This is a genomic window from Nocardiopsis endophytica, assembly GCF_027706725.1.
Classification (GTDB): Bacteria; Actinomycetota; Actinomycetes; order Streptosporangiales; family Streptosporangiaceae; genus Nocardiopsis_A; species Nocardiopsis_A endophytica.
In genome coordinates this window covers 1-43320 of sequence record NZ_JAQFWQ010000059.1, presented here as the reverse complement: position 1 = coordinate 43320, position 43320 = coordinate 1, and the positions used below count along the sequence as shown (strand labels likewise).

30 protein-coding genes, 1 pseudogene and 1 other annotated feature are annotated in these 43320 nt (G+C 71.2%); of the genes and pseudogenes, 15 read left to right on the top strand and 16 right to left on the bottom strand.

The genetic code is table 11. The features are described 5' to 3' along the window. Positions 1 to 215: 215 nt before the first annotated feature. Positions 216 to 827 (top strand): nucleoside/nucleotide kinase family protein, encoded by a 612-nt coding sequence (locus O4J56_RS19395; protein WP_270687507.1) that lies wholly within the window; start codon positions 216 to 218, stop codon positions 825 to 827. Between the two features lie 383 nt (positions 828 to 1210). Here O4J56_RS19395 and O4J56_RS19390 read toward each other — a convergent pair whose 3' ends face one another. Next, positions 1211 to 1549, bottom strand: a complete 339-nt coding sequence (locus tag O4J56_RS19390; protein WP_270687506.1) for a hypothetical protein — start codon at positions 1547 to 1549, stop codon at positions 1211 to 1213. Between the two features lie 109 nt (positions 1550 to 1658). Then, positions 1659 to 3308: a molybdopterin-dependent oxidoreductase gene (locus O4J56_RS19385; protein WP_270687510.1), complete on the bottom strand. Its 1650-nt coding sequence runs from the start codon at positions 3306 to 3308 to the stop codon at positions 1659 to 1661. Positions 3309 to 3493: 185 nt separating this feature from the next. Here O4J56_RS19385 and sigK point away from each other — a divergent pair, with 185 nt between their 5' ends. Beyond that, complete coding sequence (sigK, locus tag O4J56_RS19380; RefSeq protein WP_270687505.1) at positions 3494 to 4084, top strand: ECF RNA polymerase sigma factor SigK; 591 nt, start codon at positions 3494 to 3496, stop codon at positions 4082 to 4084. Next, a complete protein-coding gene (locus O4J56_RS19375; RefSeq protein ID WP_270687504.1) occupies positions 4081 to 4911 on the top strand; it encodes an anti-sigma factor in 831 nt (276 codons plus the stop codon). Before sigK ends, O4J56_RS19375 begins: the two co-directional genes overlap by 4 nt. A 52-nt stretch (positions 4912 to 4963) precedes the next feature. Here the strand turns inward: O4J56_RS19375 and O4J56_RS19370 are convergent, their stop codons facing one another. From O4J56_RS19370 to O4J56_RS19340, 7 genes are all read right to left on the bottom strand, one after another. Continuing rightward, positions 4964 to 5125: a hypothetical protein gene (locus O4J56_RS19370; protein WP_270687502.1), complete on the bottom strand. Its 162-nt coding sequence runs from the start codon at positions 5123 to 5125 to the stop codon at positions 4964 to 4966. A gap of 852 nt (positions 5126 to 5977) precedes the next feature. Beyond that, positions 5978 to 7882, bottom strand: coding sequence for a S9 family peptidase (locus O4J56_RS19365; RefSeq protein WP_270687501.1), 1905 nt, complete (start codon positions 7880 to 7882; stop codon positions 5978 to 5980). 92 nt (positions 7883 to 7974) lie between these two features. Beyond that, the gene (locus O4J56_RS19360; protein ID WP_270687500.1) at positions 7975 to 8367 is read right to left on the bottom strand and encodes a VOC family protein; all 393 of its coding nucleotides are present in this window, start codon (positions 8365 to 8367) and stop codon (positions 7975 to 7977) included. Positions 8368 to 8839: 472 nt separating this feature from the next. After that, positions 8840 to 10183 carry a hypothetical protein gene (locus O4J56_RS19355; protein WP_270687499.1) on the bottom strand — a complete coding sequence of 448 codons (1344 nt, stop codon included), beginning with the start codon at positions 10181 to 10183 and terminating at the stop codon, positions 8840 to 8842. Beyond that, positions 10173 to 12359, bottom strand: coding sequence for a hypothetical protein (locus O4J56_RS19350; RefSeq protein WP_270687498.1), 2187 nt, complete (start codon positions 12357 to 12359; stop codon positions 10173 to 10175). Before O4J56_RS19350 ends, O4J56_RS19355 begins: the two co-directional genes overlap by 11 nt. A gap of 297 nt (positions 12360 to 12656) precedes the next feature. Beyond that, positions 12657 to 15389, bottom strand: coding sequence for an aconitate hydratase AcnA (acnA, locus tag O4J56_RS19345; protein ID WP_270687497.1), 2733 nt, complete (start codon positions 15387 to 15389; stop codon positions 12657 to 12659). A gap of 378 nt (positions 15390 to 15767) precedes the next feature. Further along, entirely contained in the window at positions 15768 to 16700 is a 933-nt protein-coding gene (locus O4J56_RS19340; protein WP_270687496.1) for an LLM class F420-dependent oxidoreductase, read from the bottom strand. A 177-nt stretch (positions 16701 to 16877) separates the two neighbouring features. On the opposite strand from O4J56_RS19340, the gene O4J56_RS19335 reads away from it, so the two are divergent. The 5 genes from O4J56_RS19335 to O4J56_RS19315 all read left to right on the top strand — a co-directional run bounded on the left by O4J56_RS19335 (position 16878) and on the right by O4J56_RS19315 (position 21579). Then, a complete protein-coding gene (locus tag O4J56_RS19335) occupies positions 16878 to 17615 on the top strand; it encodes a hypothetical protein (protein WP_270687494.1) in 738 nt (245 codons plus the stop codon). Between the two features lie 91 nt (positions 17616 to 17706). Beyond that, on the top strand, positions 17707 to 18291 hold the full coding sequence (locus tag O4J56_RS19330; RefSeq protein ID WP_270687493.1) for an RNA polymerase sigma factor: 585 nt from the start codon (positions 17707 to 17709) through the stop codon (positions 18289 to 18291). Beyond that, on the top strand, positions 18288 to 19091 hold the full coding sequence (locus O4J56_RS19325) for a zf-HC2 domain-containing protein (protein WP_270687491.1): 804 nt from the start codon (positions 18288 to 18290) through the stop codon (positions 19089 to 19091). The genes O4J56_RS19330 and O4J56_RS19325 overlap by 4 nt, the downstream gene beginning before the upstream one ends. Further along, on the top strand, positions 19088 to 20002 hold the full coding sequence (locus O4J56_RS19320) for an ATP-binding cassette domain-containing protein (RefSeq protein ID WP_270687490.1): 915 nt from the start codon (positions 19088 to 19090) through the stop codon (positions 20000 to 20002). The genes O4J56_RS19325 and O4J56_RS19320 overlap by 4 nt, the downstream gene beginning before the upstream one ends. Next, the gene (locus O4J56_RS19315) at positions 19999 to 21579 is read left to right on the top strand and encodes a hypothetical protein (RefSeq protein ID WP_270687489.1); all 1581 of its coding nucleotides are present in this window, start codon (positions 19999 to 20001) and stop codon (positions 21577 to 21579) included. Before O4J56_RS19320 ends, O4J56_RS19315 begins: the two co-directional genes overlap by 4 nt. A 154-nt stretch (positions 21580 to 21733) precedes the next feature. Here the strand turns inward: O4J56_RS19315 and O4J56_RS19310 are convergent, their stop codons facing one another. Further along, positions 21734 to 22426 carry a potassium channel family protein gene (locus O4J56_RS19310; RefSeq protein ID WP_270687488.1) on the bottom strand — a complete coding sequence of 231 codons (693 nt, stop codon included), beginning with the start codon at positions 22424 to 22426 and terminating at the stop codon, positions 21734 to 21736. A gap of 2 nt (positions 22427 to 22428) precedes the next feature. Then, on the bottom strand, positions 22429 to 23097 hold the full coding sequence (locus O4J56_RS19305; RefSeq protein ID WP_270687487.1) for a potassium channel family protein: 669 nt from the start codon (positions 23095 to 23097) through the stop codon (positions 22429 to 22431). Between the two features lie 147 nt (positions 23098 to 23244). Between O4J56_RS19305 and O4J56_RS19300 the strand changes: the two genes are divergently transcribed. Continuing rightward, the gene (locus O4J56_RS19300) at positions 23245 to 24570 is read left to right on the top strand and encodes a class I SAM-dependent RNA methyltransferase (protein ID WP_270687509.1); all 1326 of its coding nucleotides are present in this window, start codon (positions 23245 to 23247) and stop codon (positions 24568 to 24570) included. 206 nt (positions 24571 to 24776) lie between these two features. Here the strand turns inward: O4J56_RS19300 and O4J56_RS19295 are convergent, their stop codons facing one another. Both O4J56_RS19295 and O4J56_RS19290 read right to left on the bottom strand, forming a co-directional pair. Next, positions 24777 to 25028 carry a helix-turn-helix transcriptional regulator gene (locus O4J56_RS19295; RefSeq protein ID WP_270687485.1) on the bottom strand — a complete coding sequence of 84 codons (252 nt, stop codon included), beginning with the start codon at positions 25026 to 25028 and terminating at the stop codon, positions 24777 to 24779. Positions 25029 to 25048: 20 nt separating this feature from the next. Next, on the bottom strand, positions 25049 to 25834 hold the full coding sequence (locus O4J56_RS19290; RefSeq protein ID WP_270687483.1) for a hypothetical protein: 786 nt from the start codon (positions 25832 to 25834) through the stop codon (positions 25049 to 25051). A gap of 698 nt (positions 25835 to 26532) precedes the next feature. Here O4J56_RS19290 and O4J56_RS19285 point away from each other — a divergent pair. After that, positions 26533 to 29283: an AfsR/SARP family transcriptional regulator gene (locus tag O4J56_RS19285; protein ID WP_270687482.1), complete on the top strand. Its 2751-nt coding sequence runs from the start codon at positions 26533 to 26535 to the stop codon at positions 29281 to 29283. Positions 29284 to 29313: 30 nt separating this feature from the next. On the opposite strand, the gene O4J56_RS19280 is transcribed toward O4J56_RS19285, so the two are convergent. Beyond that, positions 29314 to 30216 (bottom strand): serine/threonine protein kinase, encoded by a 903-nt coding sequence (locus O4J56_RS19280; protein WP_270687481.1) that lies wholly within the window; start codon positions 30214 to 30216, stop codon positions 29314 to 29316. Positions 30217 to 30255: 39 nt separating this feature from the next. On the opposite strand from O4J56_RS19280, the gene O4J56_RS19275 reads away from it, so the two are divergent. The 4 genes from O4J56_RS19275 to O4J56_RS19260 are packed head-to-tail and all read left to right on the top strand — an operon-like array spanning position 30256 to position 39241. Beyond that, positions 30256 to 31818 (top strand): PD-(D/E)XK nuclease family protein, encoded by a 1563-nt coding sequence (locus tag O4J56_RS19275; RefSeq protein WP_270687480.1) that lies wholly within the window; start codon positions 30256 to 30258, stop codon positions 31816 to 31818. Continuing rightward, on the top strand, positions 31782 to 32960 hold the full coding sequence (locus O4J56_RS19270) for a pPIWI_RE_Y domain-containing protein (protein WP_270687478.1): 1179 nt from the start codon (positions 31782 to 31784) through the stop codon (positions 32958 to 32960). Before O4J56_RS19275 ends, O4J56_RS19270 begins: the two co-directional genes overlap by 37 nt. Next, complete coding sequence (locus O4J56_RS19265) at positions 32953 to 36462, top strand: pPIWI_RE_Z domain-containing protein (RefSeq protein ID WP_270687476.1); 3510 nt, start codon at positions 32953 to 32955, stop codon at positions 36460 to 36462. Before O4J56_RS19270 ends, O4J56_RS19265 begins: the two co-directional genes overlap by 8 nt. Positions 36463 to 36493: 31 nt before the next feature. After that, positions 36494 to 39241 (top strand): pPIWI_RE module domain-containing protein, encoded by a 2748-nt coding sequence (locus tag O4J56_RS19260; protein ID WP_270687475.1) that lies wholly within the window; start codon positions 36494 to 36496, stop codon positions 39239 to 39241. 608 nt (positions 39242 to 39849) lie between these two features. On the opposite strand, the pseudogene O4J56_RS19255 reads toward O4J56_RS19260, so the two are convergent. Both O4J56_RS19255 and O4J56_RS19250 read right to left on the bottom strand, forming a co-directional pair. Next, positions 39850 to 41084 (bottom strand): annotated as a pseudogene (locus tag O4J56_RS19255) (IS3 family transposase). Next, positions 40693 to 40806: a sequence feature (AL1L pseudoknot), on the bottom strand. (Overlaps the previous pseudogene by 114 nt.) Before the next feature lie 234 nt (positions 41085 to 41318). Then, positions 41319 to 41846 carry a hypothetical protein gene (locus O4J56_RS19250; RefSeq protein WP_270687473.1) on the bottom strand — a complete coding sequence of 176 codons (528 nt, stop codon included), beginning with the start codon at positions 41844 to 41846 and terminating at the stop codon, positions 41319 to 41321. Between the two features lie 143 nt (positions 41847 to 41989). Here O4J56_RS19250 and O4J56_RS19245 point away from each other — a divergent pair, with 143 nt between their 5' ends. Continuing rightward, on the top strand, positions 41990 to 42898 hold the full coding sequence (locus tag O4J56_RS19245) for a GNAT family N-acetyltransferase (RefSeq protein WP_408639141.1): 909 nt from the start codon (positions 41990 to 41992) through the stop codon (positions 42896 to 42898). The last annotated feature ends 422 nt before the right edge of the window (positions 42899 to 43320 follow it).

Sequence of the window (43320 nt, the reverse complement as noted above, 5' to 3'; positions counted from 1 at the left end):
TCCGCCGGCGTTGAAGCCGGTGGTCAGGCAGCTTACAAGCCGTGAACGCAGCATCGGCGCCCGGCACCGGCACAGGAGGGGTCCGAAAGCGGCCACCCGCCCTGCGAGCGTGGTGCCGACGTGGTGTTCAGCGTGGCGGTGGCGAGGTGCTCGCCATAGCGCCCATCGCGCCCCGTTCCCGGCCGATCACCCAGATCAGCGGTAGGCTGCCGCGCGTGCCTGACAACCCCACACGCTCCATCTCCACACGATCCGCCGACTGGCGCGACCGGACGGCCGACCTGTTGCGTCACGCGCCCGCACGGGCGGGGCGGTGCAGGGTCCTGGCACTGGAGGGGCGCTCGGGAGCGGGCAAGACGGCGCTGGCGGAGGCACTGGCGGCGCGGCTGCGGTGCCCGGTCGTGCACATGGACGACCTGTACCCCGGGTGGGAGGGGCTGGAGGCGGTCGCTCCGCTGGTGCGCAAGTGGGTGCTGGAGCCGCTGGCCGAGGGCCGCGACCCGCGATGGCGCCGATGGGATTGGGAGAACGGCGACTGGGCACCCGACGACGCGGGCGGCTGGGACAGCGCCGAGGTGGCCGACACCTTGGTCATAGAGGGCTGCGGCTGCGGCGCCGAGGAACTGCGCGAGTTCCTGTCACTCCTCGTATGGGTCGAAGCACCTGAAGATGTGCGCCACCAGAGGTTGAACGCGCGGTGGGACGCAGACCTGTACGCGCCGTTCAGGGAGATGTGGGCGGCCCAGGAGGAGTCGTTCGCCGCCAGACACGACCCGAGGAAGCACGCGGACCTGGTCCTGGACAACTCGGATGAGACGACCGCTTAGGCGGCGGACGCGACGCCAAAGCATCTCCGCATGTGCGGAGCTCACGTATCCAGCGCCGCCGCACCAAGGGCTGGCGCGGTCCATCTCCGCTCGCGCGGAGCTCACCCGACCTGCTGATCGAGGAGGTGACCTGATGCCGGTCCATCTCCGCTCGCGCGGAGCTCACACTTTCCGACCTGGGCCGATGCTGGACGTTATCGAAAAGCGACCGAATCCGCACTCCCGACTGTCCTGATCCGTCCGCAATCGCCGGCCTCTGGCCGCCCCAAACCCGGGCCGGTCCATGCCTGGACACGGCAGCGCTCCTGAGAGCCGCTTCCGCAGCACTCAGGAGCCGCCGGGAGTCACGCGCCGTCGAAAGGCGGGATGAAGAAGCGAGGCCGTCAGCCCTCGCCCTCCATGTCGTCGCCCTCCTTCATCTCGTCGTCGCCCATCTCCTCGTCCTTCATGTCGCCCTCTTCGCCCTCCATGTCCTCTTCCATGGAGCCGCCGCTCTCCTCGCCGTCCTCCATGCTCTCGTCTTCCATGCCCTCGTCCTGCATGGAGTCGCCTCCCTCGGACTCCTCGGACATCTCGTCGCCTTCCTGCGACTCCTCCTGGCCGGAGGTCTCCGCTCCATCGCCCGAGTTGTCGCAGGCGGCGGCGCCCGCCAGCACAACCACGGACGCGATCCCACCGGCGACGACAAGGCGGCGCAGAAGGCTCAGGGGACGTTCGCTCATCGTTCTCTCCTCAATCGGTATTCCGAAGCCGATCGGTCTGATCGCTCCATCGCACGGCGCCCCGGACCCCGGGGCGCCCGGTCCCGCGCGGGCCGGTCGGGTTCCCCCGCTAGCCCACGGAGACCGTGATCATGTGGTGGCCGGTCGCGCCGTCGGGCGCCGGGGGCGCCTCGTCGGCGGTCTGCACCTCGCCGTCGCGGCCCACCGCGCGCACGCTCACCGTGTGCTCGCCGGGCTCGGCGTCCTCCCAGTCGAAGACCCACTGGCGCCAGGTGTCCTCGGTCGCCTCCTCCGCCAAGCGCGCGTCGCGCCACTCGCCGCCGTCGATGCGCACCTGCACCCCGTCGACGCCCACGTGCTGCGCCCAGGCCACCCCGGCGACGGTCACCCCCGCACCGTCCCCGCCGACGGACGCGCCGTCGCGCGGGGTGTCGATGCGCGACTGGAGCTTGATCGGCCCCTCGGCGGACCACCCGCGCGGCACCCAGTAGGCGTCGAACGCGTCGAACGTGGTCAGCTCGATCTCGGTGATCCACTTGCACGCCGACACGTATCCGTAGAGGCCCGGCACCACCATCCGCACCGGGAAGCCGTGCTCGGGCGATAGCGGGCGGCCGTTCATGCCCAGGGCGAGCATGGCGTCGCGCCCGTCCATCACCGTCTCGACCGGGGTGCCGATGGTCATGCCGTCGTCGGACCGGGACACGAGCTGGTCGGCCGGGCCGCCCTCGGAGGGCGGCCGCACCCCGGCCTCGCGCAGGATCTCGGCCAGCGGGACCCCGATCCAGCGCGCGTTGCCGATGTAGCCGCCGCCGACCTGGTTGGACACACACGCCAGGGTGACGTCCCGCTCGATGATGTCGTCCCGTTCCAGCAGCTGAGCGAAGGTGTACTCGCGCTCCTCCACCCCCGCGCCGTGCACCCGCAGGCGCCACGAGGCGGCGTCGATGCGCGGGACCGACAGGGCGGTGTCGATCCGGTAGAACTCCCCGGGCGGGGTGAAGAAGGACTCCAGGCCCTCGATCTCCAGGTCGGCCCCGTCGGGGACGGGCGGTGCCGGGGAGGCGGGCTTCGGCAGCGCGAAGTTCCTGCTCTCCGCCGCGCTGCCCGCGCTCGTCCTGCTGTAGAGCCCGGCCCCCGTGCCGACCGCCGCCGCCGCGGCCGCGGCGGCGCCCGCGATGAGGACGAAGCGCCGCCGGTCGAAGCCCCGGCCCTCCGCGGGCTCCTCGGTGGTCGCCCCCGCCCCCTCGGAAGTGGACTCCTCGGGATCCCGGTCCTCGGCGGCCGGCCCCTCTGGGACGCCCGGGGCGTCGGCGGCACGGGCACCTGCACCGGCGGCGTTCATCAGCATCACCAGCGCCACGTACGCCACCGTGCCGCCGACGAGCGCGGGCAGGATGTCCAAGGGGCCGGCGTCGGGCCGGGTGAAGGCGGCCACCGCCCCGACCAGCGCCAGCACCCCCGCCCCCGCGCCCGCCACCCACCGGCGGCCGCGCGCCGCGATGCCCAGCGCCGCGGCGAACACGGCCAACACGACGCCGATGCCCACCAGCAGCACGAGCTTGTCGGCGGTGCCGAAGGTCGCCACCGCGAACTCCTTCAACGGCCGCGGGGCCAGGTCGATCGTCGCGGCCCCCACCGCCTGCACGGGCGAGGCCGCCGGGCCGAAGGGGACCGCGGCGGCCTCCGCGGCCGCCAGTCCCGCACCGCCGGCCACCAGGCCGCACACCGCCGCCGCCCACCGGGGCGTCCGTTTCATCTGTTCCGACACACCCCTCCTTCGGAGCGGGTGCGAGGGGGGCGACCGCCCCGCCCGGAATTCCCCGAAGTTTTTTCCCGGCCCCTGCCGACGGGGGTTTTCCCCAGGTGCGGCGTCGCCTCCCCCTCCCCCGCTCCGAATGGCAGGATGACGGAGCCGAAGACACGAGGGACGGGAGAGGTCGGGTGGACGAAGCGCTGCCGTCGCGGCCATCGGGCCGCACGGGCGCCGACGGGCTCGGCGAACTGCTGGCCAGGGCCTCGCTGGGCGACATGGAGGCGTTCGAGGGGGTGTACCGGGAGCTGGCCGGCCCCGTGTTCGGGACCGCGGCGCGGGTGCTGCTCGACCACGCCCAGGCCGAGGAGGTCGCGCAGGAGGTGTTCGTGGAGGTGTGGCGCCAGGCGGCGCGGTACGACCCGGCGGCCGGGGGCGTGCGGTCGTGGGTGCTGACCATCGCCCACCGGCGGGCGGTGGACCGGGTGCGCTCCGAGCAGGCCTCGGCGGACCGGACCGCGCGCGTGGGCCGGACCGAGCCGCAGCAGACGCCGGCCGACGAGGTGCCCGAGGCGGTGGAGCACCGCCTGGAGCGCGAGCGGGTCCGCCGGTGCCTGGGGCGACTGACCGGCCTGCAGCGCGAGGCGGTGCGGCTGACCTACTACGCCGGGTACACCCAGCGCCAGGCGGCCGCCGCGCTGAAGGTCCCGCTGACCACGGTGAAGGGGAGGCTCCGGGACGGGTTGATCCGGCTGCGCGACTGCTTGGGGGTGGAGGCGTGAGCCCGCGGGGGTACGACGTGCACGGCCTGACGGCCGCGTACGCGCTGGACGCGCTGGAGGAGGCCGAGCGGGCCGAGGTCGAGGCGCACCTGGAGGAGTGCGAGGACTGCCGCCGCGACCTCCGGGACTTCCGGGAGACGGCGGCGCGGCTGGGCGCCGCGGAGGCGGTCGGCCCGCCGGACGGCCTGTGGGAGAGGGTGAAGGCGGAGGCCGCGCGCACCCGCCAGCTTCCGCCGACTGCCGCCGGGGAGGCACAGGCCCACGCCGATGCGGTCTCCGGTTCCGGCGACGCTTCTGAGTCCGCGGGCGGCGACGGCCCAACCGACAGGGACGGCGACGGATCCGGCGCGAAGGTGATCCCGCTCCGGTCCCGAGTGGTACGGCGGTTGCCGTGGGCCGTGGCGGCGGCAGCGGTGGCGGTCGCCCTCGTGCTGGGCGCGGTCACGGTCGACCAGGCGCGGCGCATGGACGACCTTCAGGCGCACACGGCCGAGGTGGAGGCGCTGCTGGCCGCGCCGGGCACCGAGAAGATGGACCGGCCCGTCTCCGAGAGCGACGCCAACGCCACCGTCTTCGCCTCGGGGGACCACGACACGATGATGATCATGGTCAAGGGGTTGCCGCCCGCGCCCGACGGCAAGGCCTACCAGCTCTGGTACGTCGACGACGACGGCATGCGCTCGGCCGGGATGCTGGAGGAGGACGGCGACGGGATGCTGACCGGGATGGTGAAGGGGATGTCCGGCGCGACCCAGCTCGGCATCACCATGGAGCCGGACACGGGCATGCCCGAGCCCAGCAAGGAGCCGATGAAGGTCGACGTCTGAGCGTCGGCGGGGGCGTCCGCCGCCCCCGCCGACGGCGCTCGGCGCGGGCCCATCACCTCTGGCCGCTGAACGCCTTCTTCACCGCCATCGCGCCCAGGACCACCAGGCCGACGATGAGCACCCACTTGAACAGGCCGAGCAGCATCCCGAAGAGCCAGCTCGCCGCGAAGAAGGCCAAGAAGATCACGAGCGCGATGACAAAGATCCGTCCCATGCCTTCACCGTATGCGCCGGGACGCCCACCGGTAACCCGTCCCAGGGCCCGTTGGGGGAACGTTCAGGGTCCTCCCTGAGGGCGCCCGCACCCCCCGCCGAAGGGGGCGGGCGGGGGTGCGGGCGCATCTTGGGTGGTGATATCGACACCTGATCCACCTAAAAGCGTCGATTCCACGACACCAGATGCCCGAACCCCTCTCCCACCGCCCGATATACCCGATATGCGCCACCCAGGCGGCCCCCTCCGCGATGATCTCGGGGAACCCGGGGTCAAACCGGACACGATAACCCCGACTTCCCCGAGATCAACACCAGCGCGCCCCCGCACCGCCGCCCCCGCGATGATCTCGACGGAAGTGCTGTCAAAACCGCCGGAATGACAGCACTCTTGTCGAGATCATCGTCAGCCAGGGGGACACCGGGCCGACGCCCGCCACGAACGCGCTCAGCCACGCGCCCACTCCGGTCCCCGGCCGCGCCGCCACCCGGACCGCGAGGAGCCTCGCGCCCGGCCGGCAGGGCCCGGGAACCGTCCTGCTCTCTCCGTCGCCGCCCTTAACGGCGACCACGCACACGCCGGTCGGCCGACGACGCTGCGGCACGGACCGCCGACCTCTCCTCGTCGCCGCCGACCACGCCACACTCCGGCGGCCCGCCGCCCGGCCGAGGGGCTCGAGCGGGGTACCTGCCCAGCCGCCCTCCCCACCCGGACCACAGGGACCCCGCCGCCCAGCAGGCAGGGCCCGGGAACCCGCCCAGCTCACTCCGTCGCCGCCCCGCCGCCCGACCGCCCCGCCGACCCGCTTGAAGTCACACCGGTGTGCCCCGCGCCGCCGGGGGTGGGGCCCAGTCACAGGTACCGCTTCCACCAGTCCAGGATCGCCTCGAACCTCGCCACCCGGTGGCTGGGCAGTCCGCTTCTCGACATCTCGTGGCCCTCGCCCGGGAACAGCAGCATCTCCACCTCCGCCCGGCGCGACCGCAGGGCCACGAACAGGCGCTGGGCCTGCTCGACGGGGCACCTCCAGTCCTCCTCGGAGTGGATGATCAGCATCGGGATGCCGATCTTGTGCGCCCGCTCCAGGGGGCTCTGGTCGGCCCAGGTGGACGGGTCGCCGTACAGCTGCTCGGCGAACACCCACCCGATGTCGCTGCTGCCGTAGTGGCTGTCGATGGCGTTGACCGCCCGCTCGCTGATCGCCGCGCGGAAGCGGTCGCCGTGCTCGGCCGCCATCCAGGTGGTCATGAAGCCGCCGTGGGAGCCGCCCAGCACCCCCACCCGCTCGGGGTCCAGCCCGTCGCGCTTGAGCGCCTCGTCGAGCAGGGCCAGCAGGTCGGCGGCGCTCACCCGGCCCACGTCCCCGCGCACCGCCCTGCCGTGCGCCTCCCCGTCCCCCGACGACCCGCGCGGGTTGCCCATGACGACCGCGTACCCCGCCTCGGCGTACACCTGCGCCTCGTCGAAGACCCGCCACCCGTACTGGGCGAACGGCCCGCCGTGGATCATCAGCAGCACGGGGTGCGGGCCGGGCCCTTCCGGGCGCAGCAGCCAGCCGTGCACCGGGTACCCGTCCGGGGCCGTGCCGTCGACCTCCTCCATCGGGATCCACTCGCGCGTCGTGGCGAACGAGGTGAGCCGCCGCTCCCCCTCCGCGCCGAGCGCCACCAGCTCCCCCGGGCTCGACCCGTCGCCGACCGGCAGGACGGTCACCCCGCCCGCGCACGCCGCGGTCCCCGCCTGGCGTGGGCCGTCCATGAGCACGCGGGACTCGCCCCCGCCGTAGGGCACGAGGAGCAGGTCCACGGCGCCCCGGTTCTCGTTGCAGAACAGGACCCCCTCCTCCACGGGGGTGATCCCGGTGCCGCGCGCCACGGTGAACCGCTCCACGTCCGTGAGGCGCACCGGGTCGGCCGAGCCGTCGGCCGGAACCGCCCACACGCCGGCGTTCTCTGTCGTGCACCAGCGCCCGTCCGGGCCGGCGTCGGAGCCCGCGTAGACCACGGTCGCCCCGTCGGGCGAGAAGCGGGCGGCGTATACGCCCTCGCTCGTACCGGTCAGCTTCCTCAGGTCCGACCCGTCGGGGGCGCACACCCACACGTCGTCGGCGAGCACGCGGTCGCGGTGGGCGTGCCGCGCGGCGATGAAGCACAGCAGGTCGCCGCGCGGGCTCCAGTCCAGGCCATGGTGGTCGAACCGGCCCTCGGTCACCTGCACCGGTTCGGGCAGCGACCCGTCGTCGCCGGGTTCGGCGGCCTCGACGGTGAACACATGGGCGGGCCGGTCCGAGGTGAACCCGTCACCGTCGAAGCGGTACTCGAATGTGGTGATGCGGCGCGGCGCCTCCTTGGCGGGTTCGCCCTCGTAGCGCCCTTCGTCGGGGACGCGGGAGACGAAGGCCAGCCACCGCGAGTCGGGGCTCCAGACCGGTGCCCCCGCCCCCTGCGGGAGGTCGGTGAGCCGCCAGGGCTCTCCGCCGTCGGCGGGCATGAGGTGCAGCTGCGGCCGCCCGCCGTCGGCGGCGCGCAGGAACGCGATGAGGCGTCCGTCCGGGGAGTAGGCGGGGGCGCTGTCGCGCCCGCCGCGCGTGAGGCGCCTTTCGGGAGCCGACCCGTCGGTGGGGACGGCCCAAAGCTCGCTCCGGTAGGAGTCGGTGTCGAGGCGGGGGCGGCTGGTGGCCACCACGGCCGTGCGGCCGTCGGGGGACAGCGCGGGTGCTCCGAGGGTGTGGAAGCGCTCAAGGTCGACAGAACTCATCCGGTGACCCTAGCGCCGCGCATGTGCCCCGCACCACGGAATTCCCGCCCCCGCCCCGGGACCGGAACCGGCCGCCGGGGACGTGCTCGGAGCTAGTTCCAGCACAGGCAGAACGGGTGGCCCGCGGGGTCGGTGAAGACCCGGAAGCCGCCGCGTCCCACCGGGCGCAGGCCCATCGCCTCCTCTTGTGCCGAGTCCCAGTCCAACCGGGTCGCGCCCAGGGACAGGGCCAGCTCTTCGGAGGCGTCGATGTCGTCCACCTCGATGTCCAGGTGCATCTGCATCGGGGAGGCGCCGTCGGGCCACTCGGGCGGCCGGTGCCCGGGGGCGTGCTGGAAGCTCAGGCGGGTCGTCGAGGCGTCGCCGATGTCGACCCAGTCGCCGTCGGTCCTCGTCACCTCCAGTCCCAGCAGTTCGGAGTAGAAGCGCGCCAGCGCGTGCGGGTCGCGGGCCTCCAGCACGACGGTCTGCAGGCGGTTGCCCATGGTCTCCTCCTCACGGGAATCTCCTCATGGGGCATGTGGCGCCGATGATGCCGCACGGGTACGACACGATCGAGTGACACCGCCGTCGCCGTCGGTGGCCGCCCTTCTCGCGGCCGCCCTCCACCATCTCCGCGGAGCCCGCCCGGTCCACGAATGGCCTGCCGGACGGCAGGCAGGGCCGGTGATCCGCCCCGGCTCCCGCCGTCGCAGCCCCTCCGGTGACCACGCACACGCCCGACGGCGGACGACGCTGTGGCAAGGGCCGCCCACCTTCACCGCCGCGTCCCCCTTGGCGTTCCGGTCGCCCACCGCCCGACCGGATCCTGAGCGGGGTCCCCCTGAACCCGTCTCCCGACCGGACCCCGAGGAACACGCCCGGCGGCAGGCGGGGCCGGAGAACGGCTCCGCCTCTGCCCCCGCCGTCCGAGGCGCCGCCGTCCGAGACGCCGCCGTCCGAGGCCTGCGACGCTACTCAGGCGCCCCTCGTGTGCTCGCCCCGCTGGATCCTCGCGACAAGGTCGTCGGTCAGCGTCCCGAACCCCGTCGCCGACCACACGCTCTCCTCGGCGGGCACGTCGTAGTACGGCACCGTCCGGCCCTCGTGCTCCACCAGCAGGGGCTCGGGCCGCATCCGTGTGCGGACCGACTTGGCGCACGCCTTGCACATCGGCACGCGCACCGTCCGGTCGCTCCCCAGCTCCCGCCAGTCGGTGTCGGCGGTCGCCGTGCCGTGCAGCGGGTTGGCGTAGCAGTGGCGGCGCTCGCGCCCCCTGCCGCCCGCCTTGGCCCGCGCCAGCGCGTGCTCGGCCTTGTCCAACAGGACGAGGACCCCCGCCAGGTCGGCGAGCCCCGCATCCCCTTCGGGCGCCGAGTCCAGCACCGAGCGGGCCGCAGCATGGGCGTCCAAGGCCTCCGCCATCGCCGCCGCCGCGGCCTCGCCCGAAACCGCGTCCTGTGCGCTGATCCGCTCCCCGACCTCGACGAGCTCCCGTTCGGCGCGCTCCTGGAGTTCGTCGCGACGGGCCCGGTCGACGTTGTCGAAGGCGGTGTGCCGCGGGGGTTCGGGCAGGCGGCGGGGGCGGTACCACAGCAGATAGGCGCCGCCGCCCGCGGCCAGGAGCAGCACCGCCGCCCCGGCCGTCCACGGCCACACCCCCGCCCCCTCCGCAGGCGCCGACTCCCCCGCCTCTGAGGAGCCCTCGCCGGTGGCGTCCTCGGACGCCCCCTCCGAGCCGTCCGAGCCCTCCGTGTCCTCGGCCTCGAAGGCCTCCTGCTGCTCGGTGTAGGCGGCCTCGGGGTCGTCCGCCAGGGCGAACTCCACCGCCTTCTCCGCCTCCTCGGCCATGGGCGCCGAGTAGTCGGTGGCGTAGGACGCGGCAAGAGCGCCGTAGAACGCCCGCTGCTTCTCGGCCTCCGGGGTTCCGGGCGGCGGGTAGTCGGCGCCGTCCGCCCCGTTGCCGCTGATGACGAGGAAGTGCCCCGGCTCCCCCATGCGGTCGTGGACGGCGGCGGCCAGGGCCTCGGAGTCGCCGCCCCACTGGTCCCCCTCCACGAGCGGCACCACGACGACCCGCAGCGGGACGCCGCTCTCCTCGATGTCCGCGGCCATCCCGCTGCGGACCTCCTGCGGGAGCGCGCTCTCGAAGGAGGGGTCCACGTAGACGGGGGACTCCTCGAGCGCGGCGGCGATGGTCTGGGCCGGGCTGGCCTCCTGCCCGCCGGTGGCGGTGGCGGCGGTCGCGGCGGATGCCGGCCCCAGCGCGACCGCGCAGGCGGCGAACAGGGCGAGCGGGGCGGCCCCGGTCTCAACGCGCACGGGCTTCTCCCTCCAAGGGCTCGTCGGGGATGGGCTGGGCGCCGTACTCGCGGCGGACCCAGACGCGGTCCAGTGTCAGGTGCGAGACGCGTGCTCCGCCCGCGCCGACGCGCACCCGCAGGGGGAACCGCTTCGCGTCGTCCCGGTCCAGGCAGTCGCGGCACATGGCGAGCGTGGCCTTGCCGCCCTTGGACGTCCGGCCGCTCTTCTTCCCGGCCTTCTTTCCGGCCTTTCCGCCGCTCTTCCCGGTGCCGCCCCCGGCGCCGCTCCCGGTCCTCTTCACGAGCGCGGTGTGGCCCCGCCCGGCCGACGGCCCATGGAGGGGGTTGACCATGCACACGGGCCGCTTCGCCTCGTCGGCGCCGTCCGGGTCGAGCCTGCGGACGGCGCGCCGGGCCAGTACGACGGCGCCGACCAGGTCCAGCTCGTCGGCGCGCTCGTCGCGCAGCACCCGCAGCGCGATGTCGGTCTCGCGCGTGGCCTCGGCGACCTGAGGGCCATCCGCGTCCGACGTCTCGAGTGCCCGCACCGCGCGCCGGACGTCGCGGTCGGCCATGGGCCGCAGGCGCCTCCCGGGCGCCGCGGCCAGCAGCCGCCCCCACCACCGCGTCCCGCCGCCGAGGAAGGCGACGGCGAAGTACAGCATGATCCCGGCGATGGGCCCGATCACCAGCAACCCGGGGAAGAAGCCCTCGGCGACGAAGGCGGCCGGGCGGGACTCCGGGGTGTCGTCGCCGTACTCCTCTTCGTACTGCAGGGCATCGACGGCGTAGGGGATGCTCTCCCCGGCCTGCGGGTCGGAGGCCGCATTCTCCGCCGCCTCCAACACAGGCTCCAGCCGGTCGGCGACGACCAGGTCCTCGGGGGTGTCGGGGTAGGCGAGGTCCCTCAGCTCGGACTGCGCCTCGGAGGGCAGGTCGACTCCGCGCGTGGCGAACTCCAGGCTGCCCGACCCCAGGTCGGTGACGACGTAGAGGCCGTCCTCGCCGATCGTTTCGGCCAGGGCGTGCACGAGCACGTCCGGGTCGCCCCCGGACTCGTCGGAGGGGACGGACAGGACGCCCGCCATGTACACGGGGACGGGTGCGTCGTCCGCCCGCTCCCGCAGGGCGTCCAGGTCCCCGCGCGCGCCGGACCAGAGCGGGTCGACGGGGATGCGCCCGTCCTCCATCTCCGCGGCGACCCGGTCCACGCGCCCGGTGGCGGCGACGTACGGGGGCTCGGCCAGGGCCTCCTCAGGGGTGACGTCGGCCCGGGCGGAGCCGCCCCCGCCTCCTCCCGGTGCATCCGACGCGTCCGATTCGGGGGCGTCCGCGGGGTCCTCCGGGTTCCAGGCGGCGTATCCCACCGCCGCCCCGAGCACGAGCACCGCCCCCGCGACGCAGGCGAGGCCGGGCCTCCAGAGCGGCGTCCGCAGCCCGTTGCGCCTCAGGTGGCCGGTGGCGCCCGCCGCCACGAGGGACCCGGCGACGGTGGCGGCCAGGAACCCCAGGTTGCCCAGGCCGGTCTCGTCGTCGGGCCGCATGTCGTCAAGGAACTCCGCGAAGGCGGAGTCGTCGTAGGAGTCGCGCTCGTCGGAGCCGGACGATCCATCCTCCGCACCCGAGTCCCCGAAGTCCTCCAGGGCCTCATCGGCCTTGCGTCCGACCTCCGGGTCGAGCAATGCGTCGACGAAGCGCCCGCTCACCTGGGCGGGCGAGGTGTCGTAGTCCAACTCGTCGTCGCCGAGCAGGACGGTCCGGGCGTCGTCGACGGGCAGGCGCACCCCGGGGGTGGCCGCGGTCGCACGGACGCTTCCCTCGCTCAGGGCGAGGTACAGCCCCTCCTCGCCGACGCGGTCCCGGAGCGCGGCGACGAGGTCGGCACTGTCGGAACTCCCGGCGGTCCCCGGCAGGACCACGACGTAGAAGGGGGTCTCGGTGCGGGAGAACTCCGCGCGCACCTGTTCGGCGAGCGCGTCGGTGTCGTAGGCGCCCGCGAGCAGGTCGCTGACGAAGACCGCCTCCCCGGCGGGCTCCTGGGCCAACTGCTCCGCCAGGTAGGCCGCGGGGCTCGACGGCTCGGCGGGCGCGGCCGAGGCGCCCGCCGCCGGCACCGCGAGGGCGGCGGTCACGGCGAGGAGGGCCGCCGCCAGGAGCCGCAGCGGCCCGGTCCGGCGTCGGGGGAGGTCACGCATGGGGATGAGGGTAGCGGTGTTTCGAATCGTCCGGATAGCGAGGTCCGCCCCCGCATGCCCCTCGTTGATCTCGGGGGGATGGACGCTACCAGCACGGTCTTAGCGTCCAACCCCCCGAGATCAACGACAGGGGGCGGACGCGAAGAGGCCGCCGCCGTCTCCTGGACGGCGGCGGCCCTCACCTCCTGTCCCCGGGCGGGGTCGCCGGTTCCGGGGGACCGGCCCTGGCGAGAGGGCCGGAGGCCTGGGTGCCGTGCGGGCGGGCGCGGCGCCCGCCCGCACGTGCGGTGCGGACTACTACTTCGCGATGAGCTGGCGCAGCACGTACTGCAGGATGCCGCCGTTGCGGTAGTAGTCGGCCTCGCCGGGGGTGTCGATGCGCACCACGGCGTCGAACTCGACGCCGGTGTCGGTGGTCACCTTCACCGTGGCGGGGATGCGGCCCTCGTTGAGCTCGGTGATGCCGGAGATGGAGAAGGTCTCCTCACCGGTCAGGCCCAGCGAGTCGGCCGACTGCCCCTCGGGGAACTGCAGCGGCAGCACGCCCATGCCGATCAGGTTGGAGCGGTGGATGCGCTCGAACGACTCGGCGATGACCGACTGCACGCCCAGCAGGCGGGTGCCCTTGGCGGCCCAGTCGCGCGAGGACCCCGAGCCGTACTCCTTGCCGCCCAGCACGACCAGCGGGGTGCCCTGCGCGGCGTAGTTCTGCGCGGCGTCGTAGATGAACGTCACCGGGGCGTCGGCGGCGTTCCCGGCCTGGGTGAAGTCGCGGGTGTAGCCGCCCTCGGTGCCCGGCGCGATCTGGTTGCGCAGGCGGATGTTGGCGAACGTGCCGCGGATCATCACCTCGTGGTTGCCGCGGCGCGACCCGTAGGAGTTGAAGTCCTTGCGCTGGACCCCGTTGGCCTCCAGGTACTGCGCGGCCGGGGTGCCCGGCTTGATGGCGCCGGCCGGGGAGATGTGGTCGGTGGTGACCGAGTCGCCCAGCTTGGCCAGGACGCGGGCGCCGGAGATGTCGCCGACCGGCTCCGGCGTGGTGCCCATGCCCTCGAAGTAGGGGGGCTTGCGCACGTAGGTGGACTCGTCCTCCCACTCGAAGGTGCTGCCGGTCGGGGTGGGCAGGGAGCGCCACCGCTCGTCGCCGGCGAACACGTCGGAGTAGGCCGAGGTGTACATGTCCGAGGCGATCGCCGAGTCGATGACCTCCTGGATCTCCTCGGGGGAGGGCCAGATCTCGCTCAGGTAGACCGGCTCGCCCTCGTTGTCGGTGCCCAGCGGCTCGGTGGTGATGTCCACGTCCATGGACCCGGCCAGGGCGTAGGCCACCACCAGCGGCGGGGAGGCCAGATAGTTCATCTTGACGTCGGGGTTGATGCGGCCCTCGAAGTTGCGGTTGCCCGAGAGCACCGAGGTGACCGCGAGGTCCCCGTCCTGCACCGCCTTGGAGATCTCCTCCGGCAGCGGTCCGGAGTTGCCGATGCAGGTGGTGCAGCCGTAGCCGACCAGGTTGAACCCGAGCTTGTCGAGGTAGGGCGTCAGGCCCGAGCGCTCGAAGTAGTCGGTGACGACCTTGGAGCCGGGGGCCAGCGACGTCTTGACCCAGGGCTTGCGGTTCAGGCCGCGCTCCACCGCCTTCTTGGCCAGCAGGGCGGCGCCCAGCATGACCGAGGGGTTGGAGGTGTTGGTGCACGAGGTGATCGCGGCGATCACCACGGCGCCGTGGTCGACCTCGGTCTCGGTGCCGTCGGCCATGGTGACCTTGACCGGCTTGTGCGGGCGGCCGTTGGCCGAGTGGGCCGGGGCGTCGGAGGCCGGGAAGGACTCCTCGCCGGCCTCGTCGGCCGCGTCGTCGACGTAGTTCTGCACGTCGCGGCGCCAGGTGTGCTTGGCCTCCGACAGCGAGATGCGGTCCTGCGGGCGCTTGGGGCCGGCGATGGACGGCACGACGTCGCCCAGGTCCAGCTCCAGGTACTCGGAGAACTCCGGCTCGTGCGCCGGGTCCAGCCACAGCCCCTGCTCCTTGGCGTAGGCCTCGACCAGCGCGGTCTGGGCCTCGGGGCGGCCGGTGAGCCGCATGTAGCGGATGGTCTCGGCGTCGATCGGGAAGATCGCCGCGGTGGAGCCGAACTCGGGGCTCATGTTGCCGATGGTGGCGCGGTTGGCCAGCGGCACCGAGGCCACGCCCTCGCCGTAGAACTCGACGAACTTGCCGACCACGCCGTGCTCGCGGAGCATCTCGGTGATGGTGAGCACCAGGTCGGTGGCGGTGGTGCCGGGGTTGAGCCGGCCGGTGAGCTTGAAGCCGACCACGCGCGGGATGAGCATGGAGATCGGCTGGCCGAGCATGGCGGCCTCGGCCTCGATGCCGCCGACGCCCCACCCCAGGATGCCCAGGCCGTTCTGCATCGTGGTGTGGGAGTCGGTGCCCACGCAGGTGTCCGGGTAGGCCTGGCCGTTGCGGTTCATCGTGACGCGGGCCAGGTGCTCGATGTTGGCCTGGTGCACGATGCCGGTGCCGGGCGGGACGACCTTGAACTCGTCGAAGGCGGTCTGGCCCCAGCGCAGGAACTTGTAGCGCTCGCCGTTGCGCTCGTACTCGATCTCGACGTTGCGCTCGAAGGCGTCGGGGCGCCCGAACAGGTCGACGACGACGGAGTGGTCGATCACCAGCTCGGCCGGGGCCAGCGGGTTGATCTTGCCGGTGTCGCCGCCCATCTCCTTGACGGCCTCGCGCATGGTGGCCAGGTCGACGACACAGGGCACGCCGGTGAAGTCCTGCATGATCACCCGGGCGGGGGTGAACTGGATCTCCTGGCTCGGCTTGGCCTTGGGGTCCCACTCGCCGAGCGCGCGGATGTGCTCGGCGGTGACGTTGGCCCCGTCCTCGGTGCGCAGGAGGTTCTCCAGGAGAACCTTCAGGCTGTAGGGGAGCCGCCCGGAGCCCTTGACGGCGTCCAGACGGAAGATCTCGTACGACTCGCCGCCGACACTGAGCGTGTCACGGCTGCCGAAGCTGTTCGCGGACACGGATTCTGCCTCCTGATCTCGCCACTTTCTCCCGCCCATCCTCCCGCACGGGAGGGCCGGGAGATCACTGAGGCCGCCCTCGGTTCCGCGCCTCTGGTGCGGAGGCGTATTCGCCTTGGGCCCCTCCGAAACACACCGTCCCACCGGCGCCGGCGCCCCGGCCCGCGCCCCCGCCGGCGGGCGCAGCCCCCGCGCGCCGCCGCGGCCGCGCCCGCCTGTCGGCGATGCGGCCGCACGCGCCGTGCGACGGTTATCTCGACATCAAGGTATCGAACCGATATCTCGATATCAAGTTACCTGGGCGGGGCGCCGCCCTCCCGCACCGCCCCGCCGACGGCCCCGGGCGCGCCGGGGCGCGCCGCACCCCCGCCCGGCCCCTCAGGCCACCTGCGGGGCGACCTTCTCGGCCACCAGCTCCAGGTGGTCCAGGTCGGACAGGTCCAAGACCTGAAGGTACATCCGCTCGGCGCCGATCCCGGCGAACCGGCCGAGCTTCTCGACGACCTCCTCCGGGGTTCCGGCCAGCCCGTTGGCCTTCAGCTCCTCCACATCCCGCCCGATCGCCTCGGCGCGCCGCGCCACCTCGGCGTCGTCCCGGCCGCAGCACAGCACCTGCGCCGCGGAGTAGACCATCGGCGCGGTCCGCCCGACGGCCGCGACCGCGTCCCGGGTGCGCCCGAACGCCGCCGCCGTGTCCTCCACCGAGTTGAACGGCACGTTGTACTCGTCGGCGTGCGCCGCCGCCAGGCGCGGCGTGCGCTTGGGGCCGGTGCCGCCGATCAGCACCGGCGGGCGCGGCGCCTGCATCGGCTTGGGCAGCGCCGGGCCCTCGGTGAGCCGGTAGTGGCGCCCCTCATAGCGGAACGTCTCCCCCGGCGGGGTGGCCCACAGCCCGGTGATGACGTCCAGCTGCTCCTCGTACCGGTCGAAGCGCTCGCGCGCCGACGCCGGGAAGGGGATGCCGTAGGCGGAGTGCTCGGCCTCGTACCACCCGGCGCCGAAACCGAACTCCACCCGGCCGCCGCTCATCCGGTCCACCTGCGCCACGCTGATCGCCAGCGGGCCGGGGTGGCGGAACGTGGCCGCCGTCATCAGCGTGCCCAGGCGGATCCGGGAGGTCTCCCGGGCCAGACCCGCCAGGGTGATCCAGGCGTCCGTGGGGCCCGGCAGGCCGTCCACGTCGCCCATCTTCAGATAGTGGTCGGAACGGAAGAAGGCGTCGAACCGGAGCTCCTCGGCCGCCTTGGCGACCGTCAGCAGGGTGTCGTAGGAGGCGCCCTGCTGCGGCTCGGTGAAAATCCTCAAGCGCATACGCCCCATTGTTCCCCCCTTGCGGCCTCCCGGGTAACGCGCCGCGCGCCGCACACGGTTCTCACCGGCCGTTCCCCTGGCCGTACCCGGCCAGTCGCCCGTTCCGGGCGAACCCTCCGGTGCACGGAGAGCGATGACCGCCGGGAAACCCGCCTCCACCCCCTCGGAAGGACCCCCATGGCCATCCACCGATCCACCGTGCTCGCCGCCGCGGGCGGGGCCGCCGTCTCCGCCGTCGCGACGGGCGCGGTCCTGCTCCCCCTCGGCGGCGCGTTCGCCGACGGCGGAGACGGCGACCCCGGCGAATGCACGAGCCGCACCCGGACCCTGCCCGTCGCCGAGGCCGGGGACGCCCTCGAGACGCAGGGCCTCACCCCCGCGGAAGGGCCCATCGACGGCTATGAGGTCGGCCACGTGCCCGACCGCGTCGGCGACCACCCCCACGACATGGACCCCGGCTGGTACGACGGATTCGACGCCGAGTACTACGACGAGGGCGACGAGGTGCCCGAGGACGCCGGCGCGCCCGAGGACTACACCTCCTCCATGCGGGTGTGGCTGCACGACGAGGTGGAGGTCGTCACCGACCTGTACGACGGCGGGGAGGAGACATACGCCGACTGGGACTCCGACATGGAGGTCCAGATCGACCGCAGCGCGGAGTTCACCGACGCCGACGCCTACTTCTCGGCCATGGACCTGCCCAAGGACGACTGGTTCATGGAGCCCGCCGAGGAGCTGCCGGACGGCGGGGGCTACTACAGCGGCTCCGAGGCCGTGTTCGTGCCCGAGCCCGGCGTCGCCGTGGTGGTGACCCTGTGGCCGGAGGGCTACTCCGACAGCGGCGACGAGGAGCCCCAGGGGGACCCCGAGGAGGTGCTGAAGGTCGTCGAGGGCATCGAGAAGGCGGCCTGACCGGCCCGCTGACCGGCCCGCGGCGGCGCGGTACCCTCGCTACCCGCGCCGCCGCGGAACCGTTCCGCGACGCGGCCGCGATAGGGACCCCGTGAAGCTGTTCAGACGCGCGAAACACCCGCCCTCCTTCGACCCCGACGGGAGCGACGCCGCCCTCCTCGCGGCCGTCGCCGGCGGGGCGACCGGCGCGCTCGAGGTCCTGCACCGCAGGCACGCCCCCTGGCTGCGGGCGCGGCTGCGCTACCGGACCTCCGACCCGGACCTGGTCGACGCCGCCCTGCAGGAGACCTTCCTCGCCGTCTGGAAGAACGCCGGGTCCTTCACCCCGCGCAGCGCCGACGGGGACGCGGCCGCCTGGTTCTGGACCATCGCCATCCGCCAGCTCATCTCCCAGCTCCGGCGGCGCGCCAACCAGTGGATCGCCGACACCGACCCCGCCCCCTACGAGACCATCGGCGACGCCTCGGCCGAGGACCTGGTGCTCACCCGGGTCGAGCACGGCCCCCTCGGCCAGGCGCTCGACTCCCTGTCCCCCGAGCTGCGCACGGCCATACAGGCCACCGTGCTGGACGGGCTCACCGTCCGAGAGGCCGCCCAGCTCCTCGGCGTGCCCGAGGGCACCGTCAAGACCCGCGTCATGCGGGCCAAGGCCCGACTCCGGGAGCAGCTGGTATGACCTGGCACCTGACCCCGAGGCAACTGCACGACTACGCGCGCGGGCGCGCCGACGAGGTCGCCGCGATGTCGGCGGAGGCGCACATCATGTCCTGTTCCCACTGCCGCTCTGCCCTGCCCGCGGACGAGTCCTGGCTCCAGGCGTCCTGGGCCGACCTGCGCGACATCGTCGACCGGCCGCGCCGGGGCCCACTGGAGCGGCTGCTGTCGGCCGTGGGCGTGGCCGAGGACAAGGCGCGCCTGCTGGCCGCCACCCCGCGGCTGTACCGGGCCTGGCTCATCGCCACCGTCACCGTCCTGGCCTGCGCCCTGTTCGCGGCGCACACCGTGCACGGCGGCGCCCTGCTGTTCCTGTACCTGGCACCGGTGCTGCCGCTGGCCGGGGTCGCCCTGGCCTACGGGCGCCGCGTCGACCCGGCGCACGCCTTCACCTCCACCACGCCCATGGGCGGGCAGCGGCTGCTGTTCCTGCGCTCCCTGGCGGTGCTGGTGCCGGCGGTGGCCCTGTGCGCGGGCGCCGCCCTGCTGCTGCCCTCCTTCGGCCCGGCCTGGGCGCCCGCCGCCTGGCTGCTGCCCTCGCTCACCCTGGTGGCGGCCTCGCTGGCGTTCACCCGGTGGATGCCGTTAGGGGTGTCGAGCGCCCTGCTGGCCGGGACCTGGCTGATCGCGCTCGGCGCCGCCGAGGCGGTCCGGGCCTGGAACACCATCCACCTGTTCGGACCCACCGCGCAGCTGTGCTGGGCCGTGGCCCTGGCCGCCCTGCTCGCCGCCCACCCCCTGGCACGGGCGGGACGCGCATGACCGCCGCGACCGAGGGACGGCCCTCTCCCGGGACCGGACCCGCGGCCGGGCCACTGGCGTCCGCCCGCGGGCTCACCAAGCGCTACGGTGTGCGCCACGCGCTCGCCGGGATCGACCTGGACGTCGGCCCCGGCGTGACCGGGCTGCTGGGCCGCAACGGGGCGGGCAAGACCACCCTTCTGCGCTGCCTGGCCACCGACCTGGACCCCGGCGGCGGCCGGTTGACCGTGCTCGGCGAGTCGCCCGAGACCTCCGCCGGGCGCACCCGCATCCGGCGCGGCATCGGGCACCTGCCGCAGAACCCCGTGCTGTACCCGCACTTCACCGCCTTCTCCCTGGTCGACTACATCGCGGTGCTCAAGGAGCTGGGCGGGCGCCGGGCCCGGCACGACGAGGTGCGCCGGGTGCTGGACGCGGTGGGCCTGTACGACCGGCGGCACAGCCGGGTGCGGCGCCTGTCCGGGGGCATGCGCCAGCGCCTGGCGCTGGCCTGCGCCCTGCTGGGCGAGCCCCGGCTGCTGCTGCTCGACGAGCCCACCATCGGGCTCGACCCCGAGCAGCGCATCCGCTTCCGCGACCTGGTCTCGGAGTTCACCCGGGACCGCGGCGCCGTGCTGTCCACCCACCAGATCGAGGACGTGGGGGCGCTGTGCTCCCGCGTGCTGGTGCTGGACGCCGGGCGGCTGGTCTTCGACGGCTCGCCCGACGAGCTGACCGGGCACGCCCGCGGGCGCGTGTGGTCCGCGGCCAGGCGGCCCCGGGACGCGGCCACCGCCTGGCGCGGGCCGGACGGGCGGTACCGGGTGCTCACCCCCGAGGCGGCCGACCCGCCCGCGGACGCGGGCGAGGCCCACCCGGTCGAGCCCACCCTGGAGGACGGCTACCTGCTGTTCACCGCGGAGCGCGGATGAGCGCCCGGGCCTTCGCCGCGCTGGTGCGCCTGGAGCTGTGGCGGATCCTGCGCAACCCGCTGCTCCTGGCGGCCGTGGCCTACGGGCTCTGGGAGCAGTGGACCTACCTGGCCGAGGGGATGCTCGTCGACTGGGGCTGGATCGTCGACGACATCATCGACACGGCCCCGTTCCCGGCGCTCGGCGTGTTCTTCGCCGCCTTCTTCCCCGGGTCGCGCGAGCGGCGCTACGCGGCCGCCTCCGCCCTGCCGGTGTCCCCCCGCCTCCGGATGGCCGCCCTGCTGACGGCCGCCGCGACCGCCGGCGCCGTGGCCCTGGTGCCGAACGTGGTGATGGGGCTGCACCCGTGGTCGCCCATCGCGATCGCCGGGGTGCTGAGCCCCGCGGCGCTGCTCATCCCCCTGGTGATCGGCGCGGCGGCGGGCGCGGCCGGCGTCGCGCTGGGCCTGTGGTGCGCCTCGTGGGTGTTCCCGGCGCTGGCCGTGTCGGCCGTCGTGGCCTACCAGTTCACCTGGGTCCTCGCGTTCGACGTCCCGGACATCCCCGGCGGGGGGCTCGTCGCGGGGGCGTTCTCGGTCCTCGTGGAGGTCCTGCTGCCCGGCGGCACCTACTCGCCGGGCATGTGGGGGATGGTCCCCGGCCACCTGGGCTTCCTCGCCCTGCTGACCGCCGTGTGCTGCGGCCTGGCGCTGGTCCGCGCCGAGCGCCGCCGCGGCCGCCCGCGCCTCGCCGCCGCGGGGGCGACCGCGGTGTTCGCCGCGGGGGCGCTGGCCGTCTACGGCCAGGTCGACGGGATGGAGGCGCGCAACCAGGAGGCCCTCATGGAGGGCACCTGGACGGCCGCGGTGGGGCCGGTGCCCGACCGGGTGTGCGAACGGCTCATCCTGGAGTACTGCGGGTACGAGACCTACGAGTCGTGGTTCCCGCACTGGCAGCGGGCGGGCGAGGCCGTGGCCGCCGCCGTGCCCGAGCGGGCGCGCGACCGGCTGCCGACCGTCCAGCAGAGCACGTACGCGGCCGAGCCCGGGCTCATCGACAGTGCAGGGACGCTCCGCGACGGGGTCGCCTACCCCGACCCGGGGTGGAGCACGCAGGACGACTGGTCCCGCCTCCTCCTCGCCGAGGAGATCGCCCTGGGCGCCGTGGGGGCGCCCGAGAGCCCGGACGGGATGGAGCCGCAGTGCACCCTGCACGGGCAGGCGCGCTACGCCGTCAAGACATGGCTGGTCCTGCGGGCCGCCGACGATCCCGTCGTGGCATTGGGGGACCTCGTCATCATGGACGACATCCGCCCTCGGCTGGCGGAGGTGGCGACCGTCCGGGCCATGCTGGACCACCCCGAGGAGGACATCGTCGAGGCGCTCGACGCGCACTGGGAGGAGCTCGTCGCCCCGGACACCCCGGCGGGGGAGGCACGCGGCCTGCTGGGTGTGGAGGTGGACCCGGCGCACATGGCCGAGGCGGCGGACATGATCGACGAGGGGTGGTTCCCGGAAGAGGAGGAGGCCGAGCTCGCCGAGGAGTGGCTCGTCTACGACGACGGGTTCGAGGTCCCGCTCCCCGCGCCCTGCACATGACCGCGTACGGGCCGCGCCGCTCCCGGGGCCTGTGTCGTTGATCTCGGGGAAGTCGGGGTAAAAACGGACGTCATAAGCCCGACTCCCCCGAGATCAACAATGGGTCCGTCCGAAGCCCCCGGGACCGACAGCGCGGGTACGCGGAACTCGCGGGTCAGGCCCCGCCTCCCGGGGCGAGGAGGTCGTCCAGTTCCGCCACCGTCGGTGCGCTGCTCAAGAACACCAGCTCGTCACCGGCGCGCAGCTCCGTCGTCGGGAACGGCGCGACCACCGCGCCCGCGCGCACGACCGCCACCAGGACGATGCCCTCGGGAAGGCGCGGCATCAGGGCGCCCGCCTGCTCTCCGACGAACGCCGACCCCTCCTCCAGGGTGAGCTCCAGCAGGTCCGTCTCCCCCGACGCCTGGGAGAACGCCTCCGCCCCGTCCGGGTCGCCGCCCGCCGGCGCCCCGTCCGCGGGGCCTTCGAGGAGCGAGACCATCAGCCGCGGCGTGGACACCGCGGCGTCCACGCCCCAGGCGTCGGTGAACAGCCACTCGTCCCGCGGGTCGTTCACCCGGGCGATCACCCGCGGCACCGCGAACTCGGTCTTGGCCAGCAGGGAGAACACCAGGTTCACCTTGTCGTCGCCGCTGGCGGCGACCGCCGCGTCGAACTCGTCCAGCCGCGCGCTGTCCAGCGACGCCAGTTCGCACGCGTCGGCCAGCAGCCATTCGGCGCCCGGCAGGGCGTCCACGTCGATGGCCCGGGCGCTGCGGTCGATGAGCAGCACCTCGTGGCCCCCCGCGCACATCTCGGCGGCGATGGAGCGCCCCACCGCGCCCGCGCCCGCGATCGCGATCCGCATCCTCAGGACTCCTCTCCCGACAGGCGCTCCTGCACCGACTCAAGGTCGCCCACCCGCGCCAGCACGTGCAGCACGTCCCCGGCGTCCAACGTCTCGTCGCCCCGGGGCAGCACCAGCTCACCGCCCCGCACCAGGTAGGCCACGCGCAGCGGCAGGGCCGACTCCAGCTGCTCCACCCGCTTGCCGTACCAGCAGTGCGGCAGCGGCGCCTCGGTCATGGCCAGCGTGCCCGACGGGTCGCGCCACAGCGGCCCCAGGTCCAGGCCGTCGGAGCCGGGGACCAGCCGCCGCAGCACCGTCTCGGCCGTCCAGTGCACGGTGCCCACCGTGGGGATGCCCAGCCGCTGGTACACCTGCGCGCGCCGGGGGTCGTAGATGCGCGCCACCACGTGCCGCACGCCGAAGGTCTCCAGGGCCACGCGCGCGGCGATGATGTTGGAGTTGTCCCCGCTGCTGACCGCGGCGAACGCCGACGCGTTCTCGATGCCGGCCTTCACCAGCACGTCGCGGTCGTGGCCCAGGCCCTCCACGGCCGCGCCCGCCGTACCGGGGCGCAGCCGCCGGAAGGCCTCGGGGTCGCGGTCGATCACGGCGACCGTGTGGCCCATGTCCTCCAGCGTGTGGGCGAGGGTGGACCCCACCCGCCCGCATCCCAGAATCACGATGTGCATGCCCGTGCCCTCTCCTGGCCTCGGTCCGGACGGGACTCAGGCGACGCTACACCCGCGCGGCCCGCCGTCTCGCGCGGCGCGCTCCCTGTGCCCGGTCGGCTAGAGTTGCCGCAGATGGGCGGTGGCTCCGATCCGGTCACCCGCGCGATGCCCGTACGATCCCCGCTCCCCGGAGGTGCCCTTACCGTGCCCGTTTCCGAAACCCGCAGCCGCGTCGGCTCCCGCATCCGCGTGCGCCTGGACGGCGGCGTCGCCCACGGCGGGTGGTGCGTGGGCCGCCACGACGAGCTGGTGGTCTTCGTGCGGCACGCGCTCCCGGGCGAGCTCGTGGAGGCCCGGATCACCGAGGAGACCAAGCGGTTCCTGCGCGCCGAGGCCGTCGAGGTGCTGGAGGCGTCGCCGGACCGGGTGCAGGCGCCCTGCCCGTACGCCGGGCCGGGGCTGTGCGGCGGGTGCGACTGGCAGCACGCCTCGCTGGAGGCCCAGCGCCGGCTGAAGGGGCAGGTGGTCTCCGACCAGCTGCGCCGCATCGCCGGGATCGAGCGCGAGGTCACCGTGGAGGAGCTGCCCGGCGCGCCGGACGGCCTGGGCTGGCGCACCCGCGTGCGCTACGCGGTCGACGAGCAGGGCCGCGCGGGGCTGCGCCGCCACCGCTCCCACGAGATCGAGCCGATCGACTCCTGCCTCATCGCCCACCCGGAGGTGGAGGCGCTGGGCGTGACCCGGCTGCCCTGGCCCGGGGTGTCGGAGGTGGAGGCGGTGGCCTCCAGCGGCGGCAACCGCGCCGTGATCGCGGCCCCGCGCGCCTCGCGCCTGCCCGAGCCGCCCCGGCCCGAGGCGTCGGCGGCGGTGCTGCGCCGCCTCAAGGGCGGCCGCACCCAGGCGGTGCGCGGCAAGAAGGGCCTGCGCGAGGAGGCGGCCGGGCGCCAGTGGCGGGTGTCGGCGGGCGGCTTCTGGCAGGTGCACCCCGGGGCGGCCGACGCGCTGGTGGAGGCCGTGCTGGGGGCGCTGGAGCCCCAGGAGGGGCAGACCGCGCTCGACCTGTACTGCGGCGCCGGGCTGTTCGCCGGGGCGCTGGGCGAGGCGGTCGGCCTGGAGGGCCGGGTGCTCGGCGTGGAGGGCGGCCGCGAGGCGGTCCGGGACGCCGAGTACAACCTCCAGGACCTGCCGCACGTGCGCATCGAGGGCGGCGACGTCGAGGGGCGCCTGCGCGAGTGGGCCGACCTGCGCGCCGACATCGCGGTCCTGGACCCGCCCCGCGCGGGCGCCGGGCGCGACGTGGTGGAGGCGCTGGCGTCGATGCGCCTGAAGCGCGTGGCGTACGTGTCCTGCGACCCGGCGACCCTGGCACGCGACCTGGCGACGTTCGAGCAGAACGGCTTCGAACTGAAGGACCTGCGCGCGTTCGACGCCTTCCCCATGACCCACCACGTGGAGTGCATGGCGGTACTTACCCGCAAGAGCAAGAAGTAGGATCTCACCGCTCACCTGAGGAAACACAGGGCGAACGGCCCGAGCAGCGGTCGCGCCGGCCAGGGAAGCCGACGGCGTGACCGCCTCTTCGTTTCCGGTCCAGGGGCACTGAGTACATTGGAACTCCGTGAGGCGTGCGGCCCCGTGGCCGATACCACAGAGCCGCACGCCGGTAGGCACACGTGCCCCTCACCGCATCTTTCTAGTCAGAAGCAAGCCTCCGACGTGTATGCGTCCGTTTCCAGGTCCACGCTGTACACTGGGCGATCCTCGATCCCGAGGGCGTGCATCAGCCCGCTGGTCGGAATCCTGTACCTGCCTCCGACACGGAGGACAGGGCAGGGGAACTCCCCCTTGTGGATCAACCGGTAGGCGGCCGTCGAGCTGATCCCGAGCACTCGGGCCGCCGTCCGCAGGTCCACTGTGACGGGCAGCTTGAACATCTCGGTGAAGGTCATTCCACCCTCCGCGGGGTAATTCATGCTCGCCTCCCAGCGGGGCGGACCGGTCGGGGGCCCACACGGCGCCCGGGCGGTCGTTTCTTGGGGGGATTGTGGCGCGTTAGGCGCTCCCTCGTCTCGTCGTCGGTGTCGGTGTCGGTGTCGGTGAAGGCAGCATTCCGCAGATACTCCGGGCGCACCCGGAAGCGCAGCGGGGTGCGCAACCCGTCCGGGCCGTCCGGACGGTCAACCCGCACGTCCCAACCCTTCTCGGCCGGAGCGTCCACCTCCCCATCGGACGCGGTGAGCGCGTGATCTTGGGCGATGCGCTCGACCTGAGTGGAGGGGAGCTCCCGATGGCCGTCACGGGCGAAGTTCCACGCCCTAGTACACGCCGCGCGGATCAGGGAGCGATCTGAGAGGCAGCTCCCGGCGTCCGGGGCCGACAACTCCTCCAGGAGAGTGAGGACCATCTCAGCCTCCACATCCGACCGGTCGGCGTGCAGACGCGTGCAGACGCGGTGGACCGTCCCGGTCAAGCGAGGCAGTGCCAGCCAGATCACAAGGAGCTTCCCGGTCTCATCTGAAGCGTTTGAAGCGTCGTCCCCCAGAGCGGCGCGGAGAACCTCCTTCCAGACCGCGACGGCGAACTGCGGGTCGGAGCCCTGCCCGTACAGCGCCGCGTGCGCCTCGGCAGCGGTTAGCCCGAGCGGCTCCGCCCCCTCGCTGGCCGCAGGAACGGTCAGGACGACCGCGCCGCCGACCCGGGGATCGTCGAAGTGCCGCCTCACCGAGGCGAACACGCTGCTAGATCGTGGCTGCATCAGGAAACTTCCTCCCTTTGAGCTGATAGTGCCGGAGGTGCCGAGCTATCGGATGGCCACGGATACGGGAGGTGATCCCATCAACCCACATTTGAGTAGAGGGTACAGAAGCCCACACACCCCCATTTCATACATACATAGGCAGTTTTGGTCTTTTCGACCGGGAATTGCCGTCTTTGCCCACGAGTGTGTGACAGGTATGGAAAGGCTGCGAGCTCGCCGCTCGAAGGAGTTCACACTGTGAGGCCGAGGTTGGTGGGTGCCCACCCCAGGCGGGCACCCACGAGCCGTTGAGCTCAGCCGGCCTCGGAGGACGGGGCGTTCGCCCCCTTGGTACGCGGGGCCGCCGACGTGGTACCCCTGGTCCGAGCGGCAGCCCGCCGGCGGACGCTCGGCGGGAAGCCCGAGGACTTGCGCATACGGCTCACCCGGCGGTTTCGTTGACGATCGTTCACAGGACCTGTAGTTCCTTCCAGATGGGTCGTTGAATGGTTCCGCCGCAGTATTCTGCTTCTGCGAGCGGGTGGTGCCATCGTGCCCGAGTCGAGAGCGGCCTGCAGGGCGAAAACTGAGGGAAAACTGAGCCTTGAACGCGTGTAGGAGTACGCGCACGTGAAGCGGCCTTCCTCGGCGCACGCTCGAAGGGGCTGTCATCACGGGGCCGGACCGCTGCTTCCATCACGGAGAAGGGGAGGGCGATGGAGGGACACGTGCTGGGCCCGGTCAGAGCCGAAGGGGACGGCGGCGGAAGGGTCTCCGAGGGGGCGAAAGCGGCCGCACTGTTCGCGCTTCTGGTGACGTCACCGGACTGCCGGTGCACCAGGGGGGAAATCGCCGAAGCCTTGTGGGAAGGCAATGAGAACGCAGGCCGCCTGGTGGACCGCACCATCTCCGACCTGCGGAAACAACTGGGTCGGGAGGTTGTACCCCAGGGCAGATCGGGATACTGCACGATCCGCGTACCGGTGGACCGCGTCGATCTACTCCGCTTCCGCGACCGGGTCACGAGGGCCACAAGGCTGATGAACCATCACGAGCGATTCGATCTACTGGGTGAGGCCCTGGACGAGTGGGACGGTGGCGAACCGCTGCGCGACCTGAGCGGGAGCGGCTTCCAGCTGCGCCGGGAGGAGCTGCGGACCGAATTGATGGCCGCCGTGTACGCCAGGCTCGAGGCCGCCTGGCGGTCCCGGGAGGTGAAGTGGCTCCGCGAGGAGACGGAGAAATGGTTCAAGCGCGACCCGAATCTGCCCCCGGTCTTCCGGTTCTACCTGCTCGCCCACGGCGACTTGCCTGAGCGTGAGCGGGAACGACTCATCGAAGAGTGGAGGCAGCGCAACGGAAGTCCGGACGCCGAAGTGCAGAGCGCCATCGAAGTGGCCCGGGGATCCTCCTGCGGACCGGGCGGGGTGTTCCCTCCTCCTGTGCCTGACCAGTTGCCTGGCGGCATACGAAGGCCGGTCGGGCAGGAGCAGCTCATCCGTGACCTCTTCGAAGCCGTGTGTGGGGAACAGGACGCCGGAAACCTGGCGCTGCTCCTCATCAGCGGCATGGCAGGGGTCGGGAAGAGCACGGTGGCCCACCGTCTCGCCTGTCGACTCCGGACACGATTCCCAGACGGAGTACTCTATTCCGACCTGAACGGATTCACCGACGGAGCTGAGGGGCCTACCGAACCGGGCGAGGCCCTGGACAAGTTCCTGGCCGCGCTACCGCCCTACTCCACAGTGACCGGCCCGGAGAGCAAAAGCGCTGCCCTGCGGTCTGCACTTGCTCGCCGCTCGGTACTCATCGTCCTCGACGACGCGCTCCACGCCCAGCAGGTCTTGCCGCTTCTCCCTGGAGACGGCACCTGCGCCGTGATCATCACCAGTCGCAACGATCTCTTGCGCCTTCAGGCCGAGAGAAAGGTGCTGTTCCACAGGATGGAGCCACTGCCAGAGTCGGACGCCCTGAAGCTGCTACAGGAAGAAGTATCGGCCAAAGACCGGGCGAACTACGCCCAGGCATTCAGAGAGTTGGTTGGTCTTTGCGATCGTCTGCCACTGGCCCTCACCGTGGTGGCCCAGCTTCTGAAGCGTGGTGCACGTCCGCTGCGTACCATCTCCGCCCTGGTACGGGAGATGAAGGGGGAACGGGCAAAGCTGGATACGCTGCACCTTCCTGAGCACGAACTGTCGGTCCGTGCCGCGCTTAACTGCTCCGTGCGCGTACTCAGTAAGGAGGCCAGGCTGCTGCTTTGGCAGCTTTCAATCCACCCTGGCCCCACCGCCTCCTGGGAGGCGGTGATGGACCTCGGGAGGGCAGCGTGCGAAGGGGCGCGCACTGACCGTGCTCTGGTGGAACTCGTGGCGGCGAACCTGGTGGAGCTCAAGGGCGATCGCTATGGGCTCCACGACCTGGTACGGGCATTCGTCCGCCAACACGTGCAGCCTGGGTCGGAGGACGAGACGGCCGAAATCAAGCGGGCGACCGTACGGCAGGTGCTGGAACACCAGTTGCACAACGTCCGCGCCTGCGACCGCGTGCTCGACCGAGAGCGAACCCTGCCCATCGGCGAGCCCGACGGAGTCACGGTCACCGAGCCCGCGGAACCGGGGCAGGCGATGGCGTTCTTGGACGAGGAGTACGAAGCCATCCAGCGAGGCATCCGATTAGCCACAGATCAGCACATCGAAAGGTACGTATGGCTCCTCTCCATGGCACTGGTCACCTATCAATGGCACCGCCACCGTCTTCGTGACGCGCTGAATAACCTCAAAGACGCCGCCGATGCAGCAGAGTCCATCGCTACCTCGGTCGATTGCGCCATGGTCCAACGAATGCTGGCAGGAACCCAATGGCGGTACGGGCAGTACAACTTGACCGTGGGCCACCTGCGCCAGGCCGTGCGGCTCAGCAAGGAGGACCGCAGCACGAAAGGCCGATTGAGCCTGGCTCGGTCGCTCCACCGGCTCGGTATCACTCTGCGCAAGCAGGGGGACCAGGCGGGCGCGGAGAAAGAACTGTGCCAGGCTCTGGAGTTGTGCAGGGCGGTGGCCGACCCGGTTGGAGAGGCCGCAGCGCTGAACGCCCTCGGCACAATCCACCTTGATAGGGGTGATCACGATCAGGCCCTTCTCCGGTGCACCGATGCCCTGGGTGTACTTGGGTGCACGGCAGAGCGGAGCGGTCTGGCCGACGTGCTGTTTACTTTGGCCAAGGTGCATGTGGCCCGCTCCGAGCGAGACGAGGCCGTATCCCTGTACCGACAGGCCTGCGACATCTACCACGAACAGGAGAACTGGCCCAGCGAGAACAAGACACGGCGGCTCTTCGCCGACGTCCTGGTGTCCGCCGGCAGAACCGAAGAGGCGATACGGGAACTGGAGAGAGTCATCGTGCTGCGTGAGTTGATGGGGGGCGAAGGCGTATCCGAGGTCCGGGAGTTGCTGGAAGGACTGAGGTGACCAGCCCAGCCGACGTCCGCCGCGCCCCCGTCACATCCGAGGCGGACGCGTGCGATAGTACTCGGTCGGGTCGGGGCGCAGGGGCTTCGACGGACGCCGCGAGCTTATCGGAGGAAGGTACGGGCGAAGCTGGTCGAACACCTCGTGGACATCCGCCGGACGTTCATCCGGTTCCCACCGGACCATCCGCAGCGCGAGGGAGGCGAACTCCGGAGGGAGTTTGTCGAGGAGGTCGGCCGGCAGAACCGGGCAGCCCCGTTCCGCCCGCTCCTCCAATCCGCCATAGGGCAGCCGCATGACTGTCATTTCGAGCAGGATGCAGCCGAGCCCGAAGATATCCACCCGCCGCGTCAGACCTGAGGGACATGCGTCGGACTGCTCAGGGGAGGCCCAGCCGAGCGTGCCGCGTTCGAACTCCGTCGCCTCACCCTCCATCACCGCGAAGCCCATATCGATGAGACGGAGGCAACCATCCGGTTGCACAATGACATTCTCGGGTTTGAGGTCACAGTGCACCAGATTCCTGTCGTGTACTTCCCGCAGAATTTCACACAACTGACCGATGACGGATGCAACGGTCCCGGGGTACCTGACAGGCCGAGCCGCCAACAGCACATCCTGCAGTTGACGCCCTTCAACGAATTCCATGACCAGGCATCGGCGCCGCCGGTACGTGCCAGTCGCGATGATTTCAGGGATCGCCCTTATACCGGTCAGCCTCATCATGCGCGAGCCTTCTTCGAGCAGGTCCCTTCCCGCTGAGAAAAATTCGCTCTCCGGACCGAGATTCCGGGGCTTCTGAAGCTTCAGCGCCCTCTTCACCCCACTCCTGACGTCACGACCGAGGAAGAGGTCGCCCTGGCCGCCGTCACCGACCATGCCCAGCAGTTCATAGCGCTCCTCCACATCGCCGATCTCCTCGATCTCCTTCACGTTCACCCTTCTGTCCTCCGTATAGAAATGGAGCAGAATATGTCACAGTGGCTGCCCCCCGACGGGGTGACCCGCACCTCTGAGATCATCACGGTATCCGCAGGAATGTTCAAGGGAAGAGAATTCCGCTGCCCCGCCGCTGACGCTCTCAAGGCCCGCGGCTACCGCACCGCCGCTCCGACGCCGCGCAGCCCAGAGCAGTTGGAGCACTTCGCCCTCGGCCCTTTCATGACCGCCTGCGACACCCGATCCAGCCCTACCGCAAGCCCCTCCCGGAAGAGGAACGCGCCCCTGCACGACGGCTTGAAGACCTGGTCGGACCATGGTCTGAAGATGTACGAGGCGGCCTTCCCCTCCGACCCGGACCGCCCCCTGCATGAGGTCCCCGAGCCGTGGACCTACCGCTACCGGCTGCCCGGCCACGACTCGCGAAACGCCAGGGAGTACCGCTTCACCGCGTGGGGCCGCTGCCTGGCTTCAGCCGACGGCTCCTACCGTGAACTTCGATTGCCCGTGCACCGACTGAACGGAGACCTGCCGCCCCTCGGGTTCACCGCCGCTGTTTGCCTGGTGCTGGCCGAGGGCACCCCCGGACCGCCACCGGAACACGTGCGAATCGTGGAGTTCGCGCTGCTCGACGGACACACGCGAGAGCTCTTCGCCGGCAGCCGGGCACAAGCACTCGCCCGGTATCGCGAGCACGGCCCCGACGCTCTGGGCGGCGTTCTGGACGGACGGGAGTACCGGCCCGGTTCCGCTTGCGGCGGATGCCCCTATCTGGCGGTCTGCCCGGCTCTGCGGAAGGCGTCCGGGTTGCTGGGCATCGAGGCACCGGATCGGCCCCGCCGCACCTGGTCGGTGACCAACGGACGCAACTACCAGACTTGTCCGGCCCGCGATCACATGCGCCGGCTCCACCTGCCCACGGCCGACTCCGTCGAGCGCGAAGGAGCGGCCGAGCGCGGCCGAGCCCTCCATGCCTACCTCGCCGACCGGCACCGCCGTAGAACGCCTCGACCATGCACGGTCGAGGTTCCCGAGAATTGGGTGCCGGACGGATTCGACCTTCCCGACCACGAACGCGCGCTCGGCGCACTCCTATTGCGGCGGCACGCCGCAGTCTGCCCGCTGCGGTGCGTCGGGAATGGGTCCGACGTGCGGACCGAGCCCCGGGTCGTGCGGCACGACACTGCCGCCAACGTGGTGGTGATCGCCGCACCCGACCTGCTCTACCGAGACGCAGGCTCATGGGTGTGGCGCGAGACCAAGACCTCCGCCACCGACCGGCGCGTCAACCGCCCTTTACTGGAGCTCTATCCCCAACTGGCCCTGGCGGTCGTACTGGTCGCCCGTGGCGACTTGGCGGGCGCTCTGTCCCGTGCCCGGGTCGAGCTGGAAATACTGCGCCCTGGCGGTGCCGATCTGGAGACCATTGACCCCTTCGCCTCCGCTAACCGAACAGCAGCGGAGGAGGTTCTGCGGACCATGGTGGCCGACTGGCACAGGGACGACCACTACGCGGCTGTACCCGGACGCGCCTGCAAACGGTGCGAGGTGACCCGCTGGTGCTCCGCGTCGCCCGCCGGAAGGGCTATGGCATGAAGACTCAGGCGGCCCAGCGGGCCGGTTGTACGGGTACTGGGGCGGCCTCAGAGGGCGTTGGCAGCGAGCTGTTCCAAGAGCTGGCCCGCATGGTGGCGGCCCTCTCCGAGGTTCAGGGCCTCCGCTCGTTCTCCCTGCCCTATCCCGACCTCGCCCAGCGTGCACTTGACCGCACGGTGATCCACTGCCTCGACGTCGGAGAGACACCGCCGAGGAGCCTCCCGGAGCTGTGGGGGTGGTGCCGGACCCGGCCGGCGGGTGATCCGCTGTTCGCAGTTCCAGCCTCCCTAGTCACCTCGGATGCGACGCTGGTCCATCCGGCCGGCCAGATGCCGACCCGGACGTGCCTCGAAGTCGCCTCGCACGGATTGGATGGTGGCGAAGCAGCGCAGGCCCGCGCGCTCCTGAGCGAATTGGAAGCGCGGTGTGGAATACGTGCGCGTTTCCTACAATGCCGCAGGTTCCTGGCCCACCGCCCGGTGGTCCACCAGCAGGACCGCTTCGAGCCCGGCTGGAACAGGGATGTCTGGACGCGGGTCAAGGATCTCTACGGACCACTACCTGAACACCTGCTCGTCGACGGCCACTTCCTCCGCTGCCCTTCGTGCGGACTCCCCGCGCTGCCTCGGAACGGGACCACGCCTTTACCCGGGCCGTCCTCCACCAACGAGGTCATCTGGTGCGAGGGGGAGAACTGCCCCCGTGATGCCTCTCCAGAACTGGTCCGCGAGCCGAACCAGGCCCGGATCCTGCGGCGATCGCTGCGGACGTTCCTCGCACTCCCACACCGGACCGAACAGGCTGTTGGGGACGTACTGGATCGCGCCGGGATCATCCGCGAGGCCCTGCCGCAGACTCTGTCCGCCTGCCGGTTGACGGACACCGGTAGCAGGGTCGCGGACATCCAGGTGCACGACCGCCTTCAGCCGGCCCTTCTCGCCGCATATCTCGCTGACGGTGCCCCCCTACCGGACCTCACCTTCGTCGTGGTCCCTGAAGAGCTCGCCGGGAGCAACGGTTACCGGGAGGCCTTCACCGAGGCCCTTCCTCCGCTCCTGCGGGACCGCCTGGTGCTCACGACACCCGTGGACCTCGTGCCCGGATTAGAACGGACCCGGAGAGAGGAGATGGACGATGCGTAGCATCATTCCGCCGCTGACCGACGTACTCCACGCCCTCCAGGCGACCCTGGGGTCGTCTGTGCGCCAGCCTGTCTTGGAGACCTTCTGCCAGGTGGAACTCGGCCTCTACCTCCAGGAGAAGCTGCTCCCGGGCAGCCCTGCGGGCAGCGCCTGGGTGTTGTTCAGCGGATACGAGTTCGCCACAGCGTCCGGAACGCCACTGCCACCGGATACCGCAGAGACGCTGCGTGTGGCCAGATACTCGCTGTGGACTCTCCGCAGGAGCCGCCCCTGGCGCGAGGCACTGGAGACCTACCAACAGTTTGATCCCCTGGTGCGCGGCTATGACGTACCGGACACCGAGACGCCCTCCGTCCGCCGCGAACTCTCTGTCGCGAACGACCGCTTCTCCGTCTACGAGCAACTGCTACGTGCCGCACCACCGCTGGCGGGCACACGCATGCCGGTCGCGGGCGAGGGCCCACATGCCTTCCCCGTCAGCCGAACCATGGCCGTCGTTGACCTGCCGTCCGTTCCCCGCACCGCCCTTGTTGCCCACGACCTGGACCTCGAACCGGCCGGTGGCGGAGAGCCCCTCGTTTTCACCAGGAAGGAACTCGAGCGCACCGCGTCGGAGATGGACGCTACGGACGCACGCGTCGGCAAGGAAGACCTGAAGAACTGGCTTGATCGGCTGCGGGCCTTCGACCTCTCCACCAAGGAGAACGGTGGGTTCCACAAAGCTGGCAAGAACGACGACTTCACGTTCACAGTGGACGGGATCCAGCACCTGCTCGGCATCGTCGGCGTGGGCAAGAGCACACTGCGCGACATCATCGCCGTCCATCTCGCGAAGCTCGGCCAACGCACCACCATCGTGGTCACAGACGTCGCAGAGGTACTGAAGCTCGTACGGCTCTACAACCGCTATATCGACGACGTCGCCGCGCCCGTACTCGGCTCCTCCGGCCGGGAGCGGCACGCCCAGCGACTGCACCGCCGGCTGGCGGGCCGGGGCGAGCACCGTCTGCTCGCCCACGACGACCCCGACTTCGCCTACCTCGGGACTTCCTGCGTCCTCAACACCAAGAGGCAGGGCGCCACTTCGTCCACTGGGCCGCTCGCCTTCGGCGAGGCCCCCTGCTCACGGCTCCGGCCACCGTCGGACCCGCAGCGCCGCAGGGGCGACGGACATGCCTCCGAATGGCAGAAGCGTGTGACGAGCTGCCCGTACTGGTCCGCCTGCCCCCGGCACCACGGAGCTCGTGCCCTGGTCGGCGCCCTGATCTGGGTGGCCACACCTGCCAGCCTGATCGACACCTCGCCGCCCCGCCCTCAGAACGGCGAGCGTATCCGCTACCTCGAACTCGCTTGCCGCCGCAGCGACCTTGTGATCATAGATGAGGCCGACCGCGTGCAGATGCAGCTCGACCGGACCTTCGCCCCCGCCGTCGTCCTCGCCAGCAACGAGGACAAGGGGCTCATCGACCAGCTCAGCCGCCACAAGATCCGAGAGCTCGCGGCGAGCGGACGCACCCAGCTCTCCGAGCGGGACGTGGAGACCTTCGCCGCCGCACTCAACACCGCTGGATCGGCCACCGACCGGCTGTACGCGATGCTTGTCGCCGGGCCCGAGCTACGCAGCTGGGTGCGGACGGGCTACTTCAGCGCATGGACGCTCCAACTCGGCTTGCTTGACGAACGCTACGACCTTCCCGACGGCAGTGGGCCGGAACACCGGAACCACGCCCCCCGGGAAGCCCTCGGAAAGCTCCTCGACGCCTTCCGTGACAACCCTTTCGGCGACCGCAGCCGCAGATCTGAGGAGGACTTCAGTCGACTGACTGCCGTCCTCAACGAACTTCTCCACACCGGCAACCCGGAAAACACCCAGCGCCACCTGACCGAGGTCATGGACGAGGTCTTCCATATCGATGCGCAGTACATGGCCGAGCGGAAGCAGAAGTACGAGGAACAGTACGACGAGTGGGAGCGCGAGGAGGAACGGCAGAAGAAGCGCGGTCGACGCCGGAAGCCCAAGCCGCCGCCTGAGAGCCCTGAGGAGTGGAGGCAGAAGCTCGCCGAGCGCTTCGAGTTCACGCTGCTCCTAAGTGCCCTCGAGCCCCGGCTCGCCATGATCAACGCCATGTGGCCCCGTGTCGAGGCTGCCCTCAGTCTGGGCTACAACGAGATGTACCGTCGGCCGCTCGACTACGGTCCGATGGTGCCGGAGGCTCCGATGGGCAATGTGCTCGGCTTCCAGTTCCGGGTCCCGGGCGAAGACGAGGGCGGAGTCTGCAGCGGCGAGCTGACCTTCTTCCGCTGCAGCGGCGTCGGACGTGAGCTGCTGCGCGCCATCCCCCACCTCGCCTCCGTGGACGACAGGCCTGGCTCCCACCTATTGCTCATGTCCGGCAGCAGTTGGGCGGGCGCGTCGACCCGCTACCACGTCTGCGTTCCGGTCGGTGTGATCATCGAGCCGCCGGCCGAAGTGACCAAACGCATCGCAGACGAGAGCCTTATGCGCTTCGAGTTCATCAACGACGGCGATGAGAAGATGCGTCTGTCAGGCTCGCGCCCGGACGACCGCCCCGAAAAACTACGTCGCATTGCCATCCACCTAGGACAAGGTGGATACGACGCTCTCGAAGGGGGCCCGCTGGAGCGCGAGCTACTCTCCCTTCCTGCGGGGAACCGCGATCAGATCCTTCTGCTGGTCGGCAGTTACTCCGAAGCGCGCATCGTGGCCGACACCCTGCACAACCTCAACTCCCGTTGGCGCGACAAGGTGCTGTGCCTGGTCTCGGACGATGAGGAGATCGCACCGGAGGACGAAGCACCGTCCGCCTACCGCGCCCGGTCACTTCGCCGAGGCGACGTGGAGCACCTCAAGGACCTCGAGGCGGACATCCTCGTGGCGCCTCTGCTGGCCGTCGAGCGGGGCCACAACATCCTCAACAACGACGACGAGGCGGCCATCGGCACGGTCTACTTTCTAGCACGGCCGAATCCGCACCCCGAAGACCTGACTCTTGCCGTCCACAGCGTCAACGACTGGATCGTCCGTGCCGTCACCGGCGGTGACTTCGACACCTGGGTACAGGGGCAGGCGACTCTCGAGGAAGGTGCCCAAGAGGTCCACCGCCTCGCCCGTTCACGCTGGTACCAGGTGCTCGCCCGTTCGATGGCGTGGAGTCGCCTCGGCGACGAGGCGCGGGAGCAGGTCACTTGGGACACGCTGGTCCTGATGTGGCAGGTGATCGGGCGGCTGGTGCGTGGCGGCGTACCGGCCCGGGTGGTCTTCGTCGATGCCGCCTTCGCTCCGAACCGCGGGGCTGTACCGCCACGGACCGACACCCCCGCATCCAGCCTGCTGCACAGCGTGCTCGACGTGCTGGCCCCCTACTTCGACGGTGACACGAAAAGCACGGAGGAGCAGTTCATCGTCCGCGCCCTGTACGAACCGTTCTGGCGCATGATCACCCGCTTGCTCTCCTCTGCCCCCGCTCCGGACCACTCATAAGCGCGAACTCCGAGTTCCAGGAGGCAATGCCGTGTACCACACCATTCGCGTCACAGCCTACGAACCCGATCCTCTCCATGGACCATGGCGGGAGGAGATGAAAGTGCTGCGGCTCGGCGAGAAACTGCACACCGAGCTCACCAAGATGCAGGCCGAGGCCCACACAGGAGCCGTCCGCCCGGACCGGCTTCCTGTACGCAGGCTCAACTCCCTGCTTCAGGCGATGGCTCCCGGTGTCTTGGCGACCGGCCGTAATGCCGGAACAGACGGCCGCCTGCCATGGCTCTACGCGCGGGAAGCCGTCCCGCGGGAGGTATTGGGCCCGGTGATCGGTACCTGGTCTGCGGGCCTGTCCCCAGACGAGGACGACACTGAAGGCGCCGACCTGGAGACGAGGATCCGCTCAGGCGATCCTGCCGAGGCCGTTCAGCTGCCACAGTGGGAGGCAGAATCGATCGACCTCACCGAGACCGTGACATCAGCGGGCGGTACCGCCGAACCCGCCGCACGGCTCTACAGCCTGCTGCCCGAGTGGGTCGCCTTCCGGCTGGCCGCTCGGACCTTCCACACCGGGAGCATGGTGCTCCACTTCCGCGTCGAGAGCTCGGGGAATGCTGCACGACTCGTCTCATGGCCGCCTCAGAGGTACGAGCGTCGCGGGCAGACGTGGTATTACTCGGCCTGCCTCAACATCACCGTCCACACCGTGCCCTTCGCCCCACGGTTCCGCGTCCATGTGTCCACCCAGGTACGTCGGTGGGCCACCCGACTGGACGTACCCCCCTACCAGCTCGGCGGCGCGACCGTCCTGCTCGATGTTCCGCTGCCGTGGCCGGGAGGCCCGGACCGGGGCCACCGTCTGATGGCGAACACTCTCGGCTATGACCGGCGGTTGAAGGAGCTTGCTTGGCGCCGCCACAGCCCCGCCCCGCTTATGCCCGAACTTGACGTCGTCGGCAATTACCCGCAGCCCGCGGAACTCTTCGCCCGTCCAGAACACTGGATCAACGGGTCCGGGGATGTGGCCGCCGGCATCGTCTACCATCCGTCGATCGGCCCGCACGAGGTCGGCCCCGGGCTGATGCCACAGGAACGAGCGGCGCTGGACGCCTGGGTCGAGGAAGGCTTGCGCCCCATGCTGACGCGAGTCCCCGACCTCACCAGGGTGACCCGGAGGAATACCCCTTCGCTGCTGCCTGCCGGTCGTGACCGGGAGGTCAGGGACACCCAACTGGTCTTGCAACGGCGTGCGGCGCTGGCGCGCGCGCTGAACGGCCGTCTCCTGGAGGTCGACGTCTACTGGCAATCCCCCGAAACCCGTGCTGCATTGCTGACGGAACTACCGAAACTCATCGGGCTCCCTCCGGGAGAGAGAGTGGGGGCGGCCGACGGCGATACCTGGGAGTGGCGGTGCGAGGGGATCGGCATCCGCGTGCGACTCCAGGCAGCGGGGCCCCTGGCCGACGCCATGCCGATTTCCCGGGATCGCAAGCGTCCCAAGGCCGACCGGTTGGCCGAAGCCGTTGAGGAACGCTGCCGACTCGTAGCTGACCGAAAGGGCATGTGCTCCGAGGAGACCGGACTCGTGATCACGGAGATCGCCGACAAGGACCGCTTCGCCGCCGTGCCGGACTCCGACCCCAAGCACGCGCTGCGCATCGCCTGGGCGCGGCAGGGGCGGCTGAGCCAGTTCATGAACCTGCCCGACGGTGACGAAGGCGGCCTGGAGCATCGGGCCAAGTGGACCTGGTTAGACGCCTTCCGGCAGCTCGGAGCGATCGCCCCGCCTGCCCACCGGGTAGGAGCCGGAATTCCCGGTGACCTTCAATACGTGGCACTCTGGCTTATCCAGCGCACCAGGAAAGGGCCCATGCGGCGCGCCGTCCGTCAGCTGGTCGCAGTGCGGATCCGCCCCGGAGACGGGCCGGGCGACATCGAGGGGTGGGACGCCGAGCGCACCGAGTGGGTGTCGTACCCGAAACTGCTGTTGCTGCTCTCCCAGGCAGAAGAACCAGCGGAGAAGTCTGCTGCGGGATGCTCCGACGATGCTGCGGCTGATCGGCACGGGCCTCGGACTACTCCACGCTCGGGCATGGAGCACCACTGGCAGCGGGATACGGAGCGGCAGATCCGTGCACTCCTCTTCCAGCTCCGTGACCGCCCGACACTCCTGCTTGCGGACGCGGGCAACCTGCGCCAGTGCTGGCCCGCCCTGCGCAATGGTGAACTGGAGCGCGACATGCTTGGCTTCGGCACCGAATCCGCCCAGCGTCACACGCTCTACGGCGACGACCTGCGGGTGGTACTCGTACGGGACTCCAATGCGCGAGGAGAAGTGCCGGAATGGTACGCCCATGACACCAAGGGCAAGGTCGGCTTCGCTGAGGGGGTGTGGGGAACCCCGGAGGTGGAGAGCCGTGTCTTCGCGAGCACGGCCTCGAAGCCGCATACGGTGGCGAAACTTCCGAAGGGGCTCATGAAGCTGGCTCCCACGGCACAGGGGCGGACAGCTCCAGGAAAGACGGCCTGGAACCCTGGACAGTTGGAGATCACCGTGCTCTGCTGCCTGTCGGAGAAGGCGCTGGTGGACTCGGGGCGTGAAGGGGACGTGCCCGACCGACCGGCGGAGTGGGCAACGCTTGCGCACCAGCTGCGCTACCACGACGACTACCCGCCTCTCGCCCGCCCCCTCCCACTGCACCTGGCACGTCTCGCCGGTCAGTACGTGCTTCCGGTCGCCAGAACGAAGGAGGGCAGGAAACCGCCGTCCACTCCATGAGCAAGTGCCGCCAGCATGGGGAATCCCCGGCGAACGATGCTGATAGAGCGAATACGTTCCTTGGGTCCGAGTCGGCTTTTTCGCGGTGGAGTTCGATCGTCCACAGACCGGATAGTCGCTTTCATCGACGCCCACAAGCAGAAGCACGTGGTGGAGCTGGTCTGCTGGGTGCCGCATCTCCCCCTCCACCCAAGTACGCGGCCGAGAACCGGCCGCCTGCGGCGCGTTCGGCCACGGAAATGGCCGCCACCCGCGAGATCGCCCGGATACACGATGAGAACTACAGGTCGACGGAGTGAGCAACGTCCGCGCCCAGCTCATCCGGCGGGGCCGCACGGGAGCCAGACAGGCCGTCGGGCCTTATCACTCACTCCTTTCAGCGCCGACAGGCCCGCCCGGCTCCGGGACGCCGACATGTCCTCCTTGCCCACCCTCGGGCGAGAGGGCCCCTCCATCCGCACCTTCGCCAGATGCTACCTGGCGTGGCATCGAGGATCTGGAAGTCACGGTGACCGACTACATGGACTGGTCAACCCCACCGCCCGCGCGGAGAACTCGGCCTGGTCCCGCCGACCGAGTTTAAAACAGGCTTCTGTTCCGTTTCGGGTTTATTGGAGGCTCGGAAGCAACGCCCCGCCCTCGGGTGAGGCCTCTTGCCGCTGGTAGAAGTCTGCTTCGAACTCGGCCGGCGGGACCAGCCCGATCTCTCCGTGCAGCCGGCGGTGGTTGAACCAGTCCACGTACTCGGCCACCGCGACCTCCAGCTCCTCCAGGCCCGCCCAGGGTCCCTTGTTGCGCACCAGCTCGGCCTTGAACAGCGAGTGGAACGCCTCGGCCAGAGCGTTGTCGTAGGAGTCGCCCCTCGAGCCGACCGAGCACACGGCCCCCGCCTCGGCCAGGCGGCGGGTGTAGCGCACTGCCAGGTACTGCGCCCCGCGGTCGGAGTGGTGGACCAGCCCGTCCAGGCGGTGCCCCACGTGCTCGCGGTTCCATACCGCCATCTCCAGCGCGTCCAGCGCCAGCTCGGTGTGCAGCGACCGGCTCACCTGCCATCCCACCACCCGGCGGGAGAACACGTCGATGACGAAGGCCGCATAGCACCACCCCGAAGAGGTGCGGATGTAGGTGATGTCGGCGACCCAGAGCCGGTCGGGCGCTGAGGCCTCGAAGGCGCGTCCGACCAGGTCCGGCCGCATATCCGGGCCCGGTGCGCACCGGGTGGTGCGCGGGGTCCCGGCGCGGGCGGCCCCGCGCAGCCCGGCCGCCCTCATCAGCCGGTGCACGGTGCAGCGCGCCACCGCCCGGCCCTGCCGGTTCAGTTCGGCGTGGACCTTGCGCACCCCGTAGACCCCGTAGTTGTCCTCATGGACCCTGCGGATCTCCTCGGTCACGGCCGCGTCTGCGACCTGGCGGGCCGAGGGCGGCCGGTCCCGGGCGGCGTAGTAGGTGGACGGGGCGACCTGCAGCACCTCGCAGATCGGCTCGACCCCGAATTCCTGCTTGTGGGCGTCGATGAAGGCCACTACCTGCTCTGTGGGCGGTCGAGCTCCGCCGCGAAGAAAGCCGAGGCGGACTTCAGGATGGCGTTGGCCCGGCGCAGCTCCCGGTTCTCGCGCTCCAGCTCGGCCAGGCGCTGGGCCTGGTCGGTGGTGGTGCCGGGCCTGTGGCCGCCGTCGATCTCGGCCTGGGTGACCCAGTTGCGCAGCGTCTCGTGGTTGATGCCCAGCTGGTTGCCGATACGGGCGAGCGCTCCGGGCCGGGTGGCCGGGTCCCGGCGGGCTTCCACGGCCATCCTCGTGGCGCGTTCGCGCAGCTCATCGGGGTACTTCCTCGGTGCTGGCATGTCTCTCATCCTTCCCAGGGTTGAGAGCCTCCATCACACCCGGAACGAAACATTCTACCAGAGGGAATACACCTCAATCGAGGGCAGGCCATTGCTTCCGCGCCTCCAATTAGCCCCAAGCAGGCACCACAAGCCGCACTGGAGGCAAGCAGCCTAAACGTCAAGCTGGATGTTCATCGCACCGGACTCTTGTAATCGGACGGGCCGTGCTTCGGGGCGGTCCGTTCGCTCTGTTCAGGCGGGTTCCGGGTCGGGGTCGGTGAAGTGGTCGTAGGGCTGGTCGAGCATGTTCCCGTCCACCCACACCTGCATTCCGTACCTGACGGGCTCGTCCGGATAGAAGTCGGCCGGCACCCTCGCCGTGTCCTGGAAGTACGCGGCCGCATCCTGCAGACGGAGCTCCTCGCCGTGCTTGAGCGGCGGCCCGTTCAGTGCGGCCGGTACCGCGGCGTCGAATCCGGTCCAGTCGATGGCGGAGTCCCCCTCATCCGCCGTCAGGATGAACGGCCGCAGGTCGACGCGGCCCGTGCAGCGGCCGTGCTCGATCAGCCACAGGTCGGCGCTCTCCCCGCTGTCGTGGCTTTCCCACATGCCCTCGATCAGGTCCGGATCCGGGTTGTCGATGTACATGTCCTGGAGCAGCGCGCGAATGTGCTCGCGCCGGGAGTAGACGAAGAACAGGCTCCAGTCCACCTGGCCCGTGTAGGTCTTCTCCAGCACGTATGCGCTGCCGAACCGGTCATCCCGATCATCACCGCTCATGGACCGAACAGTGCCAGGCACCTGTGACAGCGGGCGCCCGACCGTCCGGGGACGGGAAAACGGATCGACGGCCGGGCACCGGCCTGTAAGGGTGGGGCTGCATGACGCCCTCCACTCCGATTCCCCCCGCGGACCTGGCTCTCATGCAGCGGCTCGCGCAGCAGGTCACCGCCCTCCGGCCCGATCTGGTCAACGGTGACGCGTCGTACGGCGAGCTGGCCTGGAACCAGGCTTCGCCGAACCCGGGCGGCACCAGCCACCGGCACCGGATCTGGACCTCCGGCGGTGAGCCGGTGGCCTGGGGCTGGGCCCGCCTCCCGCGGCGGGTCCGGTTGAGCGACGGGTCGGTGCGGGACGTCACCGGCGCCTCGCTCGCCCACCAGGTCCACCCCGACCACCCCGCACTGGTCGACGAGGTCATCGCATGGTTCGACGAGACCGCGGCGGGCCTGGAGCGCTCGGTGGTGGCCGGCGCCGCCGACGTTTCCGCCCTGGAGCGGTGGGCCGCGCACGGCTACGGGACCGACCCGGACGCGCTGGGCGACACCGGCTCCTGGACGCAGCTCAACGAGCGGGACCTCACAGGCGGCGTCGAACGGCCGCGCCTGCCGGACGGCCACCGGTTCCTCACCGCCGACGAGGCCGGCCCCGAGGCGGCCGTCCGGGCGCACGTCGATGCGTGGGCCCCCTCGGCGTACACGCTCGAGGCCTACGAGCGCGTCCGGAGCACCGCGGCCTACCGGGGCGACCTGCACGTTCTCGTGGAGGCCCCGGACGGGACGATGGCGGCCTCGACGATCATGTGGCTCGACGAGGCCAATGCCACCGCCGAGTTCGAGCCGGTCGGGACGCATCCGGCCCACCGGCGCAGGGGGCTGGCGCGGGCGATGCTCCTGCACGGGATGCACCTGGCGCGCGCGGCGGGGGCCGAGCACATGACGGTCGCCTGCCTGGGCGCCGACGGCCACTCCTCGGCGCGCGAGCTGTACTACGGAGTCGGTTTCCGGGCCTTCTCGCGGGACGCACCCCTCACCAAGCCCGCGACCGCCTGAGTCCGGATCGGGCCGTCCCCGTGCCGGTCTTCGGGTCCTCGTTCCGGGCTTGGCGGCGCCCTGAGGCGGCGAAGGTGGTGGTTCCGCCACACGATCAGCCTTGACACGGCCCTTTCACCACTCTGGATGCCCGATCCGCGGGGGCGGTCACGGTCGGCGGACGTCGCACCGCCCGACGGGCACCGTCCGGCCAGGTCGGCCGCACCGTCACTCCCCTGAGCCGCTCACTGCGCGCTTCCGTCCCTTGGCCGGTGCCCGTGGAGCGTGCGCCGAAGGGGCACCGCTCCTGCGGCCGCCGTGCGCGTCCTTCGTGCGGGATCGGGGGCCAGAGCCTGGGGTAGCCGAAGTCACATCCGGCCGCCGGCGGGCGCTCCGGGCAGGTCCCGTGCGTCAACGGCCCCCGGGCGTCGGGGCGGGGCCCC

What these genes read in the sequence shown, in the direction of transcription:
- O4J56_RS19285 (WP_270687482.1), top strand. Translation starts at nt 26,533, where the DNA reads ATGGAGGGACACGTGCTGGGCCCGGTCAGAGCCGAAGGGGACGGCGGC.
- O4J56_RS19320 (WP_270687490.1), top strand. Translation starts at nt 19,088, where the DNA reads ATGACCGCCGCGACCGAGGGACGGCCCTCTCCCGGGACCGGACCCGCG.
- O4J56_RS19295 (WP_270687485.1), bottom strand. Translation starts at nt 25,028, where the DNA reads ATGACCTTCACCGAGATGTTCAAGCTGCCCGTCACAGTGGACCTGCGG.
- O4J56_RS19390 (WP_270687506.1), bottom strand. Translation starts at nt 1,549, where the DNA reads ATGAGCGAACGTCCCCTGAGCCTTCTGCGCCGCCTTGTCGTCGCCGGT.
- O4J56_RS19275 (WP_270687480.1), top strand. Translation starts at nt 30,256, where the DNA reads ATGTCACAGTGGCTGCCCCCCGACGGGGTGACCCGCACCTCTGAGATC.
- O4J56_RS19370 (WP_270687502.1), bottom strand. Translation starts at nt 5,125, where the DNA reads ATGGGACGGATCTTTGTCATCGCGCTCGTGATCTTCTTGGCCTTCTTC.
- O4J56_RS19365 (WP_270687501.1), bottom strand. Translation starts at nt 7,882, where the DNA reads ATGAGTTCTGTCGACCTTGAGCGCTTCCACACCCTCGGAGCACCCGCG.
- O4J56_RS19265 (WP_270687476.1), top strand. Translation starts at nt 32,953, where the DNA reads ATGCGTAGCATCATTCCGCCGCTGACCGACGTACTCCACGCCCTCCAG.
- O4J56_RS19340 (WP_270687496.1), bottom strand. Translation starts at nt 16,700, where the DNA reads ATGCGCTTGAGGATTTTCACCGAGCCGCAGCAGGGCGCCTCCTACGAC.
- O4J56_RS19335 (WP_270687494.1), top strand. Translation starts at nt 16,878, where the DNA reads ATGGCCATCCACCGATCCACCGTGCTCGCCGCCGCGGGCGGGGCCGCC.
- O4J56_RS19350 (WP_270687498.1), bottom strand. Translation starts at nt 12,359, where the DNA reads ATGCGTGACCTCCCCCGACGCCGGACCGGGCCGCTGCGGCTCCTGGCG.
- O4J56_RS19300 (WP_270687509.1), top strand. Translation starts at nt 23,245, where the DNA reads ATGCCCGTACGATCCCCGCTCCCCGGAGGTGCCCTTACCGTGCCCGTT.
- O4J56_RS19360 (WP_270687500.1), bottom strand. Translation starts at nt 8,367, where the DNA reads ATGGGCAACCGCCTGCAGACCGTCGTGCTGGAGGCCCGCGACCCGCAC.
- O4J56_RS19290 (WP_270687483.1), bottom strand. Translation starts at nt 25,834, where the DNA reads ATGCAGCCACGATCTAGCAGCGTGTTCGCCTCGGTGAGGCGGCACTTC.
- O4J56_RS19310 (WP_270687488.1), bottom strand. Translation starts at nt 22,426, where the DNA reads ATGCGGATCGCGATCGCGGGCGCGGGCGCGGTGGGGCGCTCCATCGCC.
- O4J56_RS19315 (WP_270687489.1), top strand. Translation starts at nt 19,999, where the DNA reads ATGAGCGCCCGGGCCTTCGCCGCGCTGGTGCGCCTGGAGCTGTGGCGG.
- O4J56_RS19245 (WP_408639141.1), top strand. Translation starts at nt 41,990, where the DNA reads ATGCAGCGGCTCGCGCAGCAGGTCACCGCCCTCCGGCCCGATCTGGTC.
- O4J56_RS19385 (WP_270687510.1), bottom strand. Translation starts at nt 3,308, where the DNA reads ATGAAACGGACGCCCCGGTGGGCGGCGGCGGTGTGCGGCCTGGTGGCC.
- O4J56_RS19250 (WP_270687473.1), bottom strand. Translation starts at nt 41,846, where the DNA reads ATGAGCGGTGATGATCGGGATGACCGGTTCGGCAGCGCATACGTGCTG.
- O4J56_RS19305 (WP_270687487.1), bottom strand. Translation starts at nt 23,097, where the DNA reads ATGCACATCGTGATTCTGGGATGCGGGCGGGTGGGGTCCACCCTCGCC.
- O4J56_RS19325 (WP_270687491.1), top strand. Translation starts at nt 18,288, where the DNA reads ATGACCTGGCACCTGACCCCGAGGCAACTGCACGACTACGCGCGCGGG.